Source organism: Streptomyces sp. NPDC088261, assembly GCF_044740805.1.
In the GTDB taxonomy this organism is placed as follows: Bacteria; Actinomycetota; Actinomycetes; order Streptomycetales; family Streptomycetaceae; genus Streptomyces.
In genome coordinates, this window is record NZ_JBIURL010000004.1 from 230038 (window position 1) to 287708 (window position 57671).

Annotated in this window: 49 protein-coding genes (1 of these 49 running past the window's edge); 17 read left to right on the top strand and 32 right to left on the bottom strand. The window is 71.0% G+C overall.

The features are described from left to right. The 3 genes from ACIODU_RS10740 to ACIODU_RS10750 form a co-directional block, all read right to left on the bottom strand. Positions 1–218, bottom strand: the 5' portion of a protein-coding gene (locus ACIODU_RS10740; protein ID WP_401766280.1) for an antibiotic biosynthesis monooxygenase family protein. The gene continues 109 nt to the left of window position 1, outside the view; 218 of the gene's 327 nt are visible here — the first part of the coding sequence; it begins with the start codon at positions 216–218; its stop codon lies off the left edge, out of view. Positions 219–286: 68 nt separating this feature from the next. Further along, positions 287–1657, bottom strand: a complete 1371-nt coding sequence (locus ACIODU_RS10745) for an NDP-hexose 2,3-dehydratase family protein (protein ID WP_356422087.1) — start codon at positions 1655–1657, stop codon at positions 287–289. Between the two features lie 290 nt (positions 1658–1947). Further along, entirely contained in the window at positions 1948–2772 is an 825-nt protein-coding gene (locus ACIODU_RS10750; protein WP_401766283.1) for an SDR family oxidoreductase, read from the bottom strand. 82 nt (positions 2773–2854) lie between these two features. On the opposite strand from ACIODU_RS10750, the gene ACIODU_RS10755 reads away from it, so the two are divergent. After that, positions 2855–3886 (top strand): helix-turn-helix transcriptional regulator, encoded by a 1032-nt coding sequence (locus tag ACIODU_RS10755; RefSeq protein ID WP_401766286.1) that lies wholly within the window; start codon positions 2855–2857, stop codon positions 3884–3886. A gap of 28 nt (positions 3887–3914) precedes the next feature. On the opposite strand, the gene ACIODU_RS10760 is transcribed toward ACIODU_RS10755, so the two are convergent. Next, positions 3915–4568 carry an FMN-dependent NADH-azoreductase gene (locus tag ACIODU_RS10760; RefSeq protein ID WP_401766289.1) on the bottom strand — a complete coding sequence of 218 codons (654 nt, stop codon included), beginning with the start codon at positions 4566–4568 and terminating at the stop codon, positions 3915–3917. Positions 4569–4685: 117 nt separating this feature from the next. Beyond that, positions 4686–5447 (bottom strand): class I SAM-dependent DNA methyltransferase, encoded by a 762-nt coding sequence (locus ACIODU_RS10765; RefSeq protein ID WP_401766292.1) that lies wholly within the window; start codon positions 5445–5447, stop codon positions 4686–4688. Between the two features lie 136 nt (positions 5448–5583). Here ACIODU_RS10765 and ACIODU_RS10770 point away from each other — a divergent pair, with 136 nt between their 5' ends. Beyond that, entirely contained in the window at positions 5584–6549 is a 966-nt protein-coding gene (locus ACIODU_RS10770; protein WP_401766295.1) for an NAD-dependent epimerase/dehydratase family protein, read from the top strand. Continuing rightward, on the top strand, positions 6546–7664 hold the full coding sequence (locus ACIODU_RS10775) for a DegT/DnrJ/EryC1/StrS family aminotransferase (RefSeq protein ID WP_401766298.1): 1119 nt from the start codon (positions 6546–6548) through the stop codon (positions 7662–7664). The genes ACIODU_RS10770 and ACIODU_RS10775 overlap by 4 nt, the downstream gene beginning before the upstream one ends. A 47-nt stretch (positions 7665–7711) precedes the next feature. On the opposite strand, the gene ACIODU_RS10780 is transcribed toward ACIODU_RS10775, so the two are convergent. The 3 genes from ACIODU_RS10780 to ACIODU_RS10790 form a co-directional block, all read right to left on the bottom strand. Continuing rightward, positions 7712–8854, bottom strand: coding sequence for a nucleotide disphospho-sugar-binding domain-containing protein (locus ACIODU_RS10780; protein ID WP_401766301.1), 1143 nt, complete (start codon positions 8852–8854; stop codon positions 7712–7714). A gap of 85 nt (positions 8855–8939) precedes the next feature. Next, a complete protein-coding gene (locus ACIODU_RS10785; protein WP_401766303.1) occupies positions 8940–9743 on the bottom strand; it encodes an ABC transporter permease in 804 nt (267 codons plus the stop codon). Next, on the bottom strand, positions 9740–10732 hold the full coding sequence (locus tag ACIODU_RS10790) for an ATP-binding cassette domain-containing protein (protein WP_401766305.1): 993 nt from the start codon (positions 10730–10732) through the stop codon (positions 9740–9742). Before ACIODU_RS10790 ends, ACIODU_RS10785 begins: the two co-directional genes overlap by 4 nt. 395 nt (positions 10733–11127) lie before the next feature. Here ACIODU_RS10790 and ACIODU_RS10795 point away from each other — a divergent pair, with 395 nt between their 5' ends. After that, entirely contained in the window at positions 11128–11634 is a 507-nt protein-coding gene (locus ACIODU_RS10795; protein WP_401766308.1) for a hypothetical protein, read from the top strand. Positions 11635–11651: 17 nt separating this feature from the next. Here ACIODU_RS10795 and ACIODU_RS10800 read toward each other — a convergent pair whose 3' ends face one another. The 5 genes from ACIODU_RS10800 to ACIODU_RS10820 form a co-directional block, all read right to left on the bottom strand. Further along, on the bottom strand, positions 11652–12077 hold the full coding sequence (locus ACIODU_RS10800) for a nuclear transport factor 2 family protein (RefSeq protein ID WP_401766311.1): 426 nt from the start codon (positions 12075–12077) through the stop codon (positions 11652–11654). Between the two features lie 44 nt (positions 12078–12121). Next, entirely contained in the window at positions 12122–12985 is an 864-nt protein-coding gene (locus tag ACIODU_RS10805) for a BTAD domain-containing putative transcriptional regulator (protein WP_401766313.1), read from the bottom strand. Positions 12986–13410: 425 nt separating this feature from the next. Next, positions 13411–14190 (bottom strand): SDR family NAD(P)-dependent oxidoreductase, encoded by a 780-nt coding sequence (locus ACIODU_RS10810; protein ID WP_401766315.1) that lies wholly within the window; start codon positions 14188–14190, stop codon positions 13411–13413. Between the two features lie 48 nt (positions 14191–14238). After that, positions 14239–15177 (bottom strand): MBL fold metallo-hydrolase, encoded by a 939-nt coding sequence (locus ACIODU_RS10815; protein WP_401766318.1) that lies wholly within the window; start codon positions 15175–15177, stop codon positions 14239–14241. Further along, positions 15174–15644 carry an SRPBCC family protein gene (locus tag ACIODU_RS10820; protein ID WP_401766320.1) on the bottom strand — a complete coding sequence of 157 codons (471 nt, stop codon included), beginning with the start codon at positions 15642–15644 and terminating at the stop codon, positions 15174–15176. The genes ACIODU_RS10815 and ACIODU_RS10820 overlap by 4 nt, the downstream gene beginning before the upstream one ends. A gap of 213 nt (positions 15645–15857) precedes the next feature. Here ACIODU_RS10820 and ACIODU_RS10825 point away from each other — a divergent pair, with 213 nt between their 5' ends. Together ACIODU_RS10825 and ACIODU_RS10830 are read left to right on the top strand one after the other, a co-directional pair. Then, positions 15858–17126 carry a beta-ketoacyl-[acyl-carrier-protein] synthase family protein gene (locus ACIODU_RS10825; RefSeq protein WP_401766322.1) on the top strand — a complete coding sequence of 423 codons (1269 nt, stop codon included), beginning with the start codon at positions 15858–15860 and terminating at the stop codon, positions 17124–17126. A 14-nt stretch (positions 17127–17140) separates the two neighbouring features. Next, a complete protein-coding gene (locus ACIODU_RS10830) occupies positions 17141–18340 on the top strand; it encodes a beta-ketoacyl synthase N-terminal-like domain-containing protein (protein ID WP_401766325.1) in 1200 nt (399 codons plus the stop codon). Between the two features lie 215 nt (positions 18341–18555). Here the strand turns inward: ACIODU_RS10830 and ACIODU_RS10835 are convergent, their stop codons facing one another. From ACIODU_RS10835 to ACIODU_RS10860, 6 genes are all read right to left on the bottom strand, one after another. Beyond that, positions 18556–19737 (bottom strand): acyl-CoA dehydrogenase family protein, encoded by a 1182-nt coding sequence (locus ACIODU_RS10835; RefSeq protein WP_401766328.1) that lies wholly within the window; start codon positions 19735–19737, stop codon positions 18556–18558. Further along, positions 19734–19991 (bottom strand): acyl carrier protein, encoded by a 258-nt coding sequence (locus tag ACIODU_RS10840; protein ID WP_401766331.1) that lies wholly within the window; start codon positions 19989–19991, stop codon positions 19734–19736. The genes ACIODU_RS10835 and ACIODU_RS10840 overlap by 4 nt, the downstream gene beginning before the upstream one ends. Positions 19992–20049: 58 nt before the next feature. Further along, a complete protein-coding gene (locus tag ACIODU_RS10845) occupies positions 20050–20982 on the bottom strand; it encodes an aromatase/cyclase (protein WP_401766333.1) in 933 nt (310 codons plus the stop codon). 91 nt (positions 20983–21073) lie between these two features. Further along, positions 21074–27262, bottom strand: a complete 6189-nt coding sequence (locus tag ACIODU_RS10850) for a type I polyketide synthase (RefSeq protein WP_401766336.1) — start codon at positions 27260–27262, stop codon at positions 21074–21076. Between the two features lie 68 nt (positions 27263–27330). After that, positions 27331–30231, bottom strand: coding sequence for a type I polyketide synthase (locus ACIODU_RS10855; protein ID WP_401766340.1), 2901 nt, complete (start codon positions 30229–30231; stop codon positions 27331–27333). Next, entirely contained in the window at positions 30224–31270 is a 1047-nt protein-coding gene (locus ACIODU_RS10860; protein WP_401766343.1) for an acyltransferase domain-containing protein, read from the bottom strand. Before ACIODU_RS10860 ends, ACIODU_RS10855 begins: the two co-directional genes overlap by 8 nt. Positions 31271–31452: 182 nt before the next feature. Here ACIODU_RS10860 and ACIODU_RS10865 point away from each other — a divergent pair, with 182 nt between their 5' ends. Genes ACIODU_RS10865 through ACIODU_RS10885 form a run of 5 tightly spaced genes read left to right on the top strand, consistent with a single transcriptional unit; the run spans position 31453 to position 37262 of the window. Beyond that, complete coding sequence (locus tag ACIODU_RS10865; protein ID WP_401766346.1) at positions 31453–32496, top strand: ketoacyl-ACP synthase III family protein; 1044 nt, start codon at positions 31453–31455, stop codon at positions 32494–32496. A gap of 55 nt (positions 32497–32551) precedes the next feature. Continuing rightward, positions 32552–34015: an alpha/beta fold hydrolase gene (locus tag ACIODU_RS10870; RefSeq protein ID WP_401766348.1), complete on the top strand. Its 1464-nt coding sequence runs from the start codon at positions 32552–32554 to the stop codon at positions 34013–34015. A 30-nt stretch (positions 34016–34045) separates the two neighbouring features. Further along, a complete protein-coding gene (locus tag ACIODU_RS10875) occupies positions 34046–35275 on the top strand; it encodes an FAD-dependent oxidoreductase (protein WP_401766351.1) in 1230 nt (409 codons plus the stop codon). 33 nt (positions 35276–35308) lie between these two features. Further along, on the top strand, positions 35309–36529 hold the full coding sequence (locus tag ACIODU_RS10880) for a cytochrome P450 (RefSeq protein WP_401766354.1): 1221 nt from the start codon (positions 35309–35311) through the stop codon (positions 36527–36529). A gap of 4 nt (positions 36530–36533) precedes the next feature. Beyond that, the gene (locus ACIODU_RS10885) at positions 36534–37262 is read left to right on the top strand and encodes a class I SAM-dependent methyltransferase (protein ID WP_401766357.1); all 729 of its coding nucleotides are present in this window, start codon (positions 36534–36536) and stop codon (positions 37260–37262) included. Between the two features lie 79 nt (positions 37263–37341). Here the strand turns inward: ACIODU_RS10885 and ACIODU_RS10890 are convergent, their stop codons facing one another. From ACIODU_RS10890 to ACIODU_RS10900, 3 genes are all read right to left on the bottom strand, one after another. Beyond that, positions 37342–38334: an NAD-dependent epimerase/dehydratase family protein gene (locus tag ACIODU_RS10890; protein ID WP_401766360.1), complete on the bottom strand. Its 993-nt coding sequence runs from the start codon at positions 38332–38334 to the stop codon at positions 37342–37344. 117 nt (positions 38335–38451) lie between these two features. Beyond that, entirely contained in the window at positions 38452–39600 is a 1149-nt protein-coding gene (locus ACIODU_RS10895; protein ID WP_401766363.1) for a nucleotide disphospho-sugar-binding domain-containing protein, read from the bottom strand. A gap of 9 nt (positions 39601–39609) precedes the next feature. Beyond that, positions 39610–40290, bottom strand: coding sequence for a dTDP-4-dehydrorhamnose 3,5-epimerase family protein (locus tag ACIODU_RS10900; protein ID WP_401766366.1), 681 nt, complete (start codon positions 40288–40290; stop codon positions 39610–39612). 263 nt (positions 40291–40553) lie between these two features. Between ACIODU_RS10900 and ACIODU_RS10905 the strand changes: the two genes are divergently transcribed. Beyond that, positions 40554–41699 carry a winged helix DNA-binding domain-containing protein gene (locus tag ACIODU_RS10905; RefSeq protein ID WP_401766369.1) on the top strand — a complete coding sequence of 382 codons (1146 nt, stop codon included), beginning with the start codon at positions 40554–40556 and terminating at the stop codon, positions 41697–41699. Between the two features lie 55 nt (positions 41700–41754). On the opposite strand, the gene rfbA is transcribed toward ACIODU_RS10905, so the two are convergent. Beyond that, the gene (gene rfbA / locus ACIODU_RS10910) at positions 41755–42633 is read right to left on the bottom strand and encodes a glucose-1-phosphate thymidylyltransferase RfbA (protein WP_401766757.1); all 879 of its coding nucleotides are present in this window, start codon (positions 42631–42633) and stop codon (positions 41755–41757) included. A gap of 165 nt (positions 42634–42798) precedes the next feature. Between rfbA and ACIODU_RS10915 the strand changes: the two genes are divergently transcribed. After that, positions 42799–44016, top strand: coding sequence for a methyltransferase domain-containing protein (locus ACIODU_RS10915; RefSeq protein WP_401766372.1), 1218 nt, complete (start codon positions 42799–42801; stop codon positions 44014–44016). Between the two features lie 238 nt (positions 44017–44254). On the opposite strand, the gene ACIODU_RS10920 is transcribed toward ACIODU_RS10915, so the two are convergent. The 7 genes from ACIODU_RS10920 to pcaC all read right to left on the bottom strand — a co-directional run bounded on the left by ACIODU_RS10920 (position 44255) and on the right by pcaC (position 50334). After that, positions 44255–45112, bottom strand: a complete 858-nt coding sequence (locus ACIODU_RS10920) for an amino acid ABC transporter permease (protein WP_356422098.1) — start codon at positions 45110–45112, stop codon at positions 44255–44257. After that, positions 45109–45753 carry an amino acid ABC transporter permease gene (locus ACIODU_RS10925; protein WP_401766374.1) on the bottom strand — a complete coding sequence of 215 codons (645 nt, stop codon included), beginning with the start codon at positions 45751–45753 and terminating at the stop codon, positions 45109–45111. Before ACIODU_RS10925 ends, ACIODU_RS10920 begins: the two co-directional genes overlap by 4 nt. Before the next feature lie 8 nt (positions 45754–45761). After that, positions 45762–46691: a glutamate ABC transporter substrate-binding protein gene (locus ACIODU_RS10930; RefSeq protein ID WP_356422104.1), complete on the bottom strand. Its 930-nt coding sequence runs from the start codon at positions 46689–46691 to the stop codon at positions 45762–45764. 225 nt (positions 46692–46916) lie between these two features. Continuing rightward, the gene (locus ACIODU_RS10935) at positions 46917–47354 is read right to left on the bottom strand and encodes a DUF6278 family protein (RefSeq protein ID WP_401766377.1); all 438 of its coding nucleotides are present in this window, start codon (positions 47352–47354) and stop codon (positions 46917–46919) included. Between the two features lie 102 nt (positions 47355–47456). Then, positions 47457–48236: an exodeoxyribonuclease III gene (locus ACIODU_RS10940; protein WP_401766380.1), complete on the bottom strand. Its 780-nt coding sequence runs from the start codon at positions 48234–48236 to the stop codon at positions 47457–47459. A 69-nt stretch (positions 48237–48305) separates the two neighbouring features. Then, a complete protein-coding gene (locus tag ACIODU_RS10945) occupies positions 48306–48938 on the bottom strand; it encodes an MBL fold metallo-hydrolase (RefSeq protein ID WP_401766381.1) in 633 nt (210 codons plus the stop codon). 88 nt (positions 48939–49026) lie between these two features. After that, on the bottom strand, positions 49027–50334 hold the full coding sequence (gene pcaC, locus ACIODU_RS10950) for a 4-carboxymuconolactone decarboxylase (protein WP_356422115.1): 1308 nt from the start codon (positions 50332–50334) through the stop codon (positions 49027–49029). A 103-nt stretch (positions 50335–50437) separates the two neighbouring features. Between pcaC and ACIODU_RS10955 the strand changes: the two genes are divergently transcribed. Continuing rightward, positions 50438–52585, top strand: a complete 2148-nt coding sequence (locus ACIODU_RS10955; protein WP_401766385.1) for a SpoIIE family protein phosphatase — start codon at positions 50438–50440, stop codon at positions 52583–52585. A gap of 45 nt (positions 52586–52630) precedes the next feature. On the opposite strand, the gene ACIODU_RS10960 is transcribed toward ACIODU_RS10955, so the two are convergent. Beyond that, positions 52631–53410: an MHYT domain-containing protein gene (locus ACIODU_RS10960; protein ID WP_401766388.1), complete on the bottom strand. Its 780-nt coding sequence runs from the start codon at positions 53408–53410 to the stop codon at positions 52631–52633. A 196-nt stretch (positions 53411–53606) separates the two neighbouring features. On the opposite strand from ACIODU_RS10960, the gene ACIODU_RS10965 reads away from it, so the two are divergent. Next, the gene (locus ACIODU_RS10965; RefSeq protein WP_356422124.1) at positions 53607–54365 is read left to right on the top strand and encodes a methyltransferase domain-containing protein; all 759 of its coding nucleotides are present in this window, start codon (positions 53607–53609) and stop codon (positions 54363–54365) included. On the opposite strand, the gene ACIODU_RS10970 is transcribed toward ACIODU_RS10965, so the two are convergent. Beyond that, positions 54319–54972: a winged helix-turn-helix transcriptional regulator gene (locus ACIODU_RS10970; protein WP_401766391.1), complete on the bottom strand. Its 654-nt coding sequence runs from the start codon at positions 54970–54972 to the stop codon at positions 54319–54321. The two genes, ACIODU_RS10965 and ACIODU_RS10970, sit on opposite strands and share 47 nt — an antisense overlap. A 78-nt stretch (positions 54973–55050) precedes the next feature. Here ACIODU_RS10970 and ACIODU_RS10975 point away from each other — a divergent pair, with 78 nt between their 5' ends. Together ACIODU_RS10975 and ACIODU_RS10980 are read left to right on the top strand one after the other, a co-directional pair. Next, positions 55051–56625 carry a DHA2 family efflux MFS transporter permease subunit gene (locus ACIODU_RS10975; protein ID WP_401766396.1) on the top strand — a complete coding sequence of 525 codons (1575 nt, stop codon included), beginning with the start codon at positions 55051–55053 and terminating at the stop codon, positions 56623–56625. Between the two features lie 91 nt (positions 56626–56716). After that, positions 56717–57640: a ketopantoate reductase family protein gene (locus tag ACIODU_RS10980; RefSeq protein ID WP_401766398.1), complete on the top strand. Its 924-nt coding sequence runs from the start codon at positions 56717–56719 to the stop codon at positions 57638–57640. Positions 57641–57671: the final 31 nt, after the last annotated feature.

Consider the following 57671-nt stretch of genomic DNA (forward strand, 5'->3'; position numbering starts at 1 on the left):
TTGCTCACGGCGGCGCGAAGGGACTGCGCGTTCTTCCAGCGCGCGATGTTCACGAAGCGCTGGGGATCCTCGGTGTCTTGGGAAAGGGTGTATCCGAGAATGCCGGGCTGGCCCGTCATGAAGTCGGCGGTCCTGGAAAATGCCTCCTCGAATTCCTTCGGCTCCCCGGTCACGGTGAACCGGTTGACGAAAGTGACGGAGGTGGGCTGGTTGTCCATCGGAATCCCTTGCGTGGAGGACGACGGTGACGGGCCTTGGTGGCCGTACGGGAGAACCCCGTCGCGCATCAGGCGGACAGGGCGTGCAAACAGGCGATCAGGCTGCGGGCCTGCACATTCACGTAATGGCTGTGCTGCACCAGAGAGGCCAGCTGGGTCAGGGTGAGCCAGCGGTAGTCCGGGTGGCCGGAATCGAGATCACCTTCGACTTCGATGACGGAGTAACGGTTCCGCGCGTGGAAGAAGCGCCCGCCCTCCTCCGAGTGCACGGCCTCGAACCGGATCTGGTGCGGCTGGGCGGCGAGGACCTCGGCCAGATAGGGAGGTCGCACGCCCCCCGGGATCGCGTCGTAATTGGGTGGGGTGCACTGGACGGTGGGGGCGAGTTCCACGACGTCGACGTACCCCGGCTCGGCCTTGGCGTGGACGAGCAGGTGCAGGACGCCGTTCATCCGTTTGACCAGGAAGGCCACCACCCCCTCGCCGCACGGCTCTATCATCGGCTGGGCCCAGGCGCGGGTCTCGCGTCCGGTGGCCGTGACACCGACCCCGATGACGCGGAAGAACAGGCCGCTGTCGTGCGCGATCCTCTCGTCGTCCCGGTTCCAGCCCCGCACGTCCCGCAGGGCGATCCGCTCGGCCTCGCTCTCCCGCCGGGTGCGGACGTCCGTGATCCAGCTGAGGACCTCGGAGGTGCTGTGGACGGCATCGGCCTCCACACCGTACGACCGGATGAGCGACGAGGTGAACGCGGTGAGACCGGGGCCGAACGCCCGCAGCAGGTTCACGCCGGCGAAGGGTACGCACGACAGCACCGTGCGCACGTCCATGTTCACCAGGTCGTCCAGCGCCAGCAGTTGGTGCACCTGCCCGAGAGTCAGCCAGCAGAAGCCACCGAGCAGCTCGACCTCGCCGGTGACCTGGACGACCATGTTGCGGTTGCGCTTCCGGTGGAACCAGGAGCCCTGCTCGGACTGCCGGACGTCGGCCAGGACGCGGTGGCCCGCGGTGTCCCGGAAGTAGTCGAGGTACGGCACGCTCGCACCGCCGTGCACCCGGGTGTAGTTGCTGCGTGTCGCCTGGACCGTCGGGGACAACTGGAGGCCGTTGCGGTTGCCCGGTTCGATCTTGGCCTGCATCAGACAGTGCAGGACACCGTCGAACTCCTTGACCAGGATGCCCAGGATGCCCACCTCGGGCTGGTTGATGATCGGCTGCTGCCAGTGCTCGACCGGGCCGGCCGTCACCCGCGCGTCCAGCCCCTCGACCGAGTAGAACTTCCCCGAGACATGGCGGATGTTGCCGGTGTCGGGGTCGGTCCGCCATCCGTCGAGGTGGTCCAGCGGAAGACTCCGGACTTCCATGTGGGAGGTGCGCCTCTGCTCGCCGAGCCAGCGGTGGAAATGGTCGAGGTCGGGGACCAGTCCGGACCTGGCCATCACGGACCTCGCTGTCTGTAGCGACGCGGCGCCGTCCACATCCTCGTGGGACGTGGCCGGCCGAAGGTGCAACGTCAAAGCGGTCTCCAGGAAGGTCCGTTCGGCAGCCTCCACCGAATCGCGGATGCCGGGCGCGGTATGGCGGCGAGCACCATCGTGGTCGGCCGCTCTCGACACCGCCTGCATTCGTACTCGAACGGGCCGGCCGGCGCCCCGGCGTCACCGCCCCGCGGATGCCGCGCACGCCGGAAGCCGGCCGGGCTCGGCCCGCCCGGCTTCCGTGGGGTGGGTCAGGCCTTGAAGGCCGCCGCGTTCTCCTCCACCCACTGCGCGAAGGCGCGCGCGGGCCTGCCGGTGACCTCTTCCACCGTGGGCAGGACGGTGTAGCCGGCCTCCGGAGGGTTCGTGCGCATCATGAGGAAGAACTCCACGTCGTCGTCCGAGTAGCCGCTGTCGCGCCAGCCCGCGACGACCTCGTCCCGGCTCAGCTCGATGTACCGGACCTCGCGGCCGATCACCTCGCCGATGATGCGCACCTTCTCCGCCGGGGTGAGCGCCTGAGGCCCCGTCAGCCAGTACTCCTTGCCCGCGTGACCGTCCGCGGTCAGCGCGGTCACGGCCACCGAGGCGATGTCCGCCTCGTGGACCATGGCGCTCCTGGACTCGGGGAAACCCTCGCGGACGACGCCCTCTGTCCTGACGGACTCGGCCCACTCCAGGGCGTTCGACATGAACTCGACCGGCGACAGGTGCGTCCATTCCAGGCCCGCGGCCTCGACGGCCTCCTCAAGGGGGCTCTTGGACACGTCTCCCTTCAGTACGGTCACCCTGCGCACGCCGGCCTTGCGGGCCAGCTCGGCGATCTCGGTGCCGTTGGTCAGCTCCGAGAAGTCCTCTCCGTTGAAGCTGATCAGGTGGGCCGCGGTGACGCCCGAGAACGCCTCCGCCAGGCTCTCGGTCTCGGCGAGGTTGCCGGCGACAGCCTGCGCCCCGGCGGGGAGGTCCGCCTTCTGCGGGTTTCGGGTCAGCGCGCGTACCGGGTGCCCCGCGGCCAGCAACTGCTCGACCAGCGGACGCCCCACGTTGCCCGTGGCTCCCGCGACAAGAATGGTCATCAGAATCTCCTTCGGTCCGGAGCTCCGAAACTATGAGTAATCGCGGTCAACTGCTGTCCGCCACCGGTGCGAGACTCGCCCCATGTTGGAAACCTCGGCGCGATTGCTCCGCCTGCTGACTCTTTTGCAGGCACACCGGGACTGGTCGGGATTCGAGCTGGCGGACCGGCTGGGAGTGAGTCCGCGGACCGTGCGACGCGACGTGGACAAGCTGCGCGCGCTCGGATACCCCGTCAACGCGACGGGCGGGGTCGGCGGTGGCTACCAGTTGACCGCGGGCGCTTCGCTACCGCCGTTGGTGCTGGACGACGAGGAGGCCGTCGCCGTGGCGATCGGGCTGCGCACCGCGGTCGGCGGCGCGGTCACCGGTATCGCGGAAACGTCGGTACGGGCCCTGACCAAGCTGGACCAGGTGCTCCCCTCAAGGCTGCGCTACCAGGTCAACACCCTCAGCGCGGCGCTGGTGACCGTGCCGGCCCCCGGTCCGACGGTCGATCCCTCCGTGCTCGTCGCCATCGCGTCGGCCATCCGCGACCTCGAACGACTCCGGTTCGACTACGTGTCGTACGACGGCTCGGGGAGTCTGCGGGATGTGGAGCCGTACCGCCTGGTCCATCACGGGCGGCGGTGGTACGTCTTCGGCTGGGACGTCACCAGGTCGGACTGGCGCAAGTTCCGTGCGGACCGGGTGTCGGTCCGGATCCCGAACGGTCCCCGCTTCGTCCCCCGCCCGCTGCCCGCCGAGGATCTCCCCCGCTACTTCGCCACCGCCACGGTCACCGACCAGTACCGCTACCGCGCGGTGCTCACCATGTACGGCCCCGCCCACGAGGTGGCGGACGAGGTTCCCCCCACCCTCGGTGCGGTGGAACCCGTCGACGAGCGCACCTGCGTCCTGCGCATCGGGTCGGACAGCCTCGACCATCTCGCCGTGTGGATCGCCGCTTTCGGATTCGAGTTCGACATCCGGGAGCCGCCGGAGCTGGTCGAGCACGTCAGAACGCTCTCCGACCGCATGGGGCGCTCCGTCCGGCCCGGGGCGCGCGCCGCCCTCGGCGAGCCGGGCGCGGCGGAGCGCTCCACGCCGGGTGAAGGTGACCGCGGAGACGGGTGACCGTGGTCAGGCCCCCGCGGCCCCGGCCTCAGCGAAGTGGGACCGGAGCTCCGGCCACCTTCCGGGCCCGGTCCGCCGCGGCGGCGTGCGCCTGCCGGAGGGACAGGGCCGCCTTCTCCAGCTCCACCGGGTCCTCGGAGAGGAAGGGGGTGACCGTGTGGAAGGCGGCGATCAGCTCCAGCTGGTAGCCGAGCACCTTCCCCAGCACCGTACGGAGGTACGGGCCGCAGTGGTCCATGTCCTCGTCCGGCGCGCCCGGTCCGTAGTCCCCGCCGTAGGCGATCAGGACGGTCGCCGGACGGCCGGCGAGCGGGTTGGACGCCGGGTCGTAGGGCAGGGTCCGCCCCAGGATCAGTGACTGGTCCAGCCACGCCTTGAGGCTGGACGGGATGGTCCAGTTGTGCATGGGCACGCTGATGAGCAACGCGTCCGCTGTCTGGATCTCCGAGACCAGTTCGCTCTGGAGCGCCGCGGCCGCGCGCTGGGCGTCGGTGCGGGGCTCGGACATGAGTGCCACGTACGAGTCAGGGTCGAGGTGCGGGATCGGGACCGCGGTCAGGTCCCGGTGCGTGACGGTCGCACCGGGGTGTTCCTCGGTCCAAACGGCCAGGAAGGAGGCGGCGAGACTCCGGGAGACGGAGTGCGGTGAGGTCGACGAGTCGATGTGCAGCAGACGGGGCACGGGACACCTCTCAAGAGCGACGGCGAGCTCCCCCAGGGGGCGGCGCTGACGGAAGTGCCGATCGTGGCGCGGGGCGCTCGAACCTGGTCGGAGCGCGGCTTGCGCCGCCTGCGGTTCTCAGGTGCGGACACCCACGAACAGGCCCCGCCCCGACGGGGTTCCCGGCACGTACTCGGGGCGCAGTCCGGCGAGCGAGAACGCCGTCTCGTACTGCTCCCTGGTGAACAGCATGGCGCGGTGGACCTCCGTCAGGTGCCGGACGCCGGTGTCGGGGGAGGCACGCAGGTAGTGCACCTCCATCCGGGAGGTGTCGCCCTCGCGCACGGTATGGGACACGCGGCTGATGGTGTCGCCCTCCCACCGCACGATGTCACCGGAGACCCAGCGGTCGACGAAGGTGTCGGGGAACCACCAGGGCTCCACGACCACCACGCCGCCCGGCCTGACGTGCCGGGCGAAGCAGAGCAGCGACGCGCGCAGTTCCTCGACGGACCCCACATACCCGATCGAGGCGAACAGGCACGTCAGTGAGTCGAACGTGCGGCCGAGGTCGAAGTCCCGCATGTCCCCGACGTGCAGGGGCAGTTCGGCAGGCAGCTCCCGCCGCGCGATCTCCAGCATCGGCTTCGAGAGATCGATGCCCTCCGCGTACCCGATCAGCTCGGTGAACGGTCCGAGGTGACCTCCGGTACCGCAGGCGACGTCCAGCACCGAGGACGCGCCGGGGAGGCGCAGACGGATCTGCTCGGCCACCGCCTCGGCCTCGGCCCGGTAGTCCTTGCCCCGTGCCGTGTGCTGGGCGTAGTAGATCTTCGCTGACTCGCCGCCGTACATGCCGTCTCCTCCGTCGCCGGGCCGGTCGTCGCCGGGACGGGTCACAGTCCCGGCTCCGGCACCCTGACCTCTCCCCGTCGAGCGGCGGTGGAACCCGGCCGGGGCTCGAGCGAGCCCCGATCGGGCCCGCCGATGATGCGCGAGGGGGGAAGGGCCTGATGCCAGTGAGGGAAAGGACCGCATGTCCGTTAACGGAAGCGCCGTTGTCCTGGGCGGTACCGGCTTCGTCGGGCGGCACGCGTGCACGGCGCTGAGCGCGCGTGGCTTCGATGTGCTGGCCGTGGCACGCGGTGCGCCCCCGTCGGGGGAGGCCGGCCGCTTTCTCGCCTTCGATGTCGCGCGGCAGCCCCCCGAGGACCTGGCGAAGGTCCTGGACGAGCTCCGAACCGAGGTCGTGGTCAACGCGGTCGGCAGTATCTGGGGCCGTACCGACGAAGAGATGTGGGACGCCGTCACCGTCCCCACGCTCCGGCTGCTGGACGCGCTGGCCCTGCTGAGCGCCCCACCGAGGATCGTGCACCTCGGCTCCGTGCTGGAGTACGGGCGGATGAGCGTCGGTACTACCGCCAGCCCAGCCACCGTGGAGCGGCCGGGCAGCGCCTACGGCCGGGCGAAGCTGGCGGCGACCCTCGCGGTGCTGGAGCGGCTGCGGTCGCACCGGCTGCGGGGGGTGGTGCTGCGGATCACGAATCTGGCCGGTCCGCTCAGCCCGGACGTCAGCTTGCTCGGCCGGGTGGCCAACCAGCTGTGGGCGGCGGCCGGGGAGCCGGCGGTGGTGGAGCTCGATCCGCTGCTCGCCCACCGTGACTTCGTGGACGTCCGCGATGTGGCCGACGCGGTGGTGGCGGCGGCGACTTCACCGGTCACCGGCGAGCTGATCAACATCGGAAGCGGCACGAGCACGTCGGTACGGGTACTGGTGAGCCTGCTCGTCGCGCGCAGCGGTCTGGCTGCCAGCGTGGTGGAGCGCGCCGGCACCGGTATCCAGCACTCCACCGAGGACTGGTCCCGGGTGGACATCGAACCCGCCGAGCGGCTGCTCGGCTGGCGGCCCCGTCGTCGGCTCACCGACGCGGTGGACGCGTTCTGGCAAGAGTTCGTCGCACGTCACCATCCGCCGAACAGAACGGAGAACCCCCTTTCATGACCACATACGTGTGGGATTACCTGCCGGAGTACGAGTCGGAGAAGGAGGACCTGCTCGACGCGGTCAACACGGTGTTCCGCTCCGGTCGGCTGGTGCTCGGGCCCAGCGTGGCCGGTTTTGAGCGGGAGTTCGCCGACTACCACGGGGTGGCGCACTGCGCGGGGGTCGACAACGGCACCAACGCGGTGAAGCTGGGGCTCCAGGCGCTCGGGGTGGGCCCGGGGGACGAGGTCGTCACCGTCTCCAACACGGCGGCCCCGACGGTGGTGGCCATCGACGGGACCGGCGCGAAGCCTGTGTTCGTGGATGTCCGCGAGGACGACTACCTGATGGACACGGACCAGGTGGCCGCCGCGATCACTCCGCGTACCAAGGCGCTCCTCCCGGTGCATCTCTACGGCCAGTGTGTGGACATGGCCCCGCTGCGTGCCCTCGCCGACCAGCACGGGCTGGCGCTGCTGGAGGACTGCGCGCAGGCGCACGGCGCCCGTCACCGGGGCAGGCTCGCGGGCAGCATGGGGGACGCGGCGGCGTTTTCCTTCTACCCGACCAAGGTGCTCGGCGCGTACGGCGACGCCGGGGCGGTTCTCACGGAGGACGCGGCCGTGGACGCGAACCTGCGGAGGCTGCGCTACTACGGGATGGAGAAGACCTACTACGTGGTGGAGGTCCCGGGTCACAACAGCCGGCTGGACGAGGTGCAGGCCGAGATCCTGCGCCGCAAACTCCGGCGGCTGGACGGTTACGTCCGCGGACGCCGGGCCGTGGCCGAGCGGTACGAGCGAGGACTGGGCGACCTCGCCGACCGCGGCCTGGTCCTGCCGTCCGTGAACGAGGGCAACGAGCACGTGTATTACCTCTATGTGGTCCGGCATCCGCGCCGGGACGAGATCATGAGAGCGCTCAAGCGGTACGACATCGCGCTGAACATCAGTTATCCGTGGCCCGTTCACACCATGTCCGGGTTCGCACACCTGGGATACGAGGCGGGATCCCTGCCGGTCACCGAGAGGCTGGCGGGGGAGATCTTCTCCCTCCCCATGTATCCCTCCCTGCCGGCCGGCCTCCAGGACAAGGTGATCTCGTCCCTGCGCGAAGTCCTTCTCGCCCTCTGAGCACGGCTGTGGGGGGCACCCGGTCGGGTGCCCCCCACCGTTGTTCCTCAGACGAGTTTCTCGATCATCTTCACGATCTCGGCGGGAGCGGGCAGCCCGGCGATCTCCCGGGCGAGGCCGCGGGCGTTGTCCCGGTAGGAAGAGTCGGACAGGATCTTGGCCGCTGCCGTCGCGAGATCCTCGGCCGGCGCGGTGCTGCTGTCGAGGGTGATGGACGCGCCCTGCGCGTCGACCCGGCGCATGGGAATCGCGGAGGCCAGGATCTCGGGCAGCACCAGCTGCGGGACCCCCGCGTTGAGCAGGGTCATGACCGTGACGCCGCCGCCATGGTGCACGGCGAGGTCTGCCGTACCGGCGACCACGTCCAGTGGGAGGAAGCCAGCCTTGATGTCCGGGAACTCGGCGCGCAGTTGCGCGGCGACCGGTTCCGAGGTCGCGACGACGACCTCGACGTCGCCGCTCGCCAGCAGGGAGTTGCTCAGCAAGGGCCGGAAGAAGTCGATCCCCAGCGTCGGCACGAACACGCTCCGCGAGCCGGAGGTGATCAGGACCCGGGGGCGGTCACTCTTGGCGTACATCCAGGGCTGCAAGGGAAGTTGGGGGTTGCCCGGGGTCCAGCGCATCGGCTGCGCCGCCTCGGCCCCTTCGGGCCGCAGGCTCGGCGGAGTGATGTCGACGAACAGGTCGGAACCGGGGATCTCGTCCAGACCGAACCGGGAGAGTTCCGGTTTGAGTTCGTCGGTGGCTCCCTGCCAGTCCACCTCGGTGCGGTCGTAGATGGCCCAGGTGTGCCGTACATGCGGAATCCCGAACCGGTGGGCGATCAGCGGGGCGGCGTGGTTGTACTCCCCGCCGATCACGACATCCGGCTTCCATGCCTCGGCCAGTTCCTCGGTCGCCTGGTAGCCGGCGGCGGACAGCCGGGCGAAACCCCGCCCGGCGAAGTCCATTTCCTCGTCCTCGGTGGTCGGCATGCTCAGCCAGTTGCCCTGGCGGTCCTTGAGCATCGCCTCCCCCATGCCCAGGTCGGTCACACCGCGGGCCGGCAGGCCCAGACCGACGACGAGGTCGAGGTTCTCCTCGGGAACCGCGACGAGGACGTCGTGGCCCGCGGTCCGGGCGGCCGACGCGAGGGGTGCGCTGGCGTGTACGGGGGCGGAGCCGCCCCCGGCAATGAACAGGAATCGCACTGCTTCTCCTTAGACGTACGTCACGGACCGGACCACGGCGCCACGCCCTCGGGCGCGCCCGGGTCCACGGACAGGGAGGCCGGCTCTACCTGCTCACGGCGAGCTGGTAGCGGCGTACGGCCAGCGGCACGAAGACCACCAGGATGAGAGCCACCCACAGGAAGGCCGACAGAACGGGGTGCTGGAGTGGCCAGACGTCCGGATCAGGCCGGCCCGGGGGGATGTTGCCGAACAATTGCCTGCACGCCTCCACCACCGCGGACACGGGATTCCAGTCGGCGATGACCCGGAGCACGGTGGGCAGTCCTTCACTGGGGACGAAGGAGTTGGAGATGAACGTGAGAGGCAGCAGGACCATCAGCATCGCGTTGCCCAGGACTTCGGGCGACTTCGCCGTCAGCCCGATCGCCGCGGTGACCCAGGAGGCGGCGTACGCGAACAGGAACAGCAGAAGGAAGCCGAGGGCCGCGTCGAGGACGCCCGACCTGATCCGCCAGCCCATGGCCAGGCCGGTCAGTGACAGCAGGATGATGACGAAGACGTTGTTGACCGCGTCGCCGTTCGTCCGGCCGACCAGCACCGCCGACTGGGAGATGGGCATCGACCGGAAGCGGTCCACGAGGCCCAGCTTCATGTCGAGGGCGATGCCCACGCCCGTGTTGGTGGCGGTCAGGAGCATCGTCTGCGTCAGGATGCCGATGACCATGAACTCGCGGTAGTTCGAGCCGCCCACGTCGATCGCGCTGCCGAAGACGAACCCGAAGAGCAGGGCGAAGGCGATCGGCGCGACGGTGGCGAAGACCACGATGTCAGGGTTGCGGAAGTTCTTGAGGATACTGCGCCTGGTGAGGGTGAGGCCGTCCTCGACAGCCTGGCTGAAAGCGTTCACCGTGCCTCCTCCTTGGCGAGGGCCGTTGCTTCCACGGAGGCCGGCGCGGGGTCGGCGGCGGTTCCGGTCAGGGAGAGAAACACCTCGTCGAGGCTCGGCCGACGCACGGTCGTCCCGATCAGCCGCACCCGCGCCCCGTCCAGCAGCCGGATGGCGCCGACCAGGGCCGAGGGGCCGTCCGTGATCGGCACGATCACCCGGTCGTCCTCCTCGTCCACGGTGATCTCGCCCTGGGCGATCTCCCGCAGGATCCGGCGGGCCTCGGCCACGTCCTCCCGGCTGCCCAGGGTCAGTTCGAGCCGCTCGCCGCCGACGCGGGCCTTCAGCTCGTCGGGCGTACCCTCCGCGACGACCTTGCCCTGTTCCATGACGGTGATCCGGTCCGCCAGTTGGTCGGCCTCCTCCAGGTACTGGGTGGTGAGCAGCAAAGTGGTGCCGCCCGAGACCAGTTCCGCGATCACTTCCCACATGGCCATCCGGCTGCGGACGTCGAGACCGGTGGTCGGTTCGTCCAGGAACAGCACCTCGGGCCTGGACACCACGGCACACGCCAGGTCGACCCGTCGGCGCATACCGCCCGAGTAGCCCTTCACCTGACGGTCGGCGTCCTTCGTCAGACCGAACCTCTCCACCAGTTCGTCGGCCCGCTTGACGCTCGCCGCGGCGCCGAGGTGGTAGAGCCTTCCGATCATCCTGAGGTTCTCCCTGGCGGTGAGATCCTCGTCGACCGCGGCGTACTGGCCGGAAAGGCCGATCTTGCGACGGAGTGCCACGGCGTCTTTCCGTACGTCGAGTCCAGCCACCACGGCTCTTCCCGAGTCGGCGCGCAGAAGTGTGGACAGCACCCGCACCGTGGTGGTCTTGCCCGAACCGTTCGGGCCCAGCAGCCCCAGGACCGTCCCCTGACGTACCGTGAGATCAAGCCCGTTCAATCCGACATTGTCACCGAAGCGCTTAGTCAGCCCTTCGGCGACGATCGCGTTCGTCATCTTTCCTCCGTCACCTCAAACGTGCGGCCACAAGAGGGACCGCACGGCCCTCAAAGGGGCAGGGCCACACCGTAGGAGCAATCGCGGACAGCTTCCGTCCCCGATTGGCGGTGGACGCCGAGGAACGCGAATGGTTCTCTGTTGAACCATCGGCGACTTTCTCATTCCTTTACCCGGACCGAAAGTTCTTCGGTGACGCCGAATGAGAGGCCGGCAACGCGCCGCAGCGCGTTGCCGGCCGTGGTCGAGAGTAAATCCAGGGTTCCCATAGCGCCCGGCCCCAACTTATTCTCACGACCCGCCACCACCCGGTGACCCGGGTTCCGAAGGCCGCCGAGCGGCCACGCTCCGCGCGTCCCCCGGCCCCGACCCGAACCGATCAGAACGGAAGCAGAATGACCAGACGAATATCCCGCCCCCTCGTGATCCTCGGCACGCTGGGCGCCGCGCTGCTGCTGACCGCGGCAACGGCGACCGCCGGGAGCGGTACGCAGGATCGGCCGGCGACGTCCGCCGGCTCACATCGGAACGTTCCCGTCGGCGTGTGGGAGGGGGCGGTGGCCATCCCGGGCGGTGAGGTGGAGGCAACCATGTCGTTCAACTCCGACGGGACGCTCTGCCTGGTGGCCCCGCCACCCGGGCCCGACGGCGGGGTCGAAGGGGCGGGCAGATGGGTGTCCACGGGTCAGAACACGTTCGACTTCCGGGTAGCGGAACGTTTCTTCGATGGAACGGGTGCCACCACGGGATTTCTGCGGGCCACCCACAGTGCCGTCGTACACGCGGGCAGGTTCGGCAGCTCGGGGACAGGCGCTTTCTACGACGCGGACTGGGTCAGGCTCGACTCCTTCACGACCACGTCCCGGATGCACCGGACCAGTCCGGTCCCCGTGACCTGCTGAGTCCGCGTCCTCGCCCGTCACTGCTCCGCAGGCCGGTCTCGGACGATCGTCCGGGACCGCACCCGCAGCCCGCCGTCGACGGGCACCAGTACATCGGCCACGGCGAAGGTCGACTCGAAGCGGACGCGGCCTTCCGCGTCGGTGAGCGTGACCAGGGAGCCGTAGGAGACGGTGAATCCCTCACCGTCCTGCGTCTCGTCGACCAGGTAGTGATCGTTCCAGTGCCGGACGACGACGGTCCTGTAATGCGGCAACGCCTTGGTGGCGTGGGCGAGTATCGCGGCACGTCCCTCCAGCTTCTGGCCGCGGTGCACGTGGTGGGTCACACCGTCCTCGGTGAACGTCCGGACATAACCCGTCACGTCCTGGGCATCGAGGAGGCTCATCTGATGTGCGTAGAAGCGCATGATGTCGACGTACTGGTCAGCGTCTACCTTGGCCATGGTCTGTCCTCATCTCTCGTGACGAAGTCGCGGGCCGGCCGGGTTCACCAGTGTGCGAAGCGAGGTCCTGGCATGCCCAGCGCCGGTTCGGGGGCAGCGGGAGGGCTCCATACCTCTCGCTGCTCGACCGCGTGCGGGACCAGGTCGAGTTCCGACCGCAGGACCGCCTGCTGGAGCTTCTGGAGCCGGGTCGAGGGCTCCACGCCCAGTTCCCGGTTCAAGGTCTCGCGGAGCGTCCGGAACACCTGGAGCGCCTGGCACTGGCGCCCGGCCCGGTACAGCGACACCATGTGGTGCGCGCAGAGGTTCTCGTGCATCGGGTGCTGAGCGGTCAGTACGGTGAGTTCGCTCAGAATCGCGTGGTGCCGGCCGAGCCGGATGTCCGCCCCTATACGGCTCTCCAGCACGTTCAGCCTGCTCTCCTCCAGGCGGGTCACCTCTATGCCGAGCGGCATGCCGATCCTGACGTCGGCCAGGGCGGGCCCCTGCCACTTCGACAGCGCCTGGCCGAGGAGCCGCGAGGCCGCGTGGTACTCGCCCTGGTCGATGGCGCGATTCCCCGCCTCCACCAACTCCTCGTAGACGCGCACGTCGATGGACCCCGGCGGCACGTCGAGCAGATAGGCGTCGAACCGGGTCACCAGGATGTCCTTGGCCCTGCTCTGGGATCCGGCCGGAAGAGCCGACTGGATGAGCCTGCGGAGCTGGAGGATGTAGGTCTGGAGCGTGGTACGTACGCTCATCGGCGGGCGATCACCCCACAGCTCCTCGATGAGCGTCGGCACGGAGACGATGTGCCCCGCGTGCAGAGCGAGGAGCGCGAGCACCTGTCGCGGTTTCGCGGCGGTCGGTGTCACCGACCCCCCGTGCAATGTGGCGTCCAATTCCCCAAGAAGACGTATCCTCATTCGAATCCCCCATGATATGCAAGTGCCTTTTCCGTGGTACTTATTGCAGACGGAAGGCAGTTCTCGGCGATGGAATCCCCGCCTGGATGACATCGCCCGTACTGCCACCACCCCTTCCCCGTAGATCGTCCATCTCTGGACTTGACTTTGCGTGGTCATTACCCTAAATACTCTCGCCCCGCCCAGTCAACCGGTCCCTCGGATCCTTGGTCGAGCCGCTCAAGCTCCGCTTGATTCGACTACTTACGGACGATCCGCTGACCAAAAAGAGCCGGGGCGGGTGAACAGCCCCTGTGCGGGTATAGACTCGCGCACTCGCCAGGAACGAAAACCGCGAAGGCCCCTGCTACGCGGAATCCTTCTTTCCGCGTGGCAGAGGCCCTCACGTCAGCGCTCTTCCTCCCGGCATCGTCCCGTATGCCGGCTCAGTAGTTGCCGAGCCCGCCGCAGACGTTGACGGCCTGACCGGTCATGGAGGCGGCGGCGTCGGTCACCAGATAGCCGACCAGTCCGGCGACCTCCTCGGGGGTGGAGTAACGGCCCAGCGGGATCTTGGCGTTGAAGCGCTCCAGCACGTCCTCCTCGGTCACGCCCCAGTAGCCCGCGTACCCCTGCCGGACCCGTACCGCCATGGGCGTCTCCACGTATCCGGGACAGACCGCGTTCACGGTGATCCCCGACTTGGCCAGTTCGAATCCGACCGACTTGGTGAAGCCGACGACCCCGTGCTTGGAGGCGGTGTACGGCGCGGCCAGGGCGACTCCCTGCTTCCCGGCGGTCGAGGCGATGTTGACGATCCGTCCCCAGCCCGCGGCCGCCATCCCCCCGGCGGACAACACCTCCTTGGTGACCCTGAACACGCTGTTCAGGTTGGTGTCGAGCACGTCGAACCACAGGGACTCGTCCAGCGTCGCCGTCTCACCGCCGCCTCCCCGGCCGGCGTTGTTGACCAGGATGTCGATGGACCCGAACGCGGCCACGGCGGCGGCCACCGCGGCCCGGATGTCGTCGGGAGAGGTGACGTCGCAGGTGGTGCCGCCCGCCTCGTGGCCGTCTGCGCGCAGTTCCTTCACAGTGGCCGCCACCTTGCCGGCGTCCCGCGCGACGCCGAACACGGCAATACCCTGGGCCGCCAGCGTGCGCGCGACCGCCAGGCCGATCCCGCTGCTGACACCGGTGACGAAGGCGGTCTTCTTACGGATCATGGTTGTCCTCCCTGGAGGTTTCGTGCCGGTCGGCCCGGCTCGCGGGGGTCAGGCGGCGGAGTGCGGCGGGCCGCCGTGGAATGCGGCCATCTCCCGGAACGAGGCGGCGACATCGAGCCGCTCGCCGGGCTCCGCCCCGTGGAGTTCGGCGTACGCGCGGTGCAGGTTTCCCACGAGCCGTTCCGGGTCGACGAGTCCGGCGTACGGTCCGGGATCCGCCGCCCTGGCGGTCTCCAGCGGGGACTTGCCCGCCGTCAGCCCTTCCCGCGCCAGACCGTCGACCCAGCGCAGATACGCCTCGGTCCCGTCCAGCGCCTCGGTGCCCGCCACCGGGCCGTGGCCGCAGACGACCACCTCCGGATCCAGCGCGCGCAGCCGGTCGAGCGCCAGGAGCGAACCGGAAATCGATCCCATCAGGACGTACGGGGTGACCCCCGACCACGCCACGTCACCGGTGAACAGCACGCGCCGCTCCGGCACCCAGGCGACCACGTCGCTGGGGGTGTGGGCGGGGCCGACGCGCATCAGGACCACGGTCAGTTCACCGCACCGGAGAGTGAGGCTGTCGCTGAACGTGACGTCCGGCAGGGTCAGCCGGACATCGCCCCAGTCCACCTTCGGCCACAGGCCGCGCATCCCGAGTCCGGCCTCGGCCATGTCCGACCGGGTGAGCTCGTGGGAGACGACCGTCGCCCGGGGCACGAACTCGGTGTTGCCGAAGACGTGGTCGCCGTGGAAATGGGTGTTGACGACGATGTCGGGTCCCCCGGGCACCACACGCTCGGTCTGCGCGCGGAGATGACGGGCCCTGGCCTGGGTCGCCGCGGTGTCGATGAGCACCGCCCTGCCTCCCGAGACGACGAGCCCCGCGTTGTTGAGGCACCACCCGCCCGGCAGCTGTTCGTAGGCGTACACGCCCTCGGCTATCGCGCGCAGCGCCGGCCCGTCAGCCGGGTCCCGGCCGGTCCGCCCGTCCGGAACGGTCACCGGACGGCGTCCGCGAAGCGCTGAAGAGTTTCGCCGGGGCTCGGACCGTCCAGCGCCCGGAAGATCCCCCGCCCGTCCGCGCCGAGCTTGTCGAGCCGTACATGGGCCAGTTCCACCCGCGTACCGCCCGGCTCGACCGGTGTGAACACCACTTCGATCTCGCTGGCCCGTTCGTCGTCGGGCAACGCCTGGAACTGAGCGCCGACCCGCCAGGTCAGCCGCAGGCGGTGGGGCGGGTCCCAGGCGAGCACCCGTCCCCAGTCCGCCTCGGCGCCGTCGACGTCCCACTCGTAATAACGGCCGTCCACCCGGGGTTCCATGGCCAGACCGGCCCGCGGCCGGCTCAGGAGCACATGCGACGGAGGCCACCAGTCCGCCATCCGCTCGGTGAAGTACACGAAGCAGCGCTTCGCGTCGGCCTGGACCTCCACAAATTTACGTACGTCCGGTATGGAGCCCTCTGTCATCGCTTCCTCCCACACAGCCACTGGACCTGCGGCCACAGTCGCCAGTGGGGCTCGACCTCCTGTGGAGCACGGCTCGACAGGACTGCGTGTCCAACGGCGCGCGCCACGCCGATTCCAACGCCACTGGACCGCGAGTCAAGGGCGTGGACGCAGCCTGCGGTGGAGGCCGGCCCGCCGAGCCCGCCGATCCATCCGTGACCACCGAGGAGCCCCATGGCCCGCAGAGCAGTCATCACCGGAATCGGCGTCGTCGCCCCGGGAGGGATAGGGAAGGAGCCATTCTGGGAGCTGCTCACCAGCGGCCGGACCGCGACCAGGACCATCACCCGGTTCGACCCGAGCGGGCACCGCTGCCAGGTCGCCGCCGAGTGCGACTTCGACCCCCTGGCGCACGGTCTGAGCCGGCAGCAGGTGCGGCGTACCGACCGGGTGTCGCAGCTGGCGATGGTGGCCGCGGAAGAAGCGGTCACGGACAGCGGGCTGGACATCGACGGCGCGCTGGCGGAGCGCACCGGGGTGGCCATCGGCAGCGCGGTCGGCGGCACGACGACCATGGAGCGGGAGTACGCGGTCCTGTCGGACGGCGGCCGCGAGTGGGTCGTCGACCCGTCCTTCGCGGTGCCGCATCTCTACGACTACTTCCTGCCCAGTTCGATCGCGGCCGAGGTGGCCGTGGTCGCCGGCGCGCGCGGTCCCGCGGCGGTGGTCTCGACGGGATGCACCTCCGGCATCGACTCCGTCGGATACGCGGCCGAACTGATCCAGGACGGCGGGGCCGATGTGATGATCACGGGTGCGACCGACGCCCCCGTCTCCCCCATCACCCTGACCTGCTTCGACGTCATCAGGGCCACCTCGGCCCGCAACGACGACCCGGCCACCGCCTGCCGACCGTTCGACCGTACCCGGACCGGACTGATCCTCGGCGAGGGTTCGGCGGTGCTGGTGCTGGAGGAGTACGAACACGCGCGGTGCCGGGGCGCGATGATCTACGGCGAGGTGGCCGGCTACACCTCCCGGTGCAACGCCTTCCACATGACCGGGCTCAAGGAGGACGGCCGGGAGATGTCCGAGGCCATTGAAGGCGCCATGAAGCAGGCGCGGGTGAACGGAACCGACATCGACTACATCAATGCCCACGGCTCCGGCACCAAGCAGAACGACCGTCACGAGACCGCGGCGGTCAAGCGCAGCCTCGGCGACCACGCCTACCGCACCCCGATGAGCGGCATCAAGGCCGCGGTCGGGCACTCGCTCGGCGCCATCGGTTCGATCGAGATCGCCGCCTGCGCGCTGTCCATGCTGCGCGGCGTCGTCGTGCCCACGGCCAACCTCCACGAAGCCGATCCCGAGTGCGACCTGGACTACGTGCCGAACGTGGCTCGTGAGCGGCGTCTCGACGCGGTGCTGACCGTGGGCAGTGGCTTCGGCGGATTCCAGAGCGCCATGGTTCTCACGAAATTGGAGCGGACCACGTCATGAAACAGGATGTCGTTGTGACCGGTGTCGACGTCGTCGCGCCGAACGGGGTCGGCACCGAGGCATATTGGGCGGCCACGCTCAAAGGGGTGTCCGCGATCCGGCCGATCACCCGGTTCGACGCCTCGGAGTACCCCGTCCGGCTCGCCGGCGAAGTCCCGGCGTTCGACGGGGAGTCGGCCTTCCCCAAACGGCTCGTTCCGCAGACCGACCGGCTGACCAGGCTCGCCATGCTCTGCGCCGACGCGGCTCTGGCCGACGCGCGGGTCGATCCGGCCGCACTGTCGGAGTACGCGGTGGGGGCGGCCGTCTCCAGCTCCACCGGAGGGCTGCACTTCGGGCAGGAGCAGTTGCAACTGCTCTGGGGCACGGGCTGGGAGGCCGTGAGCCCCTACATGTCCTTCGCCTGGTACTACGCGGTGAACACCGGCCAGATCTCCATCAGGAACGGTCTGCGGGGGCCGGGCGGCGTCGTCGTCTCGGAGCAGGCGGGGGGTCTGGACTCGATCGCGTTCGCGCGCCGAAGGGTTCGGCAGGGCACCGCGGTCATGACCACCGGAGGCTTCGACAGCATGCTGTGCCCGTACGGCGTGTCGACGGTGTCGACGGCCACCGGCGTGAGCCGGGCCGACGACCCCGAGCGTGCCTATCTGCCGTTCCACGCCGGCTCGCCGGGCTTCGTGCCGGGTGAGGGCGGCGCGGTCCTGGTGCTGGAGTCCCGTACGGGCGCGGCGGAGCGGGGCGCGCCCCAGGTGTACGGGGCGGTCGCGGGCCACGGCGCGGCGTTCGAGCCCCCGGGATCGGACTGTCCGGGCGATGGCCTGGTGCGCGCGGCACGTACGGCGCTGCGGGACGCGGGGCTGACGGCCGGGGACATCGATGTGGTGTTCGCCGACGCCGCCGGCAGTGTGCCGCTCGACCGGGCCGAGGCCGCGGCGCTCGTGGAGCTGTTCGGACCTGGCGGGGTACCGGTCAGCGCGCCGAAGGCGCTGGTGGGCAGACTCCTCTCCGGCGGGGCCGCGCTCGATGTGGTCGCGGCGCTGCTCTGCCTGCGCGACGGCGTCGTGCCCGCGCTGCCGGAGGTGGCGGCGGATGCCCTCGATTCCCGCGTCGACCTGGTGGTCGGCGAGCCCCGCGCTCTGGAGAGCCGTACGGCGCTGGTGCTGGCCCGGGGGCACGGTGGTTTCGCCTCGGCCATGGTGCTGACGGGACCGTGACGGCGGGCGGGACGGTGTCGTACAGCCGCCTGGTGTCGCGGGGTGCCGGACTCCCTTCGGGAAGGCAGCCCGTGGCACCCGCACCGTCTCCACCGGGACATCCGCCGTTTCCTTCGGCTGCGTCGGCGGCGACACCCTCCCCTTACGACAACGACGTCGGCTCCCAAGACCTCGATCAGGTCTTGGGAGCCGACGTCACGCCCGGCCCAGGACAATCAGCGGCGTTTGCCGGCCGGCACCACGAAGCGGGAGTAGAGGAGATCGCGGATGACGTCGTCGCCGCCCTCCACCAGCCCTACGTACCGCAGGTCGCGCACCAGTTTGCCGATCGGGTGGTCGTGGGTGTAGCCCAGCCCCCCGAACATCTCCGAACCGATGGTCGCCACCTGCCAGCCCGCCTGGCCGCAGTACATCTTCGCGGCCAGCGCGGAGCGCAGGGTGCCGGTCCGATAGAGGGCCGGCAACGGGTCGGGGGCCGCCATGTACCGGTCGAACTCGGCGGCGGCCGCCCGGCACTGGTTGCGCATGACGTCGATCAGCATCTCGATCTGCCCGAGCTTGCCGGCGAAGACGGCGTTGCCGCTCAGCGCCGTCCCCTTCACCTGTTTCACCGCCGCGTACTCCATCGACAGATCCCGTACCCGGCGTGCCAGACCGATCGCCGTCGCGGCGATCAGGATGCGGCTGGCGTTGAGGCCGATCTCCAGATTCCGCAGTCCGTTGCCACCCAGCAGATGCGCGGCGGGAACCGCGCAGTCGCGCAACCGCGCCTGGTAGGTGGCGGAGCCGCGCATGCCGACCATGTCCCAGCGTTTGACGATCTCCACCCCGGGGGTGTCGCGGGGCACCAGTACCACCCGGAAATCGGCGTCGTCGCCCGTGTCCCTGGCCACGGTCAGCAGCAGGTCCGCGGCGTCGGCGTTGGTGGCGAAGTACTTGTCCGCGCTGATGACGACCTGGTCGCCGTGGCGCGTGAAGCCGGCGGTGATCCGCCCCAATTCACTGCCGGCCCGTTCCTCGCTGGCGAGGATCGCGCAGCTTCCCCCGCCCGCGGCCAGGGCCTCCAGGTGGATCCGGGCAAGGGGCTCCTCCCCGCAGAGATGGAGCATGGTGGTGCCCAGGATCGACAGGAAGGAGCCGAAGGCGAATCCCGCGTCGCCGTAGGCGAGTTCGGAGACGATGTCGACGCTTTCCTCAAGTCCCGCACCGGTGCCGCCGTACCGGGACGGGATCCACCAGTTCGCCAGCCCCGCCTGGTGCAGCCGGGTCGTGGCGACGGTCGGTGCCTCCGGCAGGCTGTCGAAGTAGTCGCTCCTGGGCGTGATCTCGGCCTCGGCAAAGGCCCGCACCCGGTCCAGCAGGCCGACCGTCGCCGTCGCTCCGCCGCCCGCGCTCACGCGGGAGCGGCCAACTGCTGGTTGAAGACGGTGAGGAAGTCCCGGGGGGTCCTGATGTCCGAGTACGCCTCCTCCGGCACCTTGATCTTGAAGTGCTGCTCCAGACTGCTCGTGGTCGCGATGACCGCGAGGGAGTCGAAGCCCAGCTCGGCGAGACCGGTGTCCAGGATCGCCCCGGACAGGTCCACCGTCTCGTCCTCTCCCAGCGTGCGCAGCAGGAATTCCTTGAGCTCGTCGATCGTCAGCTCCGCCATGGCGGACCGCCTTCCCTTGTGTCGGTGTGTACGGAGGGGAATCGTGTACGGAGGGGGATCAGGGCGATTCGACGAACTCGCGCGCCCTGGCCAGGGTGGCCCGGCTGTTGGAGCCCAGGGCGTGCCGGACGGCGGCCCGGGCCGCGTCGAGCGACGCGGGCGGCTCGGGGAGCGCGGCGATCCCGTCCGGGTCCAGCATCACCTGGTGCCGGGACGTCACCCGGACGAGACCCTCCTGGGTGGACTCGAACGTCCACTCGCCGTTGTGCGCCTGGAGTACGGGAGGCAGCCTCGTCTGCTTGTAGACGATCCGCCGCGAGGGTACGCATACCCGGCCGGACACCGTGGTGTGCACGGAGCCGTCCGGTGAGATCGTGTCCATCTCCATGTGCTGGAGTCCCGGGGTGTCCTCTCGCAGCTCGACGCGGGCGACGTGGGGCACCCGGTCGGGCCACTTCCCCACGTCGTAGAGGAAGTCGTAGGTGTCCTCCAGCGAGCCGGCGATGATCTCGGTGTCCTCGAAGTCGAGAAGCAACTCCTTCTCGGCGTCGCCTCGTTCGGCCGCGCGCTTGAGGTGGGCGAGTTCCGAGACGCTGTTGTGCTCCACCGCCTGGGCGATGAGGCCGAGTTGCACCGGGTCGTCGTCGACGGCGCGGTAGTAGTGGTCGAGGACAACCGCGCATCGGCCGCTCCCCCGCTCCTCCACGGACCATTCGCCGCCCAGCACTGCCACCGGGGCGGAGGGCTGGATCTGCTCGAACCGCACCCGGCGCCCGTCCGTGATCCGCCGCCGCGACTCCCAGGTGCGCAGCCGGCCGTTGGCGACGGCCCAGATCCGGATCCGCTCGTCGGTGTCGTCGCCCGACACCCGCATCGCCCTGACCGTCGGCGGGAAGTACAGCGGCCACAGGCCGACGTCGGCGACGATGCGGTGCACCGACTCCGCGGACGCCGACACCTCGATCCGGTGGGTCACCTCGATGTTGCTCATGACGAGCCCCTCCTCCCCTGCTGCTCAGGTGGTACGGAGAATCTGGCAGCGTCCCGTCGAGCGGCTCTGGAGCAGCGGTACAGAGGGGAGGTCATCGCCCCTCCAGACCGGCCATGATGAACGCGACCAGAGCGCGGGGGGTCGGGTGCCTCAGGACCGCCTCGGCCGGCAGCCTCAGACCGGTCGCGGCGTTGAGCCGGTTGCGCAGATCGACGCTGAGCAGGGAGTCGAAGCCGAGGTCCTTGAACGAGTCCGTCGGACTCACGGTCACGGTGTCGGTATAGCCGATCACTTCGGCCGCCTGCGCGCAGACCATCCGTACGAGCCCCTCGGCCGAGTGCTCCGGAGCCTTCGCTGCCGCGGGGGCCGCGGGGACGGGCGCGGGCCGGTCCCGTACGGGTGCGGCGCGTACGGCGCCGGTGGTTCGCGCATCCCCGAACAGCAGGTCCGCCCGGCTGTCCGGCCTCGGGCCGGTCAGGGAGCGGCGCAGGGGGACGAGCAGCGCGCGGGACGACGCCATGGCCTCGTCCAGGAGCCCGAGCGCGTGGTCCGTCGTGAGGGGGGCGACTCCCCCGGCGGCCAGCGCCGCGAGGTCCGCCGGGGACAGGTGCGCGGTCATGCCGGTGCGCTCCTGCCAGAGGCCCCAGGCCAGTGAGGTCGCCTCCAGACCCGAGGACCGCCGGTGCTGGGCCAGGGCGTCGAGGAAGGTGTTGGCCGCCGCGTAGTTGGCCTGGCCGGGGCCGCCGATCACCCCTGCCGTGGAGGAGAAGAGAACGAACGCCGAGAGGTCCAGGTCGTGGGTGAGTTCGTGCAGATGCCAGGCGGCGTGGGCCTTTGGGCGCGTCACCGCGCGCAGTCGTGCGGGAGTGAGCCTCGTGAGCAATCCGTCACTGAGCACGCCCGCCGTGTGAAAGACGCTGCCCGGCGGACGGTCCGTCACCACCCGCGCCAGGGCGGCCCGGTCGGTGACGTCGCAGGCGAGGACGGTCACCTCGGCCCCGAGGGCGGTCAGTTCGTCTCGCAGCGCCGCCGCGCCGGGAGCCTGCGGACCGCGTCGGCTCAGCAGCAGCAGCCGCCGGGCGCCGTGGGCGGTCACCAGGTGGCGGGCCAGTACCGCGCCGAGACCGCCGGCTCCGCCCGTGACGAGTGCGAGGCGGTCGGGGTCGAAGGCGCGGGGCATCGTCAGCACGAGCTTTCCGCGCTGCCTCGCCCGGCTGAGGAGTCTCAGCGGTGTCCGGCCCTGGTGGACGTCCCAGGCGCGGACCGGCAGGTGGTGGAGCGCACCGCTCTCGAAGAGGGAGATCAGCTCGGCCAGCACCTCGCCGATCCGGTCGGGGTCGATCCCCAGGATGTTGTAGGCGCGGTAGGTGACGGCCGGGTGGGCCGCCTCGGTCACGCCGGCGTCACGGATGTCGGTCTTGCCCATCTCGACGAACCGGCCCCCCGGGGCCAGCAGCCGCAGAGAGGCGTCGATGGCCTTGCCGGACAGCGAGTTGAGGACGACGTCGATCCCACGGCCCCCGGTGGCCGCGCGGAAGGCCTCCTCGAAGTCGAGCGAACGCGAGGAGGCGATGTGGTCCTGGTCCAGTCCCCAGGCGCGCAGCAGATCGTGCTTGGCGGGGCCCGCCGTGGCGAACACCTCCGCGCCGAAGTGCCGGGCCAGCTGGATCGCCGCGAGTCCGACACCCCCGGTCGCGGTGTGGATGAGCACCGACTCGCCGGGTCGGACCGCGGCGATCTCGGCCAGGCACTGGTAGGCGGTGATGTACACGATGGGGACGCTCGCGGCCTGGGCGAGGGTCCACCCTGCCGGTACGGGCGCGACCATCCGCTCGTCGGCGACGGCGACGGGTCCGAGGGAACGCTCGAACACACCGAAGACCCGGTCTCCCACCGCCGTCCTCGTGACATCGGCGCCGACCTCGGTCACCAGCCCGGCGCCCTCACTGCCCATCGTCCTCTCGCCGGCCACCAGGGCGAGCCCCACCGCGATGTCACGGAAGTTGAGGCCGGCGGCCCGGACCTCGACACGGACCTGGCGCGGGCCGAGGGCGGCTTCCGCCTCCGGGTGGGGCACCAGCGCGAGGTTGTCCAGCGTGCCCCGGCTCGTCACATCGAGGCGCCAGGCGCCGGAGCCGGCCGGTTCGGGAAGCAGGCCGTCCTCGTCGGGCACCCGCAGGCGGGGCCGGTGGACCGTGCCGGAGCGGATGGCGAGCTCGGGTCCGCCGTAGGCGAAGGCCGCGGGCAGCGCTGCCCGGGAGGCCGGATCGTCATCGAGGTCGATCAGCTGAAAGGCGTCCGGGTGCTCCGCCTGGGCCGCCCGCACGAGTCCGGTGACCGCGGCGGACGCGAGACCGGGAACCGCCTCCCGGCCGGTCACGGCCAGAGCCCGCCGGGTCAGGATCACGAGCCGCGCCGCGGACAGGCGTGGTTCGGCCAGCCACGCCTGGAGGAGATCCATGGCCTCACCGGCCAGCCGGTCCGCCTCTTCGGGCAGGCTCGGGCCGACCATACCCGGAGCGTCGGCACGGGGGGCGTCGGCACCGATGAGCGCCGCGACGACGTCCGGGACGGATTCCGGGACGGATTCCGGGAGCGACGCGAGGTCGGGGACGTCGCGCGGCGCCCCGAGACCCGGTGCGGCCAGGCTCGCCCACGACAGGGGCGTGGGGGCGTCCCCGGCCTCCGCGCGTTCCCAGGCGAGTGCGAAGAGCTGTCCTTCGGCGCCGCGGGCAGGGCGCGACGGCCGCAGGGTGAGCGACGCGACCTTCGCGACGGGCCGGCCCTGTTCGTCCGCGCACTCCAGCGTGATCCGGTCGGCGTCGACACGCGAGCGTACCCGGAGCGTCCTCGTCCGCGCGGGCGACAGGGTGACACCGCGCCAGGTGAACGGGACGAGCAGTTCGTCACCGGTCCGCAGCAGAGCGGCGTGCAGCGCCGTGTCGAGCAGCGCCGGATGGGCGGTGCCTGACGGGTCGAGCGGGACGCCGGCCGGCAGCGTCACCTCGGCGAGGATCTCGCCGTCCTTCTCCCACACCCGCCGCAGCCCGCTGAACGCGGGTCCGTAGCCGTACCCCCGGCCGGCGAGCCGGGCGTAGGCGTCCTCCGTGCCGACCTCGGTCGCACCGGCCGGTGGCCAGACTCCGGGCGCCGCGGCCTCCGACGCCGCGTCCGAGGTGCTGCCGGCCTCCTCCGACGTGACCGTCAGGGCGCCGGACGCGTGCCGGTCCCAGCCCGCCGCGCCCGGCTGCCGGGCGTGCACCTCCAGCGCCCTGCGTCCCGAGGCGTCGGACGGCTCCAGAAGGAGTCGGATCTCGATCGGTCCGCGGTCCGGGACCGGCAGCGGTCCTTCCAGGGTCAGCTCTTCGATCGTCCCGACGCCGGCCGCGCGGCCGGCGTCGGCGACCAGCGAAAGGGTCGCGGTCGCGGGCACCAGCACGGCTCCCCGCACGGCGTGGTCGGTCAGCCAGCGATGCCGGTCCCTGTCGATTCGCGCCGTGAACACGTCCTGCCCGGAGGGCAGTTCGACTCGACGGGTGGTGAGACCGGCGGCCGGATGGTCGGCGTCGGGGGCCCCCGCGACGTCCGGAGCGGTGATCCAGTAGCGACTGCGGTCGAATGAGAAGGTCGGCAGGTCCGTCGGCCGCCCCGGGCGCTGCAACGGGGTGAGGTCGACCGTCACACCCGCCGTCAGCGCGGCGGCGGCCGAGACGGTGAACTGCTCCAGGCCCCCGCTGTCCCGGCGGACGGATCCGAGGACGGTGCCCGGCACATCGACGTCGTCCAGGATCTCCCGCACCGCCATGCCGAGCACCGGATGCGGGCTGACCTCGATGAAGACGCGGTGCCTGCGGTCGATCAGCCGTTGTACCGCCGGCAGGAACCGCACCGGGTTGCGGAGGTTCTCGTACCAGTACGAGGCATCCATGACGGCGGTGTCGGCGATCTCGCCGGTCAGCGTCGAGTGGACGGGGACGGAGGACGGCCTCGGTACCACGTCCGCCAGGTCCCGGACGAGCGGTTCCCGCAGGACCTCCATGGCGGCGGTGTGCGAGGCGTAGTCGACCGCGATCCGCTTCGCGTCCACGCCCTGCCGCTCGCAGAGGGCGAGGAGCTCGTCCAGTGCCTCGGTGGGGCCGGCCACCACGGTCGCCCGGGGTCCGTTGAACGCGGCGATGCCCACCCCGCCGTCCGTGCCACCCGCCGCGTCGAGAAGCCGCCGCGTCGACTCCGCGTCCAGCGGTACGGAGACCATGCCCCCGCTCCCCGACACCGTGTGCAGGGCCTTGCTGCGCAGGGCGACCACTCGGCAGGCGTCGGCGAGGGTGAGGACGCCGGCCACATGCGCGGCGGCTATCTCGCCCTGCGAGTGGCCGACGACCGCGCCCGGCCGTACACCCGCGGACTCCCACATCCGCGCGAGGGACACCATCACCGCGAACAGCGCAGGCTGCACCACGTCGACGCGGTCCAGGGAGTCTCCGCGAAGCGCGTCGGCCAACTGCCAGTCGCAATAAGGGGCCAATGCCTTGGCACAGGCCTCCATATGGGCACGGAAGGTGCTGGACTCCTCCAGGAGCAGCAGACCCATCCCACGCCACTGCGACCCCTGGCCGGGAAAGACGAACACGGGACCCGCGGCGCCCTGCGCGGCCGTGGCCCGCAGAACGGTCGGAGACCGGTACCGGCCGGGAACCGCCGGCGCCGCCTTCCCGGACGCGAGGTCGGTCAGGCCGGCCAGCAGGTCGGTCCTGTTCCCGGCGACCACCGTGCCCCGATGGGCGAAGCCGGTCCTGGAGCGCAGGACGCCCGCGACGTCCTCGGGCCTGTCCTCCGCAGCCCCGGCGAGGAAGTCCGAGAGTACGGATGCCTGTTGCCGCAGGGAGTCCGCGGTCGGGCCGGAAAGGGGCCAGACGTACGGCCCCGCCGCACCGCTGTCCGGTGCGGGCCCGGGCCGGGGCGCGGCCTCCTCCAGCAGCAGGTGCGCGTTGGTGCCGCTGATCCCGAACGAGGACACTCCGGCCCGCCGGGGCCGGCCCTCTCCGGGCCACTTGCGCGCGTCGTCCAGCAGGGCGAGCCCGCTGTGGCGCCAGTCCACGTGTCGGCTGGGCCGCTCGGAGCGCAGCGACCTCGGCAGCACGCCGGCCCGCATGGCCTGCACCATCTTGATCACGCCGCCGACTCCGGCCGCCGCCTGCGCGTGCCCCAGATTCGACTTCAGCGAGCCGAGCCACAGCGGGCGCCCCGGGGTACGGCTGCGGCCGTAGGTGGCGGCGAGCGCGCGTGCCTCGATCGGATCGCCCAGTTCCGTTCCGGTGCCGTGCGCCTCCACGGCGTCCACGTCCCGGGAGCCGAGTCCGGCCCGGGCGAGCGCGAGGGTGATGACGCTCTCCTGCGCCGATTTGCTGGGCGCGGTCAGGCCGTTGCTGGCGCCGTCCTGGTTGACGGCGCTGCCCCGGATCAGGGCGTGGATCCGGTGGCCCCGGGCGATCGCGTCCGACGCGCGTTCCAGCAGCAGGAGTCCGGCGCCCTCGGCCCACGCGGTGCCGTCGGCGTCGTCCGAGAACGGTTTGCAGCGGCCGTCGGGGGCCAGACCGCCCTGCCTGCTGAAGTCCACGAACAGGCCAGGTGTGGACATCACCGCCACTCCGCCTGCCAGGGCCAGATCGCATTCGCCCTCGCGCAGGGACTGCGCGGCGAGGTGGAGTGCGACCAGGGAGGACGAACAGGCGGTGTCGACGGTGACGGCCGGCCCCCGCGTACCGAAGTAGTAGGCGAGACGGCCGGACACCACGCTGACGGTGCTGCCGGTGAGGCGGTAACCGCCAGTGCCCTGGCCGTCCTCGTGCAGGCGCGGGCCGTACTCCTGGGCCATCGCCCCGACGAACACACCGGTGCTGCTGCCGGCCAATGCCGCCCGGTCGAGACCGGCCCGCTCGAAGGTCTCCCAGGCCACTTCCAGGAGCACCCGCTGCTGCGGGTCCATCCCGGCCGCCTCGCGCGGGGAGATGCCGAAGAACTTCGCGTCGAACAGGTCGGCGTCGTGAAGGAAACCGCCGTGGCGGGTGGCGGAGCGGCCGACGCCCTCCGGTGCCGGGTCGTGGAGCCGGTCCAGGTCCCAGCCGCGGTTGTCGGGGAACTCGGTGATCGCGTCACCGCCGGCGGCGACCAGCTCCCAGAGGTCCTCCGGGGACCGGACGCCACCGGGGTAGCGGCAGCCCATGGAGACGATCGCGATCGCCTCCCGTTCCGGCGACGGAGGTGTTGAGGCGCGGGCCATGGGCAATCATGCCTTTCGGGATGCGGAGGGTGCGGGTCGCGACGACGGGCCGCGTGGGAACAGGCCGGTCACATCGGGGTTTCCCGTTCCAGGGCGTCGATCAGCAAGGCGGGAGAGGGGCAGTCGAAGAGGAGCGTGGAGGGCAGCGGCCGGCCGATGAGCTTGGCCAGCGTCGTCCTGAGCGCCACGGCCATGCGCGAATCCATGCCCATGTCGTGGAACGAGCGGTGCAGGTTCAGGTCGGCGTCTTTTCCGAGGCCCAGGATGTCGAGCGTGGCCGTGACGACGATTTCGAACGGGTCTCGTACGGGCGGGGGGGCGGACGGATCCGCAGGGGGCACCGGATCCGGTGTCCGGCTGTCGAGCCAGTGCCGCCGGCGCTGGAACGGGTAGAGCGGGAGGTCGGCGGGGCGGGCCTGGGGTCCGTACACCGCGGGCCAGTCGGCCCGCCTGCCGAGGACGTGGGCGGCGGCCAGGGTCCTGGCCAGGCCCTCGGCCTCGTCACCGGAATCGAGCGGTGCCACGAACATCTCGTCGCCGTGCGTCAGGGCCTCACCCGCCATGGTGGTCAGTCCCCGTCCGGGACCCAGTTCGACGAAGAGCCGCGCGCCCTCCCGGTGGGCCCGGTCCAGCGCCGGGCCGAACCGGACCGGCGCGCAGATGTGACGGATCCAATAGTCCGGGGCGCTCATCTCCTCGGGCGCGGCCGGCCTGCCCGTCACCGTCGACACGATGACGGGACCGGAGGGGCGGTGCCAGGCCAGTTGCCCGGCGACGGCCCGTAAGCCCTCCTGCGCGGGAGCCATCAGGGGGGAGTGGCCGGCCACCGCGACCCGCAGCCGGCGGGTCCTGCGGCCGAGCGTCTCGAAGTGCTCGGCGACCTTCCGGGTGGCCCGCTCCTCGCCGGACACCACCACGGATGTCGGGCTGTTGACGGCGGCGATGCCCACCAGCCCGCTCTGGCGGGCGATGATCTCGCCGACCTCGGTCTCCCGCGCCTGGACGGCGATCATGGCTCCGCCGGGCGGCAGCGCGTCGATGAGCCGGCTCCGCTCGGCGACCAGCGTCGCCGCGTCCTGGAGGGACAGGATGCCCGTGACATGAGCGGCGGTGATCTCCCCCTGCGAGTGTCCCAGCAGCAGGTCGGGTACGAGTCCCCAGGACTCCAGGAGCCGGTAGAGGCCGACTTCCAGTGCGAAGAGGGTCGGCGGTACGCAGCTCCGGCCCGCCGGACCGTGGTCCTCCCCCATCGCGTCGGAGAGACTGACGCCGAGGCTGGGCTCCATCGCCGCGCTCACCTCGTCGAAGGCGCGGGCGAAGGCTCCGAATTCCTTGTGGAGTCGCCGTCCCATGCCTTCCCGCTGGGAGCCCTGGCCGGGGAAGAGGAAGGCCGTGAGGCCGCTGTCGGGGCGGCCCCGGACGATGCCGTCCGAACCGTCGGGGGCGTCGTCGGCCAGGGCCCGCAGCCGGACGGCGAGTTGGTCGGTGCCGGAGGCGACGACGGCGGCGCGGTGGCGGAACGCGGTCCTGGTCGTGACCGAGGCGAGCCCGAGGTCGGCCGGCGCGCGCGGATCCGCCCCGGGGGCGCCCAGCTCGTCGGCCAGGAGCGCCGCCTGCTGCCGCATCGCGGCCTCGGTGTGGCCCGACACCATGACGGGCACGGTCGTGACGGCGGGCGCCGGTGCCCGGTCCGGCCGTACGGGCGCTTCGCCGAGCACGGCGTGGCAGTTGGTGCCCCCGAGCCCGAACGACGAGACGCCGGCGACCAGGGGCGTGGCCGCTTCCGGCCACCGCTGCCGCTCGTCGCACACGCGCAGCCGGAACGCGGCGAGATCGATAGCGGAGTTGGGTTCGCGGTAGTTGAGGCTGGCCGGGAGCTCATGATGGTGCAGGGCGAGTGCCGTCTTGATGAAGCCGGCGATCCCGGCCGCCCCTTCGAGGTGGCCGATGTTGGTCTTCACCGACCCCACGAGCAGCGCCTCGCCGGGCGAGCGGCCCGGGGCGAACACGCCTCCCAGGGCCGATGCCTCCACGGGGTCCCCCAACGCGGTCCCGGTGCCGTGCAGTTCGATGTAATCGACCTCTCGGGGGGACACTCCCGCCCGGCGGTGGGCCATGGCGACCAGGTCCTGCTGGGCCGCCCGGCTGGGTGCGGTCAGGCCGGTGCTTCCGCCGTCGTTGTTCATGGCGGTGCCGAGGACGGTGCAGTAGACGCGGTCCCCGGCGGCGACGGCCTGGTCCAGCGGTCTGAGGACGAGCACGCCGGCCCCCTCGCCGCGCACGATGCCGTCGGCCCGCGCGTCGAAGGTGTGGCAGCGCCCGGTGGGGGACAGCGCGCCGATCGCTTCGACGACCTCGTCGCCCTCCGCGGAGAGGTTCAGCTGCACGCCCGCGACGATCGCGGTGGCGCACTCGCCCCGCCCCACCGCGTGCACCGCCTGATGCAGGGCGGAGAGGGAGGAGGACTGGCCGGTGTCGACCACCAGGCTCGGGCCGGTGAAGCCGAAAGCGTGGGAAACCCGGTTGGCGAGGAAGGCCCGGCCCGCGCCGGTCAGGGTGTACGGAGTCGGCGCGCCGGCCACCCGGCTGAGCATCGCGTAGTCGTCCGCGCAGGCACCGACGAAGACGCCTGTCCTGCTGCCGGAGAGCGAGTCGGGCCGGATGCGCGCGTTCTCCAGCGCGTGCCAGGTCAGTTCGAGAAGCAGCCGCTGCTGCGGGTCCGCGGCGGCCGCCTCGTGCGGGGACATGGCGAAGAATTCCGCGTCGAAGTGGTCGACGGAGGCGAGGTAGCCACCGGGGCGCCGGCCGGCACGCCACTGTGGGCCGGGGCCGATCGCGTCCGAGCCGGAGAGCAGCAGGTTCCAGAACGCGTCGAGATCCTCGGCCCCCGGAAACCGGCAGGCCATACCGACCACGGCAAGGGGTCCGTCCGTACCGGGAGCGGGTTCGCGGGCGGGGATCTCAGACACGGTGTCCTCCCGAGTCGGCCAGATCGGTTCGCCGGGCGGCGGGTGCGACGGGAGTCCGCTCCGTCCGGAGCAGGCGTCGTACCGTCTCCACCGCCCGCAGGTCGGCCTCGTCCCCCAGGCCGCCGGGCGGCAGCAGGGACAGGACGGTGCTGCGGCCCGCGGCCACCGTCGGCTGCCGCCGGGCCAGCGCGCTGAGAGAGTTGCCGGGACCGGCCTCCAGGAGCCGGCAGTCGTGGTCGGCCAGCAGGGCGGACAGCGTCGGTGCGAAGTGGACCGTCGAGGAGGCCTGCTCGGCCCAGAACCGCGGGTCGAGGGCCTCACCGTCGGTCAGCACCCCGCAGGTGTACGCGGAGTAGACGGTCAGGGCCGGGGACCGCAGAGGCGCTGCTTCCCAGTCGGGCAGCGAGGCCGTCACGGCCGGGGCCACCACCGGGCTGTGGAACGCCTGCCGCGCCAGGACCTCCCGCCAGACCAGCCCCTTGGCCGTCAGCCGCGTCGCCGCGTCGGCCAGGGGCGCGGACTCGCCGGCGAGGAGCAGCTGGCGGGGGGCGTTCAGCGCCGCGAGGTGCACCTCCTCCCCCAGCACCTCGGCGACCTCGTCCACCGCGGCCGCGACCGCGAGCATCCCGCCGGGCGGGGTGGCAGCGAACAGCTCGATCCGCCCTCGCATCAGCCGGATCCCGTCGGCGAAGTCGATCACCCCGGCCAGGGTGGCTGCCACCAGCTCCCCCACGCTGTGTCCGAGCATCGCCACCGGGCGCACCCCCCATCCGAGCACCATGCGCCCCAGGGCGTGGTTCACCGCGTAGAGCAGGGGCTGGGCCACCGAGACGTCGTCGTACAGGGGAGAGGGCTCGGGCGCGAGCCACTCGGCGCGGAGCCGGTCACCGTCGTCCCCGAACAGTGTGAAGGACCGGTCCATCCACCGGCTGAAGGTCTCCTCCCGGCCGTACAGGCCCGCGGCCATCCGCGGGTGCTGGGCCCCCTGCCCCGCGAACATGAGGGCGACGGGCGGGGCGGGCTGTTCCGACACGGGCATCCGCGTACCTTTCCTCGGCTGAGCCGATGGTGCGGGTACGGATTCGAGGCTCACCGGAGGATGGTTCGAACCGTCCATCTCCATCCCGCCTCAAGCCCGCTTCCATCCTGGCGAAGCACACTTCGGCCTCAGGACGCCGGCGCTCGCGGGCGGTCCGGCCGGGTGGGCACGAGGAGGATTCGGTGGGAGTCGGGGACGTGTACGTATCCGGTGTCGGGCTCCATCTGCCGGCGGCCATGCCCGTCGCCGAGGTGGCGGAGCGCGGTCTCGCCGACCTGCGCACCATCCGGCGGTCCGGCATGAGTTCCGTGTGTGTGGCCGACCGGTCGGGACCGGAGATGGCCGTCGACGCGGCCAGGGACGCCCTCCGCCTCGCGGGTGCGGCACCGGACGAGATCAGCCTGGTCCTGCACGCGGGCACGTACTTCCAGGGGCACGACCTCTGGGCACCGGCCTCGTACGTGCAGCGCGAGGCCGTCGGGGGTGTCTGTCCGGCGATGGAGGTGGGGCAGCTCTCCAACGGCGGGATGGCGGCGATGGAGTTGACGGTCGCCCACCTGCGGGCCGACAGCGCCCGGCACAGCGCCCTGATCACCACCGGCGACCGCTTCACCCTGCCGGGGTTCGACCGGTGGGAAAGCGACCCCGGAACGGTCTGCGGGGACGGGGGCACGGCGCTCGTTCTGTCGGCGGCCGGCGGCTTCGCGCGGATCGCCGGACTCGTCACCGTCTCCGATCCGACCCTGGAGACGATGGGCCGGGGCGACGATCCGTTCGCCACGGCCCCGCTCACCCACCGGTCCCCCATCAGCATGGCGGCCCACCGGACGCTCCTGGTCGAGGAGGTGGGCCTGTCGCGGCTGCTCGACCGGATCCAGGCCGGACAGCGGACGGCGTACGAGCGGGCTCTGGCCGAAGCGGGCGCCAAGGCGGCGGACCTCGACTGGTTCGTGGTGCCGCACCTGGGCCGGCCCAAGATGGACTACCAGTTCTTCGACGCCCTCGGCATCGACCCCGCGCGCAGTACCTGGCCGTGGGGCCGCACGGTGGGGCATCTGGGCGCCGGGGACCCGTTCGCCGGGCTGGCACACCTTGTGAGCACCGGTTCCCTGCTTCCCGGCCAGTTGTGTGCCCTCATCAGCGCGGGCGGCGGTTTCTCCTGGTCGGTGGCGATCCTGGAAATCCTCCGGGATCCGTCGCCGACCGCCGGCACGGACCGCGGATGAGGCGGCCGTGGTCCGGCCCAGTCGTCCCATCTACCCGGAGGTCGTGCACCGCGCCATGAAAACTGTCACTGATCCAGCGGATCCCCTGCGCGCCTACCACCGTCAGCGGCTCGTCTGGTCGCCCGCGCCGTCGGGTGACGGCACGGAGCACGCACAGGTCGAGGTCCCGCTCGACTACACGAACCCGGCCGGGCGGCGGCTGTCGGTCGCCCTCAGCCGAATACGGGCCACGGACCCCGGGCGCCGGCGGGGGGTGCTCCTCGCCGTCAACGGCGGACCCGGCGGCTACTTCGGGCTGGGGCGCCGTTTCCCGCTCGCCCTCTCGCCGACACCGCTCGGCGAGTGCTACGACGTGATCGGTTTCGATCCGCGCGGAACTGGCGCCTCCACACCCCTGCGGGCGGAGATCACCCCGGTGAAGGCGCCGTTCGACAGCCGTCCCGCCGATGCCGACTTCACCGCGATCGCCGACGACTTCGCGGAACGCGAGAAGGGCGCCGAGCGGGCGGGCGGTGAGATCCGGCCGCACTTCAGCACCCGGAACCTCGCCAGGGACATGGATCTGATCCGGGAGGTGCTCGGCGAGGAGACGATCAACTTCCTCGGCTATACCTACGGAACGTATCTCGGCGCGGTCTACGGCAGCATGTTCCCGGCCCGCCTCGACCGCTGCGTACTCGACTCGTGCGTGCACCCGGACTGGTCCTGGCGGGAGCAGTTCATGGCCCAGGGCCGGGCCCACCGCGCCAATCTCGGGCTGTGGGCGGCCTGGGTGTCCGAACGTCACCGGCACTTCGGCCTCGGCACCTCCGCCGGGGACGTGATCGGGGCGGTCGAGGAGGCCGCCGCCGGTCTGGTCGCGCGCCCCGGAAACACCTTCCTGCGCACCCTGTACGACGGGGCGGTCGGTTCACGCTCGGCCGACCGCGCGCGCTGGGAGGAGCTCGGGCGGCTGGTCGCCGATCTCCGCCACGGTGACGTGGCGGCGGCCGAAGCGTGGCTCTCCGACGAGAAGGTCTGGCCGCCGTCGGAAACGGAGGGCACGACGCGGTGCGGAGTCCTGGACGCCGTCACCCTGGAGAAGGACTGGCCCACCGAACTCGACGTGTACTACGACGACATGCGCCATTTCCGTACCCATTATCCGTACGGATACGGAGTGATGCGCGCGCAGCCGTGGGTCGGCGCGTTCCGCTCGTTCACCCCGCCCGAGGCGCCCACCGTCCTGAGCGGGCACGGATACCCGGCCGGCCTCGTCGTCCACGCCGACGGCGATCCGACGGACCACTACGCGGGCGCGGTCGCGATGGCAGCACTGCTCGGCCACCGGCTGATCACCGTCTCGGACTCGGGCGAACACGAGATCTACGCGTTCCGCCGCAACCCGGCGGTGGACCACCTGGTCAACGCCTACCTCGTCGACGGCGTACTGCCGGACGACACCACCTGCCCGAGCACCGTGTCCCGCCCGGACGTACCGACGGACCCGGTCGGCACCGGCACCGCGCACACCGCTTAGCGCCCGCGTGCGCCCGAGTTGAGGAGAGACATGACACACGCGCTGGTCATCGGCGGCGGTATCGCGGGCACCGTCGCCGCGATCGCCCTGCGCAAGGCAGGATTCGAACCGACCATCTACGAAGCGTTCGACCGTACCGCCGACGGCATCGGGAACTTCGTCAACATCGCACCGAACGGGATCGACGCCCTGGACAGCGTAGGGCTGGGTCACCTCGTGCGACGCGACGGATTCGACACCCCCGGGATCGCGTTCTACAGCCACACCGGCCGCGCGCTGACCGGTGACGTACGCACGGACCGCATCTCGGCCGAGGGGATGATCATCCAGACCATCCGGCGGTCCGCCCTCTACATCGCCCTTCGGGACGAGGCCGTCCGGCGCGGGATCCCGGTCGAGTACGGCAAGCGGATCACCGACGCGAAGACCGCGGGCGGCAGCGTCCGCGCCGTCTTCGCCGACGGCGATCACGCCGAGGGCGATCTGCTGGTCGGCGCCGACGGCCTGCGCTCCCAGGTGCGACGGATCATCGATCCCGCCGCGCCGGCCCCCCGCTACCTCGGCGTGCTGAACGCGTTCGGCTGCGCACGGGGTGTCAGGACGCCAGGACCACCCGGAGTCATCCGTATGTTCTTCGGCCGGAAGAGCTTCTTCAGCTACACCAAGCACCCCAACGGTGACCTCTGGTGGTTCGCCAACCCCCCGCGCCCGGCCGAGCCGGACCCGGCGGAGCTGAGCCGGGTGGCGGAGAACTGGCGCGAGGACCTGCTGCGGTTGTTCGAGAAGGACAGAACACCCGCCGCGGAGATCATCAGGGCCACCGACGATCTCGCGCCGCCCTCCCCCACCTACGACCTGCACCGTGTGCCCCGGTGGCACCGCGACCGCATGATCGTGATCGGGGACGCCGCCCACGCCGTCTCCCCGACAGCCGGGCAGGGCTGCTCCGTCGCCATGGAGGACGGGGTCGTGCTGGCCAAGTGCCTTCGGGACTCGGGCTCCGTCGACGGGGCCTTCGCCACCTACGAGGCGGCCCGCCGACAACGGGTCGAGGACATCGTGGCCCAGGGCAAGTACAACAGCGAGGGCAACATACGCCGCGGTGCCGTGGGACGGCAGGTGCGCAACTTCTTCATCTCGCGGGCCTTCAGGAACGCGTCCGGCAGGACCGATCCCACCTGGATGCTCAGTCACCACATCGACTGGGACGCCCCGGAGCCCGCCGGGAACCACCCGCGGGGGCTCAGGACGACGTCGTGACCGCCCCCGTCACTCACCCGAGGAGTACCCGCGATGACCGACACCGTGCAGGAACCCGTGGCGGAGGAGACCTTCCCCTACTCCCGCCAGTGCCCGTTCACCCCGCCCGAGCAGTACCGGGAGATGGTCGAGAAAGGCGTCACCCAGGTGACTCTCGCCCAGTCCGGTCTGCGGGTGTGGGCGGTGACGGGGTACGAGAACATCCGCCGCCTGCTCACCGACCCACGCGCCAGCGCCTCCCGGAAGCATGACAACTTCCCCTTCTACTTCGTCCCCCCGCCGCAGGCCAGGACAGAGACCTCGTTCATCGGGTACGACCCGCCGGAGCACGGCCGGGCGCGGCAGAAGGTCGCGGCCGCGTTCACGTACCAGCGGGTGCAGAAGCTGCTTCCCCGGATCCAGCAACTCGTCGACGAACACATCGACCGGCTGCTGGCCCTGCCTCCGCCGGTGGACTTCCACCGCCTGTTCTCACTCTCCCTGCCGACCACCGTGATCTGCGAGATGCTCGGGATGCCGCAGGGCGACCACGACTTCATCATCGAGCACAGCAACAACATGTTCGGCGGCCACAGCACCCCCCAGCAACGGCAGGACGCGATCGTCGAGGTCAACGCGTATGTCGAGCGGTTGGTGGCGGAACGCGAGAAGAAGCCGGGCGACGACCTGGCCAGCACGGTGATCGAGCAGTTCCGCAAGGCCGGCGACTACACCCGCCGGGACGCGGTCAACATGATCCGCATGCTGATGAACGGCGGTCACGAGACCACCGCGAGCATGCTCTCCCTGGGCACCGCCTGCCTCCTGGAGAACCCCGACCAGCTGGCGGAGCTGCTGGCCTCCCCCGAGACCCTGATCGAACCGGCCACGGAAGAACTCCTGCGCATGGTGACGATCGGCGACATCGGGGTGCCGAGGGTGGCCCTGGAGGACATCGAGATCGCGGGGACGGTGATCCCGGCGGGGGACGGCATCCTGTGCCTGCTGCTGACCGCCAACCGGGACGAGGAGATCTTCCCCGATCCGGAGCGCCTGGTCCTGAGCCGCGGGAGCCGGAAGCAGGTCGGCTTCGGGCACGGTGCGCATCTGTGCATCGGCGCGGAACTCGCCCGGCTGGAGATGCGCGTCGTCTGGACGACGCTGTTCCGCCGTATACCCACCCTGCGGCTGGACCGGCCGCTGGAGGACATCCCCCGCAAGGAGGGCGCGATCGTGTACGGCGTCCACGAACTGCCCGTCACCTGGGAGGTGTGACGCGGTGAGGACGGAGGACACCTACGGATCCGGGCTCGCCGAGCTCTACGAACTGATCTACGCCGGCCGGGGCAAGGACTACCCGGCCGAGTCGGCCGCCGTCACCGACCTGGTGCGTTCCCGGATGCCGGGGGCGTCCTCGCTGCTGGACATCGCCTGCGGGACCGGAGGCCATCTGGCCTTCTTCCGGGAGCACTTCGACGGGGTCGAGGGACTGGAACTCTCCGAGCACATGATCGCCAGGGCCGCGACCGCGCTCCCGGGGGTGCCGGTGAACCAGGGCGACATGCGGGACTTTGATCTCGACCGCTCCTTCGACGCGGCGGTGTGCATGTTCAGTTCCATCGGCTACCTGGAGTCGCCGGACGAGCTGGACCGTACGCTCAAGAGCATCGTGCGCCATCTGAACCCGGGAGGTGTCGTGGTGATCGAGCCCTGGTACTTCCCCGAGGCGTTCCTGCCGGGCTACATCGCGGAGGACGTCATCAGGACCGACGAGCGGGTCACCGTCCGGGTGTCCCACTCCGCCAGGGACGGCGACCACGTACCGATCGTCGTGCACTACATCGATGCCCGGAAGGACGCCGGCATCGGACACTTCACGGACGTCCACCGGATGTCTCTCTTCACCAGGGAGCAGTACGAGGCGGCCTTCCGGCGGGCGGGCTGCGCGGTGGAGTACGTCGCGGGCGGCCTGTTCGGCTGCGGGCTGTTCGTGGGCGTCCTCACCTGACCCGCGTCGCGGTGGCGCGGGGCCCGGATCCACCGGGTTCCGCCGCGCGGACCCGCGCCCGGGAGCGGGTGACATCCGGTCAGGCAGGCCCGGTCGTACGACGTTCGGTCTCGGCCGTCTCCCACATGTCCCGCAGAGACCGCGCCAGCCCGATCCGGGGCTGCCAGTGGAGCAGCTCGCCGGCGAGCCGGATGTCGGCCCGGGTCCAGGAACCGCCGAGGCTCCCCACCTCCTGGCGGCGCGCGTCGAGCCTGCTGAGCGGAAATCCCGCGCCGGCGACGAAGAGCCGGACCAGTTCGTCCATGCTGACCGCCCGTCCACCGCCGATGTTGAAGACCTTCCCCGTCACGGGGCTCCCGACCGCGGCGACGACCGCCGCCGCCGCGTCCCGGACGTCCACGAAGTCGCGTCCGGAATCGGTCACGCTCACCGTCATCCGCCGGCCCGAGGCCACCGCCTCGCGGAGCATCCCGACCAACTTTCCCGGGAAGCTCGCCGGCGAAGGATGCGGCCCGCTGACATTCGCCAGGCGGAGTACGAGTCCGTCGACCTCACCGCGGCGGGCCGCCTCCAGAACCGTCCGCGAGCCGGCGAGCTTGGTCCGCGTGTAGGCGGAGGCCGGACGGGGAGGCAGCTCTTCGTGCATCACCGTGCCCCGGGGGACGTCACCGTACTCGTGGAGGGTGCCGACGTGGACGAGGCGCGAGCCCCGCGGAAGCGCGGACATCGCCGCGACGAGACGGCGCACGAGGTCCACGTTCAGGACGGCCATCTCTTCCTCGCTCCCGGACCAGCCGTCCGTGGCGTTGGCCGCGTCGGTCGCGTTGACGACCGTACCCACGCCCTCGGCGCGCAGCATCCGTGCGAGGTGGCCCGCCGGGGTGGTCCGCAGATCCAGCGCGGCGAACCGGTGGGCCGCGACATGGGGGGCGGGCCGGCGGGCCACGACGAGCACGTCGTGACCCCGCCGTGCCAGGGCGGCGCACACATGGCGGCCGATCCAGCCCGTGCCGCCGAGGACGGCCACCGCGGGCCGGGCCGGCGGCCCGGCCCGTAACTCTCGCCGTGTCATGGTGCTTTCCCCTTCGGTGCGGGGTCGCCGGGGCGACGCCGGTCACGCGATCGGCTGCCCGGGAGAGCTGAGGGCCGGTCGGGGGAGTCCGTCGGCCCGCGGGACGGGACACCTGCCTCAGGAGGCGGCCCTGGCCTTGCCCACGAGGTTCTCCAGGACGGTGACCACCTCGGCGGGCGAGGGCTGGAGTGCGATGTGCTCCTGGACGGCGCGTGCCTGCCTGCCGTACCGCGCGTCGTCGAGCAGTGCCCGGCAGGACTCCCTGAGGGCCTCAGGGGTGAGCTCCGCCGGCGGCAGCCGGACGACCGCGCCGAACTCGGCGAGCCGACCGATCGCGTCGAGGGGTTTGCCTCGGCCGGGGACGACCACCTGGGGCAGTCCCTGGGCCAGGCACGCCATCATCGTGCCGGGTCCGCCGTGGTGGACGACGGCGTCGCAGCTGGGCAGAACGGAGGTGAGGGAGAGCCAGCCGACGCCGACGACGGAGTCGGGCAGCGGCCCCAGAGCGTCCACGAGGTGATCGGCCACGGCCACCACCAGTTCCACCGGCAGTTCCGCCACCGCCCGCACGAACTGGGCGAGCATCGGGATGCCGCCGATCTGCGGCTGCACGGAGCCGAGCGTGACGAGGATCCGGGGCAGCGACCGTCCGCCGAGCACCCAGTCGGGCACGAGGCCCGGCTCGCCGTAGGGCACGTACCGCAGCGCCTGGGCGTCGCCGGCCTGGCCGAGCATCGGCGGGCAATTGTCGAGGACCAGGTCGGGCCGCGGCACGTCGTCGAGGCCGAACCGGTCCAGCAACGGCGCGAGTTCCTCCGCCACCCACGGGCCGACCGGGAGGTCTCCGGGCCCGACCGTGTGCTTGACCCAGGGAACGCCGTGCGCGGAGGCGGCCACCGCGGCGGCCGCGTACGCGTACGACTCCGCGACGACGAGGTCCGGTTTCCAACGGCCGACCAGGTCGTGCGTGCCGTCGAGCGTGCGCGCGGCCAGGCGTCCGAAGCCGGCACCGATGCCCGCCGCCATGTCCGCGTCCGCGTCGGGCACCGCGACCGGTCGGCCGTGCCGGTCCTTGGCCATGACCTCGCCCATGTCGAGCGGGCCGCAGACCGCCGCCATGGGCAGGCCCGATCCTCGTACGGCCGGCTCGAAGCTCGCCGGGGCCGCCACGAGTACCTCGTGCCCGACCGAGCGGAGTGCCCAGGCCAGCGGGACGATCGGGTAGTAAAGGGGATGCGCGGGACCCGTGGTCAGCAGAATTTTCATGACCGGAAACTACGTAACGGACCCGGAATCCGACTCGAATCCGGCTGGTGCGCCAGGCTCCGCGCCGGGCGTTCCGGGCGTCCGGCAGACCGCGGTCAGCTCCGCCTCGATCTCCAGGCACCGGCCGTAACGCGGCAGCAGCCCCTGTGTGGCGGCCTCGGCCAGGCTGGGTGCCACCCGGTCCCGTTCCGAAACCAGCGGTTCGATGCCGTCCGGCAGCGGGAGCTTCAGGTCGGGGTCGAAGAACGAGAGGGCCAGTTCGTTCTCCGGCACGTAACTGCCGGAGAGCGTGTACGACATGACCGTGTCGTCGTGCAGGGCGACATACGCGTGGCCCACCCCCACGGGAAGATAGACGGCCCGGAAATCCTCCTGGTCGAGCAGCACGCTGTCCCAGGTGCCGAAGGTGGGTGAGCCGACCCTGAGGTCCACCACGAGGTCGAGTGCCTTGCCCTGGGCGCAGTAGACGTACTTCGCCACTCCGGGCGGGGTCGCGGTGAAGTGCACCCCCCGGACGACGCCCAGCCGGGACCGGCTGACGCTGACCTGGGACACGGGGAACAGCGGACGTCCGCCGGCCTGGACGAACGCGGCCTTCTGGAAGGGTGAGACGAAGAACCCGCGGGAGTCCCTGAACACCTCCGGAGTGAATTCGAGGGCGCCGGTGACCGTCAGCTCGCGCGATTTCATTCGCCCACTCCTTGTGTGCTGTTCCGGGCCGTGCGAGGGCCGCCTCGGTGCGGTCCGAGCGGACTCTGCGGCAGTCGCCTCGAATCCGCCTGGAAGGCGGCTGGGCGGCGGCGCGGCGGAACGGCCCGGGCCCGACGCGCGGATCGAGGTCAACAACTGACCGCGATGCGGACTACCGTGCCCCCGAAACACGACCGCTCTCCGGCCGACTCCCCCGGGCCCGTGCGGGGCGGCCGGATCTCGCGGGCAGACGAAGGGACACGATGACCGCCACGCTCACCCTCCGGGATCTGAACCGGGCCACCCTGCGACGGCAGTTACTGACCGAGCGCTCGGAGAACCTGTCGGCCGTTCAGGTGATCGAGCATCTGGTCGGATTGCAGGCGCAGGACCCCGATCCCCCCTACATCGGGCTGTGGAGCCGTATCGCGGGCTTCCGTCTCGACGATCTCACCCGGTCGCTGAGCGACCGCGAGGTGGTCCGCGCCACCCTCTTCCGGGGGACGCAGCACCTGCTCGCCGCCCAGGACTACCTGTGGCTGCGTCCGCTGCTCCAGCCCATGCTGGACCGCTGGCAGAAGGGCGGATTCGGGAGGTTCACGAAGGGGCTGGACCTCACCGAGCTGGCGGACTTCGCGCGGGAACTCCTCCGCGACGCGGAGTTGACCCGGCCCGAACTGGGCCGGGCGCTGACCGAGAGATGGCCGGGGCGCGACCCGGTCGCCCTGGCCCGCTCGGTGCAGGGCCTGTTGCAGATCGTGCACCCGCCGCCGAACGGCACCTGGGGACGGCACGGCACCACGCCCTTCGCGCTCGCCGACCGGTATCTCGCGCAGACGGGAGGAGCCGGGCCGCGGGAACGGACGGGGGCGGCAGGGGAGTCCGGGGCGCGGAGACCGCCGGCCCAGGAACTCCTCCTGCGTTACCTTGCGGCGTTCGGGCCGGCCAGTGTCCGGGACGTCCAGGCCTGGAGCGGGATGACCCGGCTGGCCGAGGTGGCCGACGCGCTGAGGCCGCGCCTGCGGGTGTTCCGCACGGAGACGGGTACCGAACTGTTCGACCTTCCGGACGCACCCCTGCCGGCCCCGGACACACCGGTTCCGGTCCGCTTCCTCGCCGCGCTCGACAACGTCGTCCTCGGCCACGCGGACCGCTCCCGCATGATGGCCGACGACCGCCGCAAGCACGTCATCGTCGAGGCCGCGCTGCTGGTGGACGGCTTCGTGGAGGGGCTCTGGAACATCAAGCAGCAGAAGGGGGTGGCCACCCTGACGGTCAGACTCTTCAAGCCCCTGTCCGGGAGCGACGAGGACGCGGTGGCCGAGGAGGGGACCCGGTTGCTGCGGTTCGCGGCCGAGAGGGCGGCGACCCACCGGCTCCGGTTCACCCCGGTCGAAGGGGACGGCTGACGGGATCCGCGGGCGCCGCACGGGCGCCTGGTCACCGGAGGCGGGGCGGGGCGGGTCATCGCTCCGCGCCTTCCCGCGCAATCGCCATGACATAGCGGCCGTAGGGTGACTTGGCCAGTCCGGCGCCGAGCCGGTGGCACTGGTCGCGGTCGATGAACCCCATCCGTAGGGCGACTTCCTCGATGCAGGCGATGCGGATTCCCTGGCGTTCCTCCAGCGTGACCACGTACTGGCCGGCCTGGAGCAGCGACTCCGGAGTTCCGGTGTCCAGCCAGGCGAATCCCCGTCCCAGATTGACGAGCCGGGCGCGGCCGCGCTCCAGATACCAACGGTTCACATCCGTGATCTCCAGCTCTCCCCGGGCGGACGGCCGCACGTTCTTCGCCACGTCCACCACCGCGTTGTCGTAGAAGTAGAGGCCGGTGATCGCGGTGTGGGAGCGCGGCCTGTCGGGCTTCTCCTCCAGCGAGACGAGATTCCCCCTTCCGTCGGTCTCGCCGACGCCGTACCGCTCGGGGTCGTTCACCGGATAGCCGAAGAGAACACAGCCCTGAATATCGACACTGTTCCTCGACAGGATGGAATAGAAGTCGTGGCCGTGGAAGATATTGTCCCCCAGAATCAGCGCGACCGAGTCGTCCCCGATGTGGTCGGCGCCGATGACGAACGCCTCCGGCAGCCCCCTGGGTTCGGCCTGCACCCGGTACTCGATCGCCAGCCCGAGGTGTGAGCCGTCGCCCAGCAGCCTACGGAACTGCGGGAGATCCCGAGGTGTCGAAATGATCAGGATTTCCCGGATTCCGGCCAGCATGAGAACGCTCAGCGGATAGTAGATCATGGGTTTGTCGCCCACCGGGAGCAGCTGCTTGGAGACGGCCAGAGTGATCGGGTGGAGCCGGGTTCCGGCGCCACCCGCCAGGATGATCCCCTTCACGAGGTGTCCCCACTTCCAGAGTCGTAACGCGTCGAACGCACACGCCGAATAAGTCATGCGGGATTCGAGCGCGAGTCGACACGGACTCAAATCCCACCGCCGGAGAAGAATTCATCTCGAGCCTCCTTCGAGTCGACTTCTAGCACTTATTCGTAACGTGCCGCCATGACAACCTGCCGTATCTGCCGGGGCCCGGTACAGGAATTCTTCGACTTCGGGAGCCAGCCTCTCTCGGACGCGTTCCGGAGGCCCGACGACACTTCGACGGAATTCTTCTACCGACTGGCTGTCGGCGTGTGCGAGCAGTGCACGATGGTGCAGCTCCTGGAGGAGGTGCCCCGGGAGCGGATGTTCCGGGAGGACTACCCGTACCACTCCTCGCTTTCGTCCGTGATGCGGAACCACTTCGAACAGACGGCCCGGCACCTGATGGCGACGGAGTGCCAGGGTCCCGATCCGTTCATCGTGGAGATCGGCTGCAACGACGGGGCGATGCTCCGGACCGTCGCGCGGAACGGCGTACGGCACCTGGGCGTCGAGCCGTCCCGCGACGTCGCCGAACTGGCCGCCGCCAAGGGCATCCGGGTCCACGTCGACTTCTTCCAGGAGTCGACGGCGGCGGAGATCCGGGCGGCCGACGGTCCGGCCGACGTCATCTACGCGGCCAACACGATCTGCCACATCCCGTACCTGGACTCTGTCTTCCGGGGGGTGGACACCCTTCTCGCGCCGGACGGGGTGTTCGTCTTCGAGGACCCGTACCTCGGCGACATCGTCGAGCGGGCCAGCTTCGACCAGATCTACGACGAGCACTTCTACCTGTTCTCGGCCTCCTCGGTCCGGGCGGCGGCGCGGCGGTTCGGACTCGAACTGGTCGGCGTGGAGCGGCTCCCCGTGCACGGCGGCGAGGTCCGCTACACCCTGGTGCGGCAGGGCAGGCGCGAACCGCGTCCTGAGGTCGCGGCCCTGATCGAGGACGAGCGGCACCGCCAGATCGTCGACAGCACGATCCTCGAACGGTTCGGCATGCAGGTGAAGCGGAACTGCGAGGAGCTGACCGGACTCCTGCGCGAAGTGCGCGCCGCCGGGCACAGCGTCGCCGCCTACGGGGCGACCGCGAAGAGCGCCACGGTGATGAACTACGCCGGGATCGGCCCGGATCTCGTCCCGAGGATCTTCGACTCCACGGCCGCCAAGCAGGGCCGCCTCAGCCCCGGTTCCCACGTCCCGATCCGGCCCATCGAGGAATTCGCGGAGCCGTACCCGGACTACGTGCTCCTCTTCGCCTGGAACCACGCCCAGGAGATCATCGCCAAGGAGAGCGCCTTCCGGGAACAGGGCGGCAAGTGGATCCTGTACGTCCCGGACGTGCGCGTCGTCTGAGGCCTCCTCCCGTGAGACCTTCCCGACAACTGCCGCACCAGCCCTCGCCGTTGCTCACGGCCCCCGCGGAACGGCACCCCCGTCGCTTACCTCCGCGACGCGGGCCCGCTCCACATCGAGCACAACCCGACCGGCTCGCAGCTGACCTTCCACCCGCCCCGGCCGGACGTTGGCGCACGCCGGTCCTCGGTACGAGAAGTGATCTCCGGCTGCTGCCGGACGGGCCATTGCCCCTGAGCTACTGCGCGCCCGGCAGCAGCGTCCCTGGTTCGGCCGGGGGTACCCCCGCGGCCTCTGTTCTCGGACTGCGCCGCTGCCGCCTGGCCAGCCGGTGGGCGAACCAGGAGAGCAGCATGCACATCCCGATGTAGATCGGCGAGATCACCATCACCACAGGGATGAACGGCAAATCGTAGTCGAGATTCGACGCGATGAGCTTTCCCGCGTGGAGAAACTCCTCATACGTGATCAGATAGCCCAGCGAGGTGTCCTTGAGCGCGACCACCAACTGGCTGACGATCGTGGGGAGCATGGCCCGTGCCGCCTGCGGCACCAGCACGTAGCTCATGACCTGGGTCTTGCGCATGCCCAGCCCGTACGCGGCCTCCCGCTGCCCGCGCTCGACCGAGTTGACTCCGGTACGGAACACCTCGGCGAGCACGGATCCGTTGTAGAAGGTCAGTCCGGCCACCAGCGCGGGCAGGGCCTGCACCCGCAGCGCCACGAAGATGAAGAAGATCATCACCAGGACGGGCATGGCCCGGAAGAATTCGACGAGCAGAGTGGCGAGCCACCGGACCGGCCGGTGCGCGGAGAGCCGCCCGGCGGCCAGCACGACACCGAGCGCGAGCGAGAGCACGGCCGCGAGGGCGAACGCCTTGAGGGTGTTGGCCAGGCCGCGCAGCAGGAGTTCCTGAATCCCCTTGTACTGGAAGGGAGTCCACTTGACGGCGGTGAACTGCCCGGAGTCCAGCAGGAGGAACAGCAGCCAGCAGACGACCCCCACGAGCGCGGCGGTCGACACCACCGCGTACACGCCGTGCCGCCGCCGGGTGCCGGGGCCCGGAAGGTCGTAGAGGACGGTCGACTCGCTCACCGGGCGATCCCCCAGCGCTTCTCCATCACGCCGAAGAGGGCGCTGAGGGACAGGGTGATGATCAAGTAGCCGACGGCGATCCAGACGAAGGTCCAGACGATGCTGAACCCCCGCTCGTTGAGGGTCCGGTAGGTGCCGAGCAGTTCGGTGACGCTGAACGCGCCCGCGATCGCGGAGTTCTTCGCGAGGGCGATCAGGGTGGAGCCGACCGGCGGGATGACGGTACGGAACGCCTGCGGCAGCACCACGTACGCCAGGGTCTGGGGGAAGGTCATCCCGAGGCTGCGGGCGGCCTCCCCCTGGCCCTTGGGCACGGTGTTGATGCCGGAGCGCACCACCTCGCAGATGAAGGCCGAGGTGTAGCAGCCGAGCGCGAGGACCGCGAACAGCCGGAAGGGCAGGACCAGTCCAAAGCGCGGCAGCCCGAGCAGGACCGCGAAGAAGAGGAGGGTCAGCGGGGTGTTGCGCAGGACGTTCACCCAGGTCGCGCCGACGGCCCGCAGGGCCCGTACGGGAGCGACCCGGAAGGCCGCCATGAGCAGCCCCACGGACAGCGCGATCAGCGACGCGTAGAACGTCAGCTCGACCGTGCCGAGGAAGCCCTCGCGGTAGAGGGGGAAGTTCTGGGTCAGTACGTCCATGGCCGGCCTCAGCTCGCCGGGTAGCGGTCGACGGGCGGGGCGGAGGTCGCGGGGCGGCCGGAGAGGCCCAGGGTGGCGTCGTACGCCTTCTGCCAGTCGCCGTTCTCCCGGTGGGCCTCGACGGCGTCGTCGAGCGCCAGGCGCAGGGCGTGGTCGCCGCGCGGGACGCCGATGCCGTACGGCTCCTCGGAGAAGGTCTCGCCGACCACCTTCAGCTCGTCGGGGACCTTGGCGGCGAAGCCCTGGAGGATGGTGTCGTCGGTGGTGACGGCGTCCACCTGGAAGGTCAGCAGATTGTCCACACAGACGGAGTAGGCGTCGTACGCGACGAGTTCCGCGCGCGGGTGGTCCCGCTGGATCCGCTGGTACGGGGTGGACCCGGCGGCCGAGCAGACCCGTTTGCCCGCCAGGTCGCCGGGGCCCTTGATGTCCTTCTCGTCCGCGCCGACGAGGAGGGACTGGCCCGCGAGGTAGTACGGGCCGGCGAAGCCGACGAGCTTCTTGCGCTTGTCGTTGATGGTGTAGGTGCCAACGTAGTAGTCGATCTGCCCGTTCTGGAGGGCGGTTTCGCGGTTGGCCGAGGCGATCGTACGGAAGCTGACGGTCCGCGGCGCGAAGCCGAGGGACGCGGACATCATCCGGGCGATCTCGATGTCGAAGCCGGAGTAGACGCCGGTGGCGGGGTCCTTCTCGCCCAGGTACGGCTGGTCCTCCTTGGCCCCCACGACCAGGTGGCCGCGCCGCTTCGCCTTCTTCCAGGTGGCCGAGTCGGGGAGCCGGAAGGCGGCGTCCACGGCGTACCGGGGCAGGGCCTCCACCCGGGGTCCCTTCACCGGCGGGCTGCCGTCCTTGCCGCAGCCCGCGCCGAGCGCGGCGGCGAGCAGGACGAGCGCCGCAGCTGTGGACGTGCGCGCCGTACGCGGCGTTCTGCCGGGCATCACGGTCCGCACTCACCCCCTCTCGACCGGTCGAGGTCAGCGCAAACTATCCAGCCGGACAAGGGACTTCACGGCCGACACGCTAAAATCGGGCATAAGCCGTATTTACTACACAGGGGCGATTTGCCGCACAGACGCGTGGGTACGGGTGTACGCGCACGGGCAGTGCCGCGCGGGCAGCCCCTGGCGGCCGTGCTCTCCCCCAGCCCAGGGGCCGTCGGCGCCTCAGACCTCCTGGGCCTCCGCGTACACCTGGGACAGCTCGGGCGCGCCCGTGCCGGCCCACTCGACGCCCGCCTCCACGACCCGGATCTCCCGGCCCGACGCGAGCCGGACGACGGGGTGCCCGTCGGGCCAGATGTTCCAGACGGCGCCGGGGATCGTACGGACGATGACCGTGCCCAGGTAGAGGCCCGCGTCGTTGCCCAGCCAGGGCAGCTCCTCCGGGTCGTCGCGCCAGCGCGGCGGCAGCTGGTCGAGGGCCTCCAACGACGCCGGGGAGTCGTCCAGTTCGAGCCCGCTCTGCCCTGCCCGGACGCGCAGCAGCTCGCATTCGGAGAGCAGCTCGGCGACACCGGCCGACTCCCCGGCGGCGGAGGCGGACGGCGAACCGGGGGTGTCGCCGCGCCGCTCGCGCCAGTTGTCCAAGAAAGGGATGTTCATACTGCTCAGCCTGCCATTCCCCCGGCCGGGTCACCATAGGGCGCGGCCGGGCGCCGGGGTGGGTCCCGCACGGTGAGACCGCTCCCGAAGCCGGATGGTTGCTCAGAGGTCGAGGTCCACCACGACCGGGGCGTGGTCGGAGGCACCCTTGCCCTTGCGGGCCTCACGGTCGACGTAGCTGTCCTTGACGGCCGTGGCGAACGGCCCGTTCCCGTACACCAGGTCGATCCGCATGCCCCGGTTCTTGGGGAAGCCCAACTCCCGGTAGTCCCAGTAGGTGAACGGATGGTGGTACTTGAGCGGGCGGGGCACCACGTCCGTCAGCCCCTCGGCCAGCAGCGCGGCGAGCGCGGCCCGCTCCTCCGGGGTGACATGGGTGGCGCCGTCGAACAACGACCGGTCCCAGACGTCGTCGTCGGTCGGGGCGACGTTGAAGTCACCGAGCACGGCGAAGGGCCGCTCCCCCGCCGCGTCCTCCCGCACCGCCGCGCCCAGCGCGTCGAACCAGCGCAGCTTGTACGCGAAGTGGTCGTGCCCGACCTCGCGGCCGTTGGGCACGTACACCGACCAGAGGCGCACGGGACCGCACAGCGCGGAGACGGCGCGCGGCTCCCGCACGCCCTCGTACTCGGGCCCGCCGGGCAGGCCCTTGACGACGTCCTCCAGGCCCACGCGGGAGAGCAGCGCCACCCCGTTCCACCTGCCGGTCGCGTGGACCGCCGACTCGTACCCCAGCTCCTTCAGCTGCTCGGAGGGGAACTGCTCCTCCGTGCACTTGGTCTCCTGGACGCACAACACGTCCGTCCCGCTGCTCTCCAGCCAGGCCAGCAGGCGGGGCAGCCGGGCAGTGATCGAATTGACGTTCCAGGTCGCGATGCGCATGCTCCCCAGCCTATCGGCGGGGTACGACAGTCACCGGCTGCCCGGCCCCGGACGGCGGTCCCCGCTGCCTCAGACGTCCGCCGAGTCGCCCGGCGCCAGCCTGCTGTGGTCCGTACCGCCGAGGGACCCGAGGAGGCTCCCGTAGAGGCCCAGGCCGGTCTCGGCGAGCAGCACGTCATGGACGTCGTACGCGCGCACCGGCTTGACCTCGCGGAGGTAGTCGATCACCTCGGAGACCTTGCTCCAGGGCGCGTGGAGAGGCAGGAGCAGGGTGTCGACGGGCTGGTCGGGCACGGTCAGCGCGTCGCCCGGGTGGAAGAGGGAGCCGTCCACGAGATAGCCCACGTTGGTGACGCGCGGGAGGTCGGGGTGGATCACGGCGTGCAGTTCGCCGTGGACCCGGACGTCGAACCCGGCCACCGTGAGGGCGTCGCCGTGGCCCACGGTGTGGACGCGGCCGGGGAAGGCCGCGGAGATCTGGTCGGCGACGCTGCGCGGCGCCCACAGCTCGGCGCCCGGGTTGGCCTCCAGGCCGGCCCGCAGCCGGTCCTCCGCGAAGTGGTCGGGGTGTTCGTGCGTGACGAACAGGGCGTCCGCGCCGACCGCCGCGTCCGCCTCGGTGAACATGCCGGGGTCGATGACCAGCGTCCGCCCGTCCTTCTCCAGCCGGACGCAGGCATGTGTCTTCTTGGTGAGCTTCACCGCGGACCACCTCTCCCTCTGAGCGCTGCGGACTGAGCGTTACGGGGCCGGTCCCGCCCGCGTCCCGTGCCGCCCCGGTCCCATCCTCCTACGCCTGGGGGCGGGTCTCCTCCTGGATCACGGTCGCGGCGACGCGGAAGGCGGAGTTCGCGGCGGGGACACCGCAGTAGACGGCCGTCTGCATCAGCACTTCCTTGATCTCGGCCGGGGTGAGGCCGTTGCGCAGGGCCGCGCGGGTGTGGAAGGCCAGCTCCTCCAGGTGGCCGCCCGCCACCAGCGCCGTCAGGGTCACCGCGCTGCGGGTCCTGCGGTCCAGGCCGTCCCTGGTCCACACCTCGCCCCAGGCGTAGCGAGTGATCAGCTCCTGGAAGTCGCCGGCGAAGTCGTCGGCGCCTGACATGGCCCGGTCGACGTGCGCGTTGCCCAGGACCTCACGGCGTACCCGCATGCCCGGCCCGTACGGGTCGGGGCGGGCCGGTCCCGGGGGACCCGCCACGGCCCGCGGCTGCTCGGCGGGGGCGATCTCGGCCACCGGGCCGACGGTCGGGGAGACGGCGGGAGCGACGGCCCGGTCGGGCAGCACGGTCAGTCCGGTGGCCGTGTCGGAGGGGTTGAACCAGGCCGTGGAGAAGTGGTGGACGAGCAGGTCCGTGACGGCGGCGGGCTGCTCGACGGGCGCCAGGTGCGAGGCGCCGGGCACCAGGGCGAGCCGGGCGTCCGGTATGCCGGCCACCAGCGTGCGCGCCTCGGCGGGCCCGGTGACCTGATCCTCCGCGCCGACCAGGACCAGGGTGGGGACGCTGATACGGCCCAGCTCGGCGCGGATGTCGAAGGCGGCGAGCGCCTCGCAGGCGGCGATGTAACACCCCGGGTCGGTGGTACGGACCATCTGGACGGCCCACTCGACGATGGCCGGCTGCGCGGCGGCGAAGCCGGGCGTGAACCAGCGCTCGGGCGCGGTACGGGCCATCGGGTCGAGCCCGTTGGCGCGGACGATCACCCCCCGCTGGCGGAACTCGTCGGCGCTGCCGAACCGGGGCGAGGCGGCCACCACGGCGAGGGACGCGATCCGGTCGGGGCGCCGCAGCGCCAGCTCGGCCCCGATGGCCCCGCCGACGGAACACCCCGCGTACCCGAAGCGCTGCACCCCGAGCGCGTCGAGCGTGGCCAGCAACCGCTGCGCGAGCTCGGGAACACTGGTGGCGGGGTGCGCGGGCGCCCCCCCGTGCCCCGGCAGGTCAAACCGAACCACCCGCCAACTCCGCGCCAACTCGGGCACCTGCCGGTCCCACATGTGCCATGTAGTACCGAGCGACGGGCCGAGGACCAGGGTGGGGGCGTCCTCGGGGCCGTCCGTGCGGTACTGGAGAGTCTTGGCAATCATCGTCTCGCTCACGCCCTGCACGGTCTCACATCCCGCGGATCACGCGGATGGCCGGTGGGGCGGCCGCCGTGCCCGTGGACTCGTTGTGTGAAAAACTTGCGTAGGAGGTAGGCGCATGCTTCGTGCATGGGATCGTGACCGCGTCCTGGCCGCGCTGCTGCTCGCCTTCATCGGTCTGATCGCCTTTCTCCAGCTGGCGGTGGATCCGGGGCTCTTCCCGTGGGCCGGGTATTCGGTTCTCGCCGAGCTGATCGCCAGTGCTCTCCTGCCTCTTCGGCTGACCTTCGTGGTCGGGGTGGCCGATCTGGGGGCGGTGGCCGGTGTCTATGGGGCCGGGGTTCAAGGGGTCGCCACGCGGGATCGCTTCATCACCGTTCTCGCGGTGTTCCTCGCGTTTGTCGTCAGCCTGATCGTCTGCCACCTGCGTGAGAAACGGGACAGACGCCTCAGGAACCTGACGATCTCCAGAGCCCGATTGCGACTGCTCAGCGAGGCCGGGCGCCGGGTCGGAAGCACGTTGGACGTGTCCCGTACGGCCGAGGAACTGGCCGATGTCGCCGTGGCGGAGTTCGCCGACCTGGCCCGGGTGGACCTGGTCGCCACCCGGGAACCCTTCGCGGCGCCCACGACCGGCGCGCAGCGGGTCTACCCGGCCGCGTCGCGGGCCGGGCCGTCGGCCGGACCGGCGGACGGGTCTTCGGTCGGGCCGTTCGCCGGGCCGTCGGTCGCGGCGTCGGCGGGGTCTTCGGTCGGGGCGTTCGCCGGATCCTCGGCCGGCCGCCCATCGGCCGGCCCCTCCGCCGGGTTTTCGGCCGGGCGGGGAGATCCGTCGGGGGCCGGCGAGCCGATGACGTACCCGGAGTCGTCCGGGCCTGCCTCCTGTCTGGCCACCGGGCGCTCCGTCCTCAGCCAGGATCCCGCGACCAACGCGGCCTGGTTCGCCCCGGCCGCGGACCACCCGGCGGAGGAAGGGGCCGCGGGGCCGACCTCCGCCATGGCCATCGCCCTGCGTGCCCGGCGCGGCACCCTGGGTGTGGTCCTCTTCGGCCGCCTCGGCACCCGTCCGCCCTTCGACGAGGACGACGTCCTCCTCGCCGAGGAGATCGCCTCGCGCGCCGCCGTCTGCGTCGACAACGCGCGCCGCTACACCCGCGAGCGGGAGACCGCCCTCGCCCTGCAACGCAGCCTCCTGCCGCAGGAGACGCCGCGCCTCATGGCCGTGGAGACCCACTCCCGCTACCTGCCCGCCGACTCCGCCGCCGGGGTGGGGGGCGACTGGTTCGACGTCATCCCGCTGTCGGGGGCCCGGGTCGCGCTGATCGTCGGGGACGTCGCGGGGCACGGCATCCATGCCTCGGCCACCATGGGGCGCCTGCGCACCGCCGTGCGGACCCTCGCCGACATCGAGCTGACCCCCGACGAACTCCTCACCCGCCTCGACGGCATCGTGCTGCACCAGACGACCGGCGTGCGCAACCAGATCCCGGACACGGACCTCAGCGCCACCTGCCTCTACGCCGTCTACGACCCCGTGACCTGCGAGTGCACCGTGGCCCGGGCGGGACACGCGCCGCCCGTGGTGCGCTACCCCGACGGAACCGTCGGCCTCCTGGACGCCCCGGCCGGACCGCCGCTCGGCGTCGGAGGGCTGCCCTTCGAGTCGGCCACGGCGCGCGTCCCGGCGGGCAGCCTCGTCGTGCTGTACACCGACGGTCTGATCGAGTCGTACGACCACGACATCGACGAGGGCCTGGACCTCCTCCGCGCGGCCCTGCGCGGCACGAACCCCTCGATGAGCGACGCGGCCGACCACATCCTCCGTTCGCTGCTCCCCGACCCGCCGAGGGACGACGTGGCGCTGCTCATCGCCCGTACCGCCGCACTGGGTGCCGACCGGGTCGCGGAGTGGCAACTGCCCAGCGCCCCCGCCGCGGTGGCGCAGGCGCGCAGGTACGCCACCGACCGGCTCACCGCCTGGGGCATGAGCGAGGACGTGGAGTTCGCCGCGGAACTCATCGTGAGCGAACTCGTCACCAACGCCGTCCGGTACGCCACCGGTCCCGTCTCCCTCCGTCTGATCAACGGGGACAGCCTCATCTGCGAGGTCTCGGACGGCAGCAACACCTCCCCCCATCTGCGGCTGGCCTCGGCGCTCGACGAGGGCGGCCGGGGACTGTTCCTGATCGCCAGGACCAGCCGGCGCTGGGGGACCCGCCGGACGAGCGCGGGAAAGACCATCTGGGCCGAACTGGGCGTCTCCTGAACCGCGGCCCCCAGGGCGTGTCCCCCTCGTGACGCCCCCTCCGGGTCACGCGTTGCGGTGGGTCCTCCGTGGTGCCGCCGGTCTGTCCCATTGGTCGCCCAGGACCAGCAGCGGATCGAACATGACGATGACGGCCGCCAGGAGCAGGAAGACCACGGGCCCCAGGAGCATCGGGAGGATGAACGAGGCCGGGAAGTCGGAGCCCGACGAGTTCGCGGCGCTCTGGACGTGTACGGTCACCGCCGCCATGCCGATGTAGTGCATTCCGGTGACGGCGATCCCCATGACGACGCTCGCGCCCAGGCTCGCGAAGAAGCCGTGGATGGAGACGGCCGCCCACAGCGCGGCGGTCGCCGCGACCACGGCGACGACGATGGAGGCGGCGACCGTCGGAGCGGCGTACTCCAGATGACCGGCCAGCCGGATCCCGGCCGTGCCCGTGTAGTGCATCGCCGCGACCCCCAGCCCCGTGACCGTGCCCGCGAGGGTGAGGGTCCACCGGCTCGCGCCCCGGTAGCCGACGACGAAGACGCCGATGCCCACCATCACGATCGCCACGAAGAGGCTGAGGAGCGTCAGGGTTCCGTCGTAACTGATCGGTGTCTCTTCGACGTTGAAGCCGATCATGGCGATGAAGTGCATGGTCCAGATACCGGAACCGATGGCTCCGGCCCCCAGGGCCAGCCAGCCGGCCTTCCAGGAATGTTCGGCCCGCAGCGAGCGTGTGGTGCAGCGCAGGCCGAGGGCCGCGCCGAGACAGGCCATGAGGTAGGCAGCGATGGGGGTGATGAGTCCGTAGTGGAAACCGTCGACGGTGCCGCGCATCAGTAGGACGACCTTTGGTTCAGGAAGTGGGTACTGGGGCGTGGGGGGCGACGTGATTATGGGGTGCGCGGCGGGGGTGCGGACCGATTCGTACGGTCTCGTCTTCTTAACGAAGTTGGCCGGGAACAGTCGTCGGCGGTGGCCGGAAGTCTCGGGTACGGAGCTGACGCGGCGTCACCCGTCCTATCGTGGGCCGATGCGCGCGCACCCCATCGACCGCCCGGCCGATCTCGACACCGTCCGTGAGTCCTACGACCAGGTGGCCGACAACTACGCCCACATGGTGCTGACGACGGGAATCGGCGACATACGCAAGCACCCCTGGCTCAAGGCCTCGATCGACGCCTTCGCCGACTCGGTGAGCGGGCTCGGGCCCGTCCTGGACGTCGGCTGCGGGCCCGGAACCGTGACGGGCTATCTCGCCGAACGCGGGCTCGACGTCTCCGGGGTCGACCTCTCCCCGCGCATGATCGAGAACGCGCGCCGCCTCTACCCGCACTGCCGCTTCGACGTCGCCTCCGCCACCGAACTCGACCTCGGCGAAGCGTCCCTGGGCGGTGTGCTCGGGTGGTGGTCACTGTTCAACCTGCCCCGCGACGTCCTCCCCCAGGTTTTCGCCCACTTCGCCCGCGCCCTGAAGCCGGGCGGCCACTTCATCACCGCGACCCACGTCGGCGACGAGGACGCGCCGCGTACCGAGGCCTACGGAGGCGTACCGGTGCGCTGGACCACCCACAAGTGGCGCCCGGAACAGCTCGTGGCCCTGATCGAACAGGCCGGCCTCGACCCGGTCGCCGAACTCCGCCTCCCCGCCGACGAGCACACGGGCCCGGGCGTGGTCGTCATGGCCAGGCGCCCCCTTCCCGCCCCGCACGCCGACGCGGCCGCCCCTCCGGCGTCCAGGGACATCACGTCCGCCGCTCACCTTCCTCCACGACAGGGCGCAGGCGGCTGAGCAGGTCGCGGCGGCCCGTGGCGGTCAGGCCCAGTGAAGTGGCGAGGTCGAGGTCGATCTTGCCGGTGAGGAGGCCGAGGACCGCGCGGGGTGGCCCTTCGAGGGTGAGGTCGGGGTCGGTGGCACGGCCGAGCCGGGTGTGGACGCGGCCGTCGCGCAGTTCGATGACGGCGAGTTCGCCGTCCGCGACGAGCTGGATGTCCGCGGGCGGACCGTCCGGGTCCGCGTCGGTGGTGAACCACGCCGGGGCATAGGCCAGCCATTGCGCCTGGAACGCGTCGTCGGGGCGTTCGTCGGTCATGAACCGCAGCCCCCACAGCCCGATCGCCCTGAGCACCGGCTGGAGCGCCAGACCGGTCTCGCTCAGGTGGTAGAGGGCGGTGGCGACCGGCGGCGGCGCGTCCTCGCGGGCGATCAGCCCCGCCGCTTCCAGTTCCTTGAGGCGGGTGGACAGCAGGTTCGTCGCGATGCCCGGCAGGCCGTTCTTGACGTCCGTGAACCGGCACGGGCCCTGTAGCAGCAGCTCCCGGACGATCAGCAGCGTCCAGCGGTCCCCGATGACGTCGAGACCCCGGGCTATCGAGCAGTACTGGCCATAACTCCGCATGTGCCCAGGGTACGGCAGAACGGCAGAACCTAAAGCGAGTGGCGGATAAAGTAAACCAACCAGGTATAGCTTTAAAGCATGACTCGTTCGCCGTCCAAACCGCTCGTGCTCGTGGCGCTGCTCCTCGCCGCGTTCGTGATCAACCTCGACACCACCCTGGTCAACGTGGCGCTGCCGACCCTCACGCGCGAGCTGGGCGCCACCGACTCCCAGCTGCAATGGGTCGTGGACGCCTACAACCTCGTCTTCGCCGCCCTGCTGCTGACCTCGGGAAGCCTGTCGGACCGCTTCGGCCGCAAGGGCATGCTCATGACCGGTCTGCTGGTGTTCGGGGTCGCCAGCTTCGTCGGCGGGTACGCCACCACCCCCGAGGAGCTGATCGCGGCCCGCGCCGTCATGGGGCTGGGCGCCGCGATGACCTTCCCCGCCACCCTCGCGCTGCTCACCGGGGTCTTCACCAGCCGCAAGGAACGGGCCCTGTCCATCGGCCTGTGGGGCGCGACCGCAGGGGTCGCCATCGCGCTGGGGCCGATCGTGGGCGGCTTCCTCCTGGAGCACTACAGCTGGGGCAGCATCTTCTACACCCTCGGCCCGGTCTCCCTGGCCGTCATCATCCTGGTCGCGCTGTACGTACCCCGGTCGAAGAGCCAGGTCGCGCACCGCCTCGACTACCTCGGCCTGGTCCTGTCCGCCGGCTTCATGGGCCTGCTCGTCTACACCATCATCGAAGCCCCCACCCGCGGCTGGACCTCGTCGGCCACCCTCGCCGGCTTCGCCGGGTCCGTGGTGCTCCTGGCCGTGTTCATCCTGGGCGAGCGCCACATCGCGCAGCCCATGCTCGACGTACGGCTCTTCAAGGACATGCGCTTCACCGCCGCCAGCGTCTCCGTCACCATCTCCTTCTTCACCCTATTCGGATTCATCTTCCTGATCACGCAGTACTTCCAGTTCATCCGCACCTACAGCCCGCTGTCCACGGGCGTCCACCTGCTGCCCGTCGCCGCCGCCGTCGCCCTCGGATCGACCTTCGGAACGCGCCTGGCGGTCCGCGTCGGCACCAAGGTGATCGTCACGGCCGGGCTCGCCCTCCAGGCGGCCTTCTACTTCTGGGTCGCCAGTGACATCTCCCCGACCCTCAGTTACGGGATCATCGCCGGCCAGATGGTCGTCTTCGGCCTCGGCATGGGCCTGACCTCCGCCCCCGCCACCGAATCGATCATGGGAGCGGTCGCCGGGGACCAGGCCGGCGTCGGATCCGCCGTCAACGACTCCACCCGCCTCCTCGGCGGCACCCTCGGCGTCGCCGTCATCGGCAGCGTCTACGCCACCCAGTACGACTCCCGGCTCAACACCACCCTCCCCGCCTCGCTGCCCTCCGGACCGAGCGACCTCGCCCACCAGTCCGTGGGAGGCGCGTTCGGCGTCGCCGACCAGCTCGCCGCCCACGGGCAGGCCGCCCTGGGCGCAGCCGTACGACACGCCGCCACCGGAGCCTTCGACCACGGCCTGACCACCGGCTGCCTCGTCGCCGCCTACGTCGCCGTCGCCGGCGCCCTCCTCGCCGGCGTCTTCCTCCCCGCCCAGCCCGCCCCGCCTCAAGGGGACCTCTCCGGCGCCGGCGCGCGCCCCGGGGGATCAGGAACAACCATGTAGGGAACGAGGTGACGGTGCGTCCTCCCCCGCCGAAACGGACGCCCGCTCCACCACCTCCGCGTCCCCCGTCAGGATCCGAGGAGAGAGAACCATGAAGACATTGGTGGTAGGTGCCGGCGCCGTCGGCGGCTATGTCGGAGCCCAGCTGCTCCGGGCAGGGCGGGACGCGGATCTCCTGGTACGCCCCCACCGGGCCGGCCAGCTCCGCGAGCGCGGCCTGCGCGTCCTCGACGGCGACCGGACCGAGGTGGTCGGCGCGACACCGGTGACCGCCGACGCCCTGACAGAGCCGTACGACCTGGTGCTGCTCTCGGTGAAGCCGGACGCGCTGTCCGCCGCCATGGACGACATCGCCCCGGCGATCGGCCCCGGCACCGCGCTGGTCCCCTTCCTCAACGGCATCACCCATGTGGAGGTGCTCACCCGGCGTTTCGGTACGGCGGTGCTCGGCGGCACCCTCAGAGTCGCCACCGATATGGGCCCCGACGGGGACATCCGCCAGTACGCGCCCGGCGGGCAGATCGAGATCGGCGAACTCGACGGCGGTACGAGCAGCAGGGCGGACGCGGTGGCCGCGACCCTGAGCGTCCCGGACTTCACCGTCACCGTGACCGCCGACATCATCGGCGCGATGTGGGCGAAGTGGGTCATGATCGCCACCGTCGGAGCGATCACCTCGCTGGCCCGGGGCGGTGTCGGAGACGTCGTCGCCGTCACCGGGGGGACGGAGTTCGCGACCGCGACCCTCGACGAGGCGGCCTCGGTCGCCGCCGCGGCCGGCCACGGGCTGGACGAGGCGGCCCACAGCGCGCTCCGCGGCCTGGTCACGGCCGCCGGATCCCCCATGACGTCGTCCCTGTCCCGCGAACTGGCCGCCGGCCGGCCGACCGAGGTGGAGAACGTCCTCGGCGACCTCGTCCGGCGGGGCCGCGACGCCGGAGTCCCCGTACCCCGTCTGGAAGCAGCCGCCCTGGCGCTGCGCGCCCACAACCGGCGGCACGCGGCGGGGAGCTGATGCCGGGGCACGCGGCGGCGAGCTGATCCCG

Bases quoted from the DNA above. Each gene is read 5' to 3' on its own strand.
- ACIODU_RS10745 (WP_356422087.1), bottom strand. From the start codon at position 1,657: ATGGCCAGGTCCGGACTGGTCCCCGACCTCGACCATTTCCACCGCTGG.
- ACIODU_RS10750 (WP_401766283.1), bottom strand. From the start codon at position 2,772: ATGACCATTCTTGTCGCGGGAGCCACGGGCAACGTGGGGCGTCCGCTG.
- ACIODU_RS10755 (WP_401766286.1), top strand. From the start codon at position 2,855: ATGTTGGAAACCTCGGCGCGATTGCTCCGCCTGCTGACTCTTTTGCAG.
- ACIODU_RS10770 (WP_401766295.1), top strand. From the start codon at position 5,584: ATGTCCGTTAACGGAAGCGCCGTTGTCCTGGGCGGTACCGGCTTCGTC.
- ACIODU_RS10775 (WP_401766298.1), top strand. From the start codon at position 6,546: ATGACCACATACGTGTGGGATTACCTGCCGGAGTACGAGTCGGAGAAG.
- ACIODU_RS10790 (WP_401766305.1), bottom strand. From the start codon at position 10,732: ATGACGAACGCGATCGTCGCCGAAGGGCTGACTAAGCGCTTCGGTGAC.
- ACIODU_RS10795 (WP_401766308.1), top strand. From the start codon at position 11,128: ATGACCAGACGAATATCCCGCCCCCTCGTGATCCTCGGCACGCTGGGC.
- ACIODU_RS10800 (WP_401766311.1), bottom strand. From the start codon at position 12,077: ATGGCCAAGGTAGACGCTGACCAGTACGTCGACATCATGCGCTTCTAC.
- ACIODU_RS10805 (WP_401766313.1), bottom strand. From the start codon at position 12,985: ATGAGGATACGTCTTCTTGGGGAATTGGACGCCACATTGCACGGGGGG.
- ACIODU_RS10810 (WP_401766315.1), bottom strand. From the start codon at position 14,190: ATGATCCGTAAGAAGACCGCCTTCGTCACCGGTGTCAGCAGCGGGATC.
- ACIODU_RS10820 (WP_401766320.1), bottom strand. From the start codon at position 15,644: ATGACAGAGGGCTCCATACCGGACGTACGTAAATTTGTGGAGGTCCAG.
- ACIODU_RS10825 (WP_401766322.1), top strand. From the start codon at position 15,858: ATGGCCCGCAGAGCAGTCATCACCGGAATCGGCGTCGTCGCCCCGGGA.
- ACIODU_RS10840 (WP_401766331.1), bottom strand. From the start codon at position 19,991: ATGGCGGAGCTGACGATCGACGAGCTCAAGGAATTCCTGCTGCGCACG.
- ACIODU_RS10845 (WP_401766333.1), bottom strand. From the start codon at position 20,982: ATGAGCAACATCGAGGTGACCCACCGGATCGAGGTGTCGGCGTCCGCG.
- ACIODU_RS10850 (WP_401766336.1), bottom strand. From the start codon at position 27,262: ATGGCCCGCGCCTCAACACCTCCGTCGCCGGAACGGGAGGCGATCGCG.
- ACIODU_RS10860 (WP_401766343.1), bottom strand. From the start codon at position 31,270: ATGCCCGTGTCGGAACAGCCCGCCCCGCCCGTCGCCCTCATGTTCGCG.
- ACIODU_RS10870 (WP_401766348.1), top strand. From the start codon at position 32,552: ATGAAAACTGTCACTGATCCAGCGGATCCCCTGCGCGCCTACCACCGT.
- ACIODU_RS10875 (WP_401766351.1), top strand. From the start codon at position 34,046: ATGACACACGCGCTGGTCATCGGCGGCGGTATCGCGGGCACCGTCGCC.
- ACIODU_RS10880 (WP_401766354.1), top strand. From the start codon at position 35,309: ATGACCGACACCGTGCAGGAACCCGTGGCGGAGGAGACCTTCCCCTAC.
- ACIODU_RS10890 (WP_401766360.1), bottom strand. From the start codon at position 38,334: ATGACACGGCGAGAGTTACGGGCCGGGCCGCCGGCCCGGCCCGCGGTG.
- ACIODU_RS10895 (WP_401766363.1), bottom strand. From the start codon at position 39,600: ATGAAAATTCTGCTGACCACGGGTCCCGCGCATCCCCTTTACTACCCG.
- ACIODU_RS10900 (WP_401766366.1), bottom strand. From the start codon at position 40,290: ATGAAATCGCGCGAGCTGACGGTCACCGGCGCCCTCGAATTCACTCCG.
- ACIODU_RS10905 (WP_401766369.1), top strand. From the start codon at position 40,554: ATGACCGCCACGCTCACCCTCCGGGATCTGAACCGGGCCACCCTGCGA.
- ACIODU_RS10915 (WP_401766372.1), top strand. From the start codon at position 42,799: ATGACAACCTGCCGTATCTGCCGGGGCCCGGTACAGGAATTCTTCGAC.
- ACIODU_RS10925 (WP_401766374.1), bottom strand. From the start codon at position 45,753: ATGGACGTACTGACCCAGAACTTCCCCCTCTACCGCGAGGGCTTCCTC.
- ACIODU_RS10930 (WP_356422104.1), bottom strand. From the start codon at position 46,691: ATGCCCGGCAGAACGCCGCGTACGGCGCGCACGTCCACAGCTGCGGCG.
- ACIODU_RS10935 (WP_401766377.1), bottom strand. From the start codon at position 47,354: ATGAACATCCCTTTCTTGGACAACTGGCGCGAGCGGCGCGGCGACACC.
- ACIODU_RS10940 (WP_401766380.1), bottom strand. From the start codon at position 48,236: ATGCGCATCGCGACCTGGAACGTCAATTCGATCACTGCCCGGCTGCCC.
- ACIODU_RS10955 (WP_401766385.1), top strand. From the start codon at position 50,438: ATGCTTCGTGCATGGGATCGTGACCGCGTCCTGGCCGCGCTGCTGCTC.
- ACIODU_RS10960 (WP_401766388.1), bottom strand. From the start codon at position 53,410: ATGCGCGGCACCGTCGACGGTTTCCACTACGGACTCATCACCCCCATC.
- ACIODU_RS10965 (WP_356422124.1), top strand. From the start codon at position 53,607: ATGCGCGCGCACCCCATCGACCGCCCGGCCGATCTCGACACCGTCCGT.
- ACIODU_RS10970 (WP_401766391.1), bottom strand. From the start codon at position 54,972: ATGCGGAGTTATGGCCAGTACTGCTCGATAGCCCGGGGTCTCGACGTC.
- ACIODU_RS10975 (WP_401766396.1), top strand. From the start codon at position 55,051: ATGACTCGTTCGCCGTCCAAACCGCTCGTGCTCGTGGCGCTGCTCCTC.
- ACIODU_RS10980 (WP_401766398.1), top strand. From the start codon at position 56,717: ATGAAGACATTGGTGGTAGGTGCCGGCGCCGTCGGCGGCTATGTCGGA.